At 68.1% G+C, this 48,441-nt stretch carries 53 protein-coding genes; 34 read left to right on the top strand and 19 right to left on the bottom strand.

Annotated elements, in window-relative coordinates:
* Window positions 1-92: 92 nt before the first annotated feature.
* Window positions 93-617, top strand: a complete 525-nt coding sequence (locus AB0L53_RS56885; protein ID WP_364014691.1) for a hypothetical protein — start codon at window positions 93-95, stop codon at window positions 615-617.
* A gap of 7 nt (window positions 618-624) precedes the next feature.
* Entirely contained in the window at window positions 625-1,464 is an 840-nt protein-coding gene (locus tag AB0L53_RS56880) for a PhzF family phenazine biosynthesis isomerase (protein ID WP_364014688.1), read from the top strand.
* An 8-nt stretch (window positions 1,465-1,472) separates the two neighbouring features.
* On the opposite strand, the gene AB0L53_RS56875 is transcribed toward AB0L53_RS56880, so the two are convergent.
* A complete protein-coding gene (locus AB0L53_RS56875; RefSeq protein ID WP_364014685.1) occupies window positions 1,473-4,826 on the bottom strand; it encodes a BTAD domain-containing putative transcriptional regulator in 3,354 nt (1,117 codons plus the stop codon).
* 191 nt (window positions 4,827-5,017) lie between these two features.
* On the opposite strand from AB0L53_RS56875, the gene AB0L53_RS56870 reads away from it, so the two are divergent.
* From AB0L53_RS56870 to AB0L53_RS56860, 3 genes are all read left to right on the top strand, one after another.
* Window positions 5,018-6,532 (top strand): FAD-dependent oxidoreductase, encoded by a 1,515-nt coding sequence (locus AB0L53_RS56870; RefSeq protein WP_364014682.1) that lies wholly within the window; start codon window positions 5,018-5,020, stop codon window positions 6,530-6,532.
* A 56-nt stretch (window positions 6,533-6,588) separates the two neighbouring features.
* Window positions 6,589-7,251, top strand: coding sequence for a GDSL-type esterase/lipase family protein (locus AB0L53_RS56865; RefSeq protein WP_364014679.1), 663 nt, complete (start codon window positions 6,589-6,591; stop codon window positions 7,249-7,251).
* 90 nt (window positions 7,252-7,341) lie between these two features.
* A complete protein-coding gene (locus AB0L53_RS56860; protein ID WP_364014676.1) occupies window positions 7,342-8,532 on the top strand; it encodes a MarP family serine protease in 1,191 nt (396 codons plus the stop codon).
* Window positions 8,533-8,604: 72 nt separating this feature from the next.
* On the opposite strand, the gene AB0L53_RS56855 is transcribed toward AB0L53_RS56860, so the two are convergent.
* From AB0L53_RS56855 to AB0L53_RS56845, 3 genes are all read right to left on the bottom strand, one after another.
* Window positions 8,605-9,435 carry a maleylpyruvate isomerase family mycothiol-dependent enzyme gene (locus AB0L53_RS56855; RefSeq protein WP_364014673.1) on the bottom strand — a complete coding sequence of 277 codons (831 nt, stop codon included), beginning with the start codon at window positions 9,433-9,435 and terminating at the stop codon, window positions 8,605-8,607.
* Between the two features lie 128 nt (window positions 9,436-9,563).
* Entirely contained in the window at window positions 9,564-9,944 is a 381-nt protein-coding gene (locus tag AB0L53_RS56850; RefSeq protein ID WP_358552180.1) for a GntR family transcriptional regulator, read from the bottom strand.
* A complete protein-coding gene (locus AB0L53_RS56845) occupies window positions 9,941-10,768 on the bottom strand; it encodes a hypothetical protein (RefSeq protein ID WP_364014669.1) in 828 nt (275 codons plus the stop codon). Before AB0L53_RS56845 ends, AB0L53_RS56850 begins: the two co-directional genes overlap by 4 nt.
* A gap of 182 nt (window positions 10,769-10,950) precedes the next feature.
* Here AB0L53_RS56845 and AB0L53_RS56840 point away from each other — a divergent pair, with 182 nt between their 5' ends.
* On the top strand, window positions 10,951-11,175 hold the full coding sequence (locus AB0L53_RS56840; protein WP_364014666.1) for a hypothetical protein: 225 nt from the start codon (window positions 10,951-10,953) through the stop codon (window positions 11,173-11,175).
* Window positions 11,176-11,407: 232 nt separating this feature from the next.
* Window positions 11,408-12,397, top strand: coding sequence for an aldo/keto reductase family protein (locus AB0L53_RS56835; protein ID WP_364014663.1), 990 nt, complete (start codon window positions 11,408-11,410; stop codon window positions 12,395-12,397).
* A 34-nt stretch (window positions 12,398-12,431) separates the two neighbouring features.
* On the opposite strand, the gene AB0L53_RS56830 is transcribed toward AB0L53_RS56835, so the two are convergent.
* A complete protein-coding gene (locus AB0L53_RS56830) occupies window positions 12,432-13,289 on the bottom strand; it encodes a helix-turn-helix transcriptional regulator (protein WP_364014660.1) in 858 nt (285 codons plus the stop codon).
* A gap of 86 nt (window positions 13,290-13,375) precedes the next feature.
* Between AB0L53_RS56830 and AB0L53_RS56825 the strand changes: the two genes are divergently transcribed.
* The 3 genes from AB0L53_RS56825 to AB0L53_RS56815 are packed head-to-tail and all read left to right on the top strand — an operon-like array spanning window position 13,376 to window position 15,602.
* On the top strand, window positions 13,376-14,161 hold the full coding sequence (locus tag AB0L53_RS56825; RefSeq protein ID WP_364014657.1) for an SDR family oxidoreductase: 786 nt from the start codon (window positions 13,376-13,378) through the stop codon (window positions 14,159-14,161).
* 38 nt (window positions 14,162-14,199) lie between these two features.
* A complete protein-coding gene (locus AB0L53_RS56820) occupies window positions 14,200-15,324 on the top strand; it encodes an FAD-dependent oxidoreductase (RefSeq protein ID WP_364014654.1) in 1,125 nt (374 codons plus the stop codon).
* Window positions 15,321-15,602 carry an ATP-binding protein gene (locus AB0L53_RS56815; protein ID WP_364014651.1) on the top strand — a complete coding sequence of 94 codons (282 nt, stop codon included), beginning with the start codon at window positions 15,321-15,323 and terminating at the stop codon, window positions 15,600-15,602. Before AB0L53_RS56820 ends, AB0L53_RS56815 begins: the two co-directional genes overlap by 4 nt.
* Before the next feature lie 839 nt (window positions 15,603-16,441).
* Here the strand turns inward: AB0L53_RS56815 and AB0L53_RS56810 are convergent.
* Window positions 16,442-17,431, bottom strand: a complete 990-nt coding sequence (locus AB0L53_RS56810; RefSeq protein WP_364014648.1) for a LacI family DNA-binding transcriptional regulator — start codon at window positions 17,429-17,431, stop codon at window positions 16,442-16,444.
* A 172-nt stretch (window positions 17,432-17,603) separates the two neighbouring features.
* Between AB0L53_RS56810 and AB0L53_RS56805 the strand changes: the two genes are divergently transcribed.
* The 5 genes from AB0L53_RS56805 to AB0L53_RS56785 all read left to right on the top strand — a co-directional run bounded on the left by AB0L53_RS56805 (window position 17,604) and on the right by AB0L53_RS56785 (window position 23,104).
* Window positions 17,604-18,905, top strand: a complete 1,302-nt coding sequence (locus AB0L53_RS56805; RefSeq protein ID WP_364014645.1) for a sugar ABC transporter substrate-binding protein — start codon at window positions 17,604-17,606, stop codon at window positions 18,903-18,905.
* Window positions 18,902-19,783 carry a sugar ABC transporter permease gene (locus AB0L53_RS56800; RefSeq protein ID WP_364014642.1) on the top strand — a complete coding sequence of 294 codons (882 nt, stop codon included), beginning with the start codon at window positions 18,902-18,904 and terminating at the stop codon, window positions 19,781-19,783. Before AB0L53_RS56805 ends, AB0L53_RS56800 begins: the two co-directional genes overlap by 4 nt.
* Window positions 19,783-20,625, top strand: a complete 843-nt coding sequence (locus AB0L53_RS56795; RefSeq protein WP_364014639.1) for a carbohydrate ABC transporter permease — start codon at window positions 19,783-19,785, stop codon at window positions 20,623-20,625. The genes AB0L53_RS56800 and AB0L53_RS56795 overlap by 1 nt, the downstream gene beginning before the upstream one ends.
* Before the next feature lie 25 nt (window positions 20,626-20,650).
* A complete protein-coding gene (locus AB0L53_RS56790) occupies window positions 20,651-22,600 on the top strand; it encodes a beta-galactosidase (RefSeq protein WP_364014636.1) in 1,950 nt (649 codons plus the stop codon).
* Window positions 22,601-22,729: 129 nt separating this feature from the next.
* On the top strand, window positions 22,730-23,104 hold the full coding sequence (locus AB0L53_RS56785) for a hypothetical protein (RefSeq protein WP_364014634.1): 375 nt from the start codon (window positions 22,730-22,732) through the stop codon (window positions 23,102-23,104).
* Here AB0L53_RS56785 and AB0L53_RS56780 read toward each other — a convergent pair whose 3' ends face one another.
* A complete protein-coding gene (locus AB0L53_RS56780) occupies window positions 23,105-24,049 on the bottom strand; it encodes an ATP-dependent DNA ligase (protein WP_364014631.1) in 945 nt (314 codons plus the stop codon).
* Window positions 24,050-24,213: 164 nt separating this feature from the next.
* Between AB0L53_RS56780 and AB0L53_RS56775 the strand changes: the two genes are divergently transcribed.
* Genes AB0L53_RS56775 through AB0L53_RS56760 form a run of 4 tightly spaced genes read left to right on the top strand, consistent with a single transcriptional unit; the run spans window position 24,214 to window position 27,754 of the window.
* Window positions 24,214-25,494, top strand: a complete 1,281-nt coding sequence (locus AB0L53_RS56775; protein ID WP_364014628.1) for an extracellular solute-binding protein — start codon at window positions 24,214-24,216, stop codon at window positions 25,492-25,494.
* Window positions 25,461-26,372, top strand: a complete 912-nt coding sequence (locus tag AB0L53_RS56770) for a sugar ABC transporter permease (RefSeq protein ID WP_364014702.1) — start codon at window positions 25,461-25,463, stop codon at window positions 26,370-26,372. The genes AB0L53_RS56775 and AB0L53_RS56770 overlap by 34 nt, the downstream gene beginning before the upstream one ends.
* Window positions 26,362-27,192, top strand: a complete 831-nt coding sequence (locus AB0L53_RS56765; RefSeq protein WP_364014625.1) for a carbohydrate ABC transporter permease — start codon at window positions 26,362-26,364, stop codon at window positions 27,190-27,192. Before AB0L53_RS56770 ends, AB0L53_RS56765 begins: the two co-directional genes overlap by 11 nt.
* A 19-nt stretch (window positions 27,193-27,211) precedes the next feature.
* Window positions 27,212-27,754: a GNAT family protein gene (locus AB0L53_RS56760; protein WP_364014622.1), complete on the top strand. Its 543-nt coding sequence runs from the start codon at window positions 27,212-27,214 to the stop codon at window positions 27,752-27,754.
* On the opposite strand, the gene AB0L53_RS56755 is transcribed toward AB0L53_RS56760, so the two are convergent.
* Entirely contained in the window at window positions 27,751-28,338 is a 588-nt protein-coding gene (locus AB0L53_RS56755; protein WP_364014700.1) for a methyltransferase domain-containing protein, read from the bottom strand. The two genes, AB0L53_RS56760 and AB0L53_RS56755, sit on opposite strands and share 4 nt — an antisense overlap.
* Before the next feature lie 182 nt (window positions 28,339-28,520).
* A complete protein-coding gene (locus tag AB0L53_RS56750; protein WP_364014619.1) occupies window positions 28,521-29,063 on the bottom strand; it encodes a GNAT family N-acetyltransferase in 543 nt (180 codons plus the stop codon).
* Window positions 29,064-29,261: 198 nt separating this feature from the next.
* Here AB0L53_RS56750 and AB0L53_RS56745 point away from each other — a divergent pair, with 198 nt between their 5' ends.
* From AB0L53_RS56745 to AB0L53_RS56725, 5 genes are all read left to right on the top strand, one after another.
* Window positions 29,262-29,405 (top strand): hypothetical protein, encoded by a 144-nt coding sequence (locus AB0L53_RS56745; RefSeq protein WP_364014616.1) that lies wholly within the window; start codon window positions 29,262-29,264, stop codon window positions 29,403-29,405.
* 137 nt (window positions 29,406-29,542) lie between these two features.
* Window positions 29,543-29,755, top strand: a complete 213-nt coding sequence (locus AB0L53_RS56740) for a hypothetical protein (protein WP_364014613.1) — start codon at window positions 29,543-29,545, stop codon at window positions 29,753-29,755.
* A gap of 814 nt (window positions 29,756-30,569) precedes the next feature.
* Window positions 30,570-31,841: an MFS transporter gene (locus AB0L53_RS56735; RefSeq protein ID WP_364014610.1), complete on the top strand. Its 1,272-nt coding sequence runs from the start codon at window positions 30,570-30,572 to the stop codon at window positions 31,839-31,841.
* A 123-nt stretch (window positions 31,842-31,964) separates the two neighbouring features.
* Complete coding sequence (locus AB0L53_RS56730; protein WP_364014608.1) at window positions 31,965-32,531, top strand: dienelactone hydrolase family protein; 567 nt, start codon at window positions 31,965-31,967, stop codon at window positions 32,529-32,531.
* A gap of 127 nt (window positions 32,532-32,658) precedes the next feature.
* Window positions 32,659-32,793: a hypothetical protein gene (locus AB0L53_RS56725; protein ID WP_364014605.1), complete on the top strand. Its 135-nt coding sequence runs from the start codon at window positions 32,659-32,661 to the stop codon at window positions 32,791-32,793.
* A 217-nt stretch (window positions 32,794-33,010) separates the two neighbouring features.
* Here the strand turns inward: AB0L53_RS56725 and AB0L53_RS56720 are convergent, their stop codons facing one another.
* Window positions 33,011-33,250, bottom strand: a complete 240-nt coding sequence (locus tag AB0L53_RS56720; protein WP_364014603.1) for a hypothetical protein — start codon at window positions 33,248-33,250, stop codon at window positions 33,011-33,013.
* Between the two features lie 1,360 nt (window positions 33,251-34,610).
* Between AB0L53_RS56720 and AB0L53_RS56715 the strand changes: the two genes are divergently transcribed.
* From AB0L53_RS56715 to AB0L53_RS56700, 4 genes are all read left to right on the top strand, one after another.
* A complete protein-coding gene (locus AB0L53_RS56715; RefSeq protein WP_364014600.1) occupies window positions 34,611-35,078 on the top strand; it encodes an NUDIX domain-containing protein in 468 nt (155 codons plus the stop codon).
* Between the two features lie 143 nt (window positions 35,079-35,221).
* Entirely contained in the window at window positions 35,222-35,713 is a 492-nt protein-coding gene (locus AB0L53_RS56710) for a SigE family RNA polymerase sigma factor (RefSeq protein WP_364014597.1), read from the top strand.
* Window positions 35,700-37,052 (top strand): hypothetical protein, encoded by a 1,353-nt coding sequence (locus AB0L53_RS56705; RefSeq protein WP_364014594.1) that lies wholly within the window; start codon window positions 35,700-35,702, stop codon window positions 37,050-37,052. Before AB0L53_RS56710 ends, AB0L53_RS56705 begins: the two co-directional genes overlap by 14 nt.
* 163 nt (window positions 37,053-37,215) lie before the next feature.
* Window positions 37,216-37,542, top strand: a complete 327-nt coding sequence (locus AB0L53_RS56700) for a hypothetical protein (RefSeq protein ID WP_364014591.1) — start codon at window positions 37,216-37,218, stop codon at window positions 37,540-37,542.
* 57 nt (window positions 37,543-37,599) lie between these two features.
* On the opposite strand, the gene AB0L53_RS56695 is transcribed toward AB0L53_RS56700, so the two are convergent.
* Entirely contained in the window at window positions 37,600-38,223 is a 624-nt protein-coding gene (locus AB0L53_RS56695; RefSeq protein WP_364014588.1) for a DJ-1/PfpI family protein, read from the bottom strand.
* Between the two features lie 187 nt (window positions 38,224-38,410).
* On the opposite strand from AB0L53_RS56695, the gene AB0L53_RS56690 reads away from it, so the two are divergent.
* Window positions 38,411-39,295: an amidohydrolase family protein gene (locus AB0L53_RS56690; RefSeq protein WP_364014697.1), complete on the top strand. Its 885-nt coding sequence runs from the start codon at window positions 38,411-38,413 to the stop codon at window positions 39,293-39,295.
* A gap of 48 nt (window positions 39,296-39,343) precedes the next feature.
* Window positions 39,344-40,042 carry a hypothetical protein gene (locus AB0L53_RS56685; protein WP_364014585.1) on the top strand — a complete coding sequence of 233 codons (699 nt, stop codon included), beginning with the start codon at window positions 39,344-39,346 and terminating at the stop codon, window positions 40,040-40,042.
* A 19-nt stretch (window positions 40,043-40,061) separates the two neighbouring features.
* On the opposite strand, the gene AB0L53_RS56680 is transcribed toward AB0L53_RS56685, so the two are convergent.
* Complete coding sequence (locus AB0L53_RS56680; protein ID WP_364014582.1) at window positions 40,062-40,709, bottom strand: TetR/AcrR family transcriptional regulator; 648 nt, start codon at window positions 40,707-40,709, stop codon at window positions 40,062-40,064.
* Here AB0L53_RS56680 and AB0L53_RS56675 point away from each other — a divergent pair.
* Window positions 40,606-41,193 carry an SDR family oxidoreductase gene (locus tag AB0L53_RS56675; protein WP_364014579.1) on the top strand — a complete coding sequence of 196 codons (588 nt, stop codon included), beginning with the start codon at window positions 40,606-40,608 and terminating at the stop codon, window positions 41,191-41,193. The genes AB0L53_RS56680 and AB0L53_RS56675 overlap by 104 nt on opposite strands.
* 10 nt (window positions 41,194-41,203) lie before the next feature.
* Here AB0L53_RS56675 and AB0L53_RS56670 read toward each other — a convergent pair whose 3' ends face one another.
* Window positions 41,204-42,094 (bottom strand): EamA family transporter, encoded by an 891-nt coding sequence (locus tag AB0L53_RS56670; protein ID WP_364014576.1) that lies wholly within the window; start codon window positions 42,092-42,094, stop codon window positions 41,204-41,206.
* 68 nt (window positions 42,095-42,162) lie between these two features.
* Between AB0L53_RS56670 and AB0L53_RS56665 the strand changes: the two genes are divergently transcribed.
* Window positions 42,163-43,020 (top strand): LysR family transcriptional regulator, encoded by an 858-nt coding sequence (locus tag AB0L53_RS56665; protein ID WP_364014574.1) that lies wholly within the window; start codon window positions 42,163-42,165, stop codon window positions 43,018-43,020.
* 217 nt (window positions 43,021-43,237) lie between these two features.
* Here the strand turns inward: AB0L53_RS56665 and AB0L53_RS56660 are convergent, their stop codons facing one another.
* From AB0L53_RS56660 to AB0L53_RS56640, 5 genes are all read right to left on the bottom strand, one after another.
* Window positions 43,238-43,801 carry a DUF4303 domain-containing protein gene (locus AB0L53_RS56660; protein WP_364014571.1) on the bottom strand — a complete coding sequence of 188 codons (564 nt, stop codon included), beginning with the start codon at window positions 43,799-43,801 and terminating at the stop codon, window positions 43,238-43,240.
* A gap of 166 nt (window positions 43,802-43,967) precedes the next feature.
* Entirely contained in the window at window positions 43,968-44,540 is a 573-nt protein-coding gene (locus tag AB0L53_RS56655) for an AAA family ATPase (RefSeq protein WP_364014569.1), read from the bottom strand.
* 149 nt (window positions 44,541-44,689) lie between these two features.
* On the bottom strand, window positions 44,690-45,373 hold the full coding sequence (locus AB0L53_RS56650) for an SDR family NAD(P)-dependent oxidoreductase (protein WP_364014694.1): 684 nt from the start codon (window positions 45,371-45,373) through the stop codon (window positions 44,690-44,692).
* Between the two features lie 24 nt (window positions 45,374-45,397).
* Entirely contained in the window at window positions 45,398-45,766 is a 369-nt protein-coding gene (locus tag AB0L53_RS56645) for a DUF6461 domain-containing protein (RefSeq protein ID WP_364014566.1), read from the bottom strand.
* Window positions 45,767-45,824: 58 nt separating this feature from the next.
* Complete coding sequence (locus AB0L53_RS56640; protein WP_364014563.1) at window positions 45,825-46,331, bottom strand: transposase family protein; 507 nt, start codon at window positions 46,329-46,331, stop codon at window positions 45,825-45,827.
* Window positions 46,332-46,383: 52 nt separating this feature from the next.
* Between AB0L53_RS56640 and AB0L53_RS56635 the strand changes: the two genes are divergently transcribed.
* On the top strand, window positions 46,384-46,893 hold the full coding sequence (locus AB0L53_RS56635) for a hypothetical protein (RefSeq protein WP_364014561.1): 510 nt from the start codon (window positions 46,384-46,386) through the stop codon (window positions 46,891-46,893).
* Window positions 46,894-47,117: 224 nt separating this feature from the next.
* Window positions 47,118-47,624: a GNAT family N-acetyltransferase gene (locus AB0L53_RS56630; RefSeq protein ID WP_364014558.1), complete on the top strand. Its 507-nt coding sequence runs from the start codon at window positions 47,118-47,120 to the stop codon at window positions 47,622-47,624.
* 115 nt (window positions 47,625-47,739) lie between these two features.
* Here the strand turns inward: AB0L53_RS56630 and AB0L53_RS56625 are convergent, their stop codons facing one another.
* Window positions 47,740-47,961, bottom strand: a complete 222-nt coding sequence (locus tag AB0L53_RS56625) for a hypothetical protein (RefSeq protein ID WP_364014555.1) — start codon at window positions 47,959-47,961, stop codon at window positions 47,740-47,742.
* Between the last annotated feature and the right edge of the window lie 480 nt (window positions 47,962-48,441).

Below are 48,441 nucleotides of genomic sequence, written 5' to 3'. Positions count from 1 at the left end.
GGTGGGATCGGCACAGCCGATCCCGCCCGGCTCGCCTTCCGGGCGGCGAACGCCGGTAGAGGCAGGCTCGCGCTGTCTGCACAATGGTCGCCATGGACGAGAACAGCCTGGACGAGAACATCCGGGACGAAGCATGGTGGAGGCGGCAAGCTGCCGCACAAGGAGAATGGTGGCGGAAACGGGGGGCAGCCCATCAGGAGGAGACCCTCCGGCAGAACAACCTGATGTACGGCGGCTTGATCGCCATCGGAGTGGTCTTGGTGCAGCCGTTCCTGACTCCGGGAGCCGCTGCCCTTGATCTGTCCGCCCAGATCTGTGTGGTCGCTTTCTCCTTGGCCATCCCCCTCTTGTCCGCTCTTATCGTGTTGAACCGGCATGAGACCTATCGTCGGCGCTCGACAAGCTCCGTTTTCGTGCTGGTGGCGCAGCAGGCCGCGCTCGGGCTCGGGTACGTCGGGGTGGTCGCCGGTTTCTGGCACATCATGACGATCGCCGGGATCGCGCTCCTGGTCGGCACGATCTTGGGGGTGGCCGTGCATTCCGCAGGTTATGTGCAGGTGGAGGAAGACGACGCCAAAGCCACACCAGGTGCGGAGCAACCACCCCAAGCGCCATGATGACCACATGAGCGAAGTCCTGAGATATGCCGCTTTCACCACCACTCCCGCCGGCGGCAACCCCGCCGGAGTGGTCTTGGACGCCCGGGAGTTGTCAGATGGGGAGATGCTCGCCATCGCCGCCGAACTCGGCTACTCCGAGACGGCCTTCCTGCACCCCACGGACGAGCGCCAGTACCGGATCCAGTACTTCAGCCCGCTCGCCGAGGTCGCCTTCTGCGGCCACGCGACGATCGCCGCCTCGGTCGCGCTCGGCGAGCGGATCGGCCACGGAACCGTGAACCTCACCACCCAGGCGGGCCCGGTCCTGGTGGATATCGCCGCGGATCCGACCGGGGAGATCACCGCCACCCTGACCAGTCCGCCGACCTCCACCCGCCAAGCCTCCGAAGAGGAGGTACGGCCCGTGCTCGCCGCACTGGGCTGGTCGGCCGACGACCTGGACCCCGCCTACCCGGCCCACGTCGCCAACGCCGGCAACGACCATCTCGTCCTGGCCGCGGCCAGCCGGGGCCGCCTGGCCGATCTCGACTACGACTTCGAGGCCCTGGGCAAGATCATGGCCGACTTGGGATGGACCACCGTCCACCTCTTCTGGCCCGAGTCCCCCACCGTCTTCCACGCCCGCGACCCGTTCCCGCCTGGCGGCGTCGTCGAGGACCCGGCCACCGGTGCCGCGGCCGCCGCCTTCACCGGCTACCTGCGTACGCTGGGACGCCTCGAAGACGGCACCGTTCTCACCATTCACCAGGGCGTCGACATGGGGCGGCCCAGCCTCCTGATCTGTAGCACCATTCCCGGCGACTCTCGCGTCAAGGTCTCCGGCACCGCGGTGCCCATCCAATAACTGACTGATCACTCGGGATCTGAGCCAGCCGTCCCGAATTCCCGGCGCAGCCTGGCCGGGTCGACTTCGGTCACGGCTGTCTTCCCATCCAGCTCCCAGCCTTTCCCGTACGCCGTGGCGAAGGATCCCTCCCCCAACACGGCCCGCGCACGGCGGGTGAGCTCGCGAACCTGCGGGTCGGTGCGGTCGTGCGTGCCGCGCAGCCGGGAGGCGACGCCGAGCAGGACGGCCGACTCGTGATGCCGCCCGTGCGCCTGGGCGAGCGCGGCCGCGTTCACCGCCCCCAGCGACAGGATCGGCAGGTCCCGGGCGTCCAGCGCCGCCGCGTACGCCTTCGCCAGCATCTTCTCCGCGCCGGCCAGGTCGCCCAGCTCCAGGCAGAGCGCGGCCCGTACGCTGCCGGCCAGCGCCCGCGCGTGGTCACCAGGGAACGTGGTGTCGCCGTGCAGAGCTCGTTCGGCGTCGTCGAGCAGGTCCCGCGCCCGGTCCAGGTCGCCGAGCCGCACCCGGAAGGCGGCCTCCCACGCGTCGACCAGGGCCGACAGCTCCGGCGAGGCCGCGCGCAGCGCCAGCTCCCGGGCCGAGCCGACCATCGCGATCGTCGAGTCGGTGTCGCCGCGCCGCATGTGCAGGTCGATCCAGCGCAGGTGGAGAAACACCTCGTCGCTGAGGCTGAGCGAGCCGAACTCGCCGGCCAGCGACTGCGCCTCGCGCAGGTCGGCCAGCGCGCCGTCGAGGTCGTCGTCGTACTGCCGCTGCTGGGCGCGCATCGGCAGCACGGTGGCCTGGCCCCAGCGGTCGCCGGCCTGCCGGAAGCAGGCCAGGGCCGCCTCCACGTCGGCGCGCATGGTGTCGAACTGGCCCGCGTTCTCGGCGAACTGGGCGCGGAACATGCGGGCCAGCCCGGACAGCCACACGTCGTCGCCGTCGGCCAGGCGCGCGATCTTCGCGTACACGGTCTCCTCCTCCCGCAGGAACGCGAGCGTGAGCGCGGTGAGCGCGCCGCACGGGCCCGGCAGTTCCGGGTAGGCGAGCAGCCGGTCGGCCAGCTCGCGCAGCCGCGCCTGGTCGTCCGCGATCTCCTCGGCGGTCAGCCCCGGCCGGGTGTCGGCCCGGTTGATCAGGTGGATCGCGTGGGCGCAGTCGCGGCCGGGCGTCGGCTCGCCGCCGCCGGGCACCGCCAGCGCCTCGCCCAGCCAGTAGGCCGCGTCGGGGTGCCGGCCGAACATCTGCCAGTACCAGGTCAGGTTCAGGGCGAGAGCGACCGCGCCGGTAGCGTGGCCGGTGTCGCACCGCCGGCGCAGGGCGGCCAGCGTGTTGTCGTACTCGGCGCTGATGACCCGGATGGCCGTCAGCTGGCCGGGCCCGCGCAGCCGCGGGTCGTACCGGGCCATCAGCTCGGCGAAATGGCCGGCGGCCAGATCGCGGACGGCGCCGAGGTCGCCCGTCTCGGCCAGGCGGTCGGTGCCGTACTCGCGCAGCGTCTCCAGCATGCGGTAGCGGCCCGGGTCGGGCGCGAGCTGCAGCAGCGACCGGTCGACCAGGCCCGCGAGAAGCTCGGGGATCTCGGCGGCCGGCACCGTGGTGCCGGCGCAGAGCGCGGTGGCCGAGGCCGGCGTGACGCCGCCGGGCAGGATCGAGACGCGTTCGGCGACCGTACGCTCGTGCTCGCTCAGCAGTTGCCAGCTCCAGGCGATGACCGCGCGCAGCGTGCGGTGCCGGGGCAGCGCGGTACGGCTGCCGGTGGTGAGCAGGCGGAACCGGTCGGACAGCCCGTCGGCCAGCTCGGGCAGCGACAGCGTCCGCAGCCGGGCGGCGGCCAGTTCCAGCGCCAGCGGCATCCCGTCCAGCCCACGGACCACCCGCCGGACCTCGGGCAGCGTCGTGTCGTCCACGTCGAAGCCCGGGCGTACGGCCGCCGCCCGTTCGGTGAACAGGCGTACCGACGCCGCCCGCCGGGCCTGCTCGACGCCGTCGTCCGGGCCGGGCAGCGCGAGCGGGCCGAGCGGCACCAGCGCCTCGCCGTCGACCGCGAGAGGTTCGCGGCTGGTGGCGAGTACGCGCAGCTCCGGGCAGCGGGACAGCAGCGCCGCGACCAGGTGGGCCACGGAGTCGACCAGGTGCTCGCAGTTGTCGACCAGCAACAGGATCTCCCGGCCGCCGAGCCGGTCGGCGAGCACGTCCAGCTCGTCGCCCTCGACCCGCGTCCTGGCCTCGAACATCGCGCCTCCGCGCAGCCCGATCCCGGCGAGCACGGCCGCGCCGACCTTGGCCGGCTCGGTGACCGAGGCGAGGTCGATCAGCCAGGCGCCGTCGCGGTAGTCGTGGTGGTGGCGGCGGGCGGCCTCGACGGCGAGGCGCGTCTTGCCGGCGCCACCGGGACCGAGCACGGTGACCAGGCGCCCGGCGGCGAGCAGCGTGCCGATCCGGGCGAGGTCGTCGTCGCGCCCGATGAAGCTGGTCAGCGGCGCGGGCAGGTTACTCGGCCTGGTCTGCGGCGCGGGCAGGCTGCTCGGCCTGGTCTGCGGCTCGGGCAGGTTACTCGGCCCGGTCTGCGGCTCGGGCAGGTTACTCGGCCCGGTCGGCGCGGTGTCGGCGGCCGGGGCGGGCCGCTCGGCGCGTAGCAGGCGCAGGTGGCGTTCGTGCAGGGCGGTGCCCGGGTCGGTGCCGAGCGCGTCGGCCAGAGTTTCGCGGACCCGCTCGTACAGGGCCAGAGCGTCGGCCTGGCGACCCTGGGCGGCGAGCGCGTCCATGAGCAGCGCGGCCGCCCGCTCGTGAACGGGGTGCTCGGCGAGCAGGGCGGTCAGGCGGGCGGCGGCCGCGTCGGCACGGCCCAGGGACAGCTCGGCGTCGGCGAGGTCGGCGACGGCCTCGACCGAGGCGTGGACCAGCCAGGTCGCGACGGTGGGCGCGACCGCGGCGACGACCGCAGGCTCGGCTCCGGGACGGTCGCCCCACAGCGTCACGGCCTCGCCGAGCACGGCCGCCGCGCCGTTGGGGTCGCCGGCGCGCAGGCGGTCACGACCGGCGGCGGCGAGCTGCTCGAACCGCAGCGCGTCCACATCGGCCGCGTCCACGTCGAGCCGGTAGCCGCCCGCGGCCTGCGCGACGTCGCCGACCGAGCCGATGGATCGGCGCAGCCGCGAGACGAGGGCCTGTAGGGCGTGGGCGGGGTCGGCCGGGGGGTCATCGGCCCAGATCGCGTCGATCAGGACGCCCTGCTCGACCGCGCGCCCGCCGGCCAGCGCCAGCCGTACGACCAGGCCCTGCGACCGCGCGCCGGGAACGGGCAGGGCGGCGTCACCGCGAGACACCTGAAAGGCGCCGAGCAGCGTGACGCGAAGCCTCGCATCCCCGTCCATCTTCCGAATCTTCGCGCGCGTGCCGACGAGTGTCCAAATCAGGACTTGTCCTCATGTGAGCGCCGTGTGTGCCCCGTGTGAGCGGCCCGCGTCAGTCTTCGGATGCCTCGGAGAACGTCGTGGGGCACGCGGAGGGACCGCGCAAAACGCTCTGGAATAACGTTCCAATAAGTTTCGGAAAGGGGGCTTCCGTGCACGATGTAGTGATCGTGGGCGCCGGCCCGGTTGGTCTGTTCCTTGCCTGCGAGCTTGGCCTCGCGGGCTGCTCTGTCCTGGTGCTTGAGCGGGAGCCGGAGCCCGGCTCCCCATGGAAGGCGGACCCGCTCGGGATGCGGGGCCTGTCCGCGGCGTCGGTGGAGGCGTTCTATCGCCGGGGGATGCTGCACCCGCTGCTGACGGCCTCAGGCGTCCCTTCCGGCGGGAACCCCGACACGGACGAGCCGTCACCCCCTCGTGGCGTGGGCCACTTCGCCGGAATGATGCTCGATCCGGCCAAGGTCGATGTCGCCGCCCTGCCGTTCCGGCTGCCCAGCCCGGCGATGGACGGCGTGATGACGAACCTCGAAGCGGTCGAGGCGGTGCTGTCCGAGCGGGCGGCCAAGCTCGGCGTGGAGGTCAGGCGCGGCGTCACGGTCTCAGCCATCGAGCGGACCGATGAGAGCGTGGTCGCGCGAGCCGGCGGGCACGAGTACGCGGCGCGCTGGCTCGTCGGCTGCGACGGCGGACGCAGCGCGATGCGCGGGCTCGCGGGTTTCGACTTCGTCGGCACCGAGCCGCAGTTCACCGGCTATGTCGTGCTCGCCACCATCGCCGATCCCGAGAAGCTGCGCCCCGGATTCAACCTGACGCCGACCGGCATGTACCTCCGGACGCCCGCGGAAGGGTACATCGGCATGCTGGACTTCGACGGCGGCACGTTCGACCGCTCGCGGCAGCCGACTCGCGAGCATCTCCAGGCGGTTCTGCGCCGTGTGTCCGGCACCGACGTGACGCTGAGCGACGTCCATCTCGCCTCAAGCTTCACCGATCGGGCGATGCAGACGACGACCTACCGGCAGGGACGCGTCCTGCTCGCGGGCGACGCCGCACACATCCACTCTCCCCTTGGGGCGCAGGGACTCAACCTCGGCATCGGCGACGCCTTGAACCTGGGGTGGAAGCTCGCGGCGACCGTGCAGGGGTACGCGCCGGATGGGCTGCTCGACACCTACACCCGCGAGCGCCATCCGATCGGCGCCTGGGTGCTCGACTGGACGCGCGCCCAGGCGGCGGTCATGCGGCCGGACCCGCATGCCCAGGCGATCCAAGCGGTGGTCCGCGACCTGCTCGGAACCCGTGACGGAACGACGTACGTGTTCGAGAGGACATCGGGATCGTCGCTCCGTTATGACCTCGGCAGCGAGCAGCAGCTGGTCGGCCGCAATGCCCCAGACCTTCACCTTGAGGACGGCACTCGCCTCGGCGAACTGATGCAGGACGGACGAGGCGTCGCGCTCGATTTCAGCACCGACCGGCGCCTGCACGATTCAGCGATGGGCTGGGAAAGCCGGATGCGGTATGCGGCCGGTCCGGCGAGAAACGACCTCGGATTCGGGGCCCTGCTCGTCCGGCCCGACGGCATAGTCGCCTGGGCCGGTGATCGCGCCCCTGATCGTGACGCGTTCGAACGGGCCGCCGGCCATTGGTTCGGCAGCCCGGCGATTTGACGCCGCGCCGCCCCGAAATGACATTTCCTCTCCTCACCCGAGATTCAGGAGCACACATGACGATCACCCTCCGACCGGGAAGCACCGTGATGTTCACCGGCGATTCGGTCACCGACTGCCAGCGGCTGGAGAGCGAAGACGGCCTCGGCTTCGGCTACCCCCTGCGCGTCGCGGGCGAGTGGGGACTGCGACACCCGGACCGGCCCGTGACCTGGCTGAACTCCGCGATCGCCGGCAACAAGGTGATGGACCTCGAAGCCCGCTGGCAGGCGGACGTGCTCGACGCGCGCCCGGACGTGGTGTCGATCCTCGTCGGCGGCAACGACGTGGCCTGGCACACGTACGACCCGGACGGCTACGTGATCTCCACGGAGGAGTACGCGGCAGGCTACGACCGCCTGCTCGCACCCCTCGCCGAGGCCGGCGTCGAGCTGATCCTCATCGAGACATCCCTCCTGCCGATCAGCGGCCTTGTCGAGGTCGGCGACGTGCACATCGGCGAGAAAGAGCGGAAGGAGTGGCGGGCCGACCTGGACCCGAAGAACCAGGTCGTCCGCGAGCTCGCCCGCAAGTACGGCGCCCACCTGCTCGCCGCCGACGGCATGTTCGCCGAGCTCTCCGCGACGACCGGGCCGGAGTACTGGGCCGCGGACGGCGCGCACCCGACGCCGGCCGGTCACGCCGCACTGGCGGCGGCCTGGCTGCGCCTGGTCGCGTGATCCGGTCTCGCCGACGGTAATTCGTGCGTCACCGCCCGATCTTTATCTCTGCGCGACCGCAGAGATAAAGACCGGGCTTACGTTTGCCTAGTGATCGGTGATCTGCTCGACATCGTGTTGGTTGCCCTGGTGATTGCCTTCGGCTTCTCCGGATATCGCCAAGGGTTCGTCGTCGGGGCGGCGAGCTTCATCGGTTTCATCGGCGGGTGTGTGTTCGGGATTAATCTCGCGCCGCCCATCGCGGGCGCGGTTGTGGACGGAGACGTCCCGCAATTATTACTGGCCCTCGTAATCGTGCTCCTGGCCGCGATGATCGGCCAGTTCATCACATCTACCGTGGGGGCGGTATTGCGTTCCCATTTGCGGGACGAACCTGCCCGGAGGCTGGACGCGGTAGGCGGAATGCTGGTCGCCGCCTTTTCGGTGCTGGTCATCGCCTGGCTGGCCGGAAGCCTGCTGGTATCCACCTCGCTGGTGCCGGTCGTGGAACAGATTCGTGGCTCGCTGCTCTTGGCCACGGTCGATCAGGCGGTCCCGGACGCGGCGCGCGACTGGCAGAAACCGTTCAAGCAGTTCATCGACCGGTCCGGCTTCCCGCCGGTGCTGGACGTGATCGCCGGCCAGCCGCTCGTCGACGTTCCACCGCCGAGCGCGGCTGTGCTGAGGAGCCCTGGGTTACAGCAGTCGCGGGCAGGGATCGTGCAGGTGCAGGGGACGGCGAGCTCGTGCCGTAAGCGCATCACCGGCTCAGGATTCGTGTACGCGCCCGACCACATCATGACCAACGCGCACGTGGTCGCGGGGGTGGACACGGAGTTGCAGATCATCGATCACGAGGAGCGTCCTCGCCCAGCGGTGGTGGTTCTGTACGACCCGCGACGGGACGTGGCGGTGCTGTACGTACCGGGCCTCGGACTGCCGCACCTGACCTTCGACGGCGAGGCGGACAAGGGCGAGGACGCCATCATCGCGGGCTACCCCCAGGGCCGCGGATTCACTCCGCAGCCGGCCCGGGTCGCGGCGCGGCAGAGCGCCTCCATCCCCGACATTTACCGTGGGCCCGAGGTGACGCGGGAGGTGTACCTCATTCGGGGCAAGGTCCAGCACGGCGACTCGGGCGGTCCCCTACTGGCCGCCGACGGGCGGGTGCTGGGCGTGGCCTTCGCCGCCGTCACCAGCCAGGAGGACATCGGTTACGTACTGACCGCCAGCGAAGTCGCCGCCGACGCCCGCGAGGCCGCGACCGCCACCAAACCCGTCAGCACTCAGGTCTGCGACTGATCCCGTCCCCGTCGACCCGCATTCGTCGCGCCGGAGCTCAGCTCACCGCCAGACATCGTTGGCAAGCGCCGGTCAGGCGACGACCGCGAGGAGAGCCGTCATGGCGGCGGTGAGCTCGGGGTCGCCGTTTTGCCGGGAGCGGTCGCGGGCCCGCTCGACGGTGATGCCCCGGGTGGCGAGTCGCCAGAAGGTGTCCTGATCCATCGTGACGCGGGCCTTCGGCTCGGGCCCCGGTGCCGTCATGCGCCACCGGCCCTCCTGCCAGGCCGCGCTCCACCGTCCGCCCACGGCCCCGAGCACCTCCAATTCGGCCACCGTCCCCTCAGGCCGGTCATGCTCCCGCAGGCTCTGCGGCAGCGCGCGCGCGAAAACGTCCAGCACCGGGGCCATGAGTGCGGGCTCGGCGGCCCCCGGCCGGGCGACGGCGTCGCGGATCTGCTGCTGATGCACCCAGAACTCGGTGTATTCGCGCCCGATGTCCAGCCAGGCGGGACTGGCGACGTCCGTGGCGGCCCACGACACGTTCAGGTCGGCGGGCGCCTCAAGCTCACGGGAGGCCCAGAGTGCGTCGAGCCGATCCCCGAGGTGCTCCAGCAGCTCGATCAGCAGCTCAGGACTGATCTGGCGCGTCGCCTGGACGAACTCGCCGTTGACCCTCGCCAGATAGCCAGGCAGCGACTCACCGTCGGCGAAGCGCGCCCCCGCATGCCCGTCGCGGCTTCCTGAGATACGCCGCAGATAGTCGTTGAGGACATGACCTGCGATGTCGTGCACGTCCCACCCCGGGCAGACCGTCGGCTTGGCCCAGTCCTGCGGGCTCAGGTCGCGCAGAAGTTCGAGCAGGGCACGCCGCTCGCCTGGAAACAGCGGGCGCACATCGATCACCGAACCAAAAATCATCATGCGACCCGAGCCTAACGGAGACGGCATCTGCGGACTCACGGCGTCACCGTGACCCCCGAGCCTCCAGCGCTGCGGGCCTCACTGGCCCAAGCACTCGGCGCTCGGGCCGCACAGGCCCGAGCGCCGAGTCAGAATGAGGCGGAAGCGGCTGCGTCGCCGGATCTCAGAGCCGCCTCGACGATGCAGAGCGCCTCACTCTCGTCGATGCCGACGCTCGCCACGACGGCCGCGTAGTCGGCGGCGGCCTGGCGGGCTCGTTCGCGGGCCTCCTCCCCCGCCGCCGATACGAACGATCCCGCCCGCCCCCGGGTCTCGATCAGTCCGGCCTCCTCAAGCTCCCGGTAAGCCCGGCCGACCGTGTTGACGGCCAGGCCGAGGTCGGCCGCGAGCCGGCGGATGGTCGGCAGCCGGGAGCCCACGGCCAGCGTACGGTCGTGGATCTGCCGGGCGAGCTGGGCCCGCAGCTGCTCGAACGGCGGCACCGGCGAGCCCGCGTCGATGACGATCATTCGACGCCGACCACGTGCCGCGCTGTGTCCGCGCACGACGGCGTCCTGGCATGGGCGGCGATGATGGCGGCCAGACCCAGCACCATGAAGCCGAGGGAGGCGGCGGTCCACCAGCCGGGCGCGGACCCGGACAGCAACACCACCGGCAACCCCAACAGCACGCTCGGCGCGTTGCTGTCGCGCGCGTCCTCGATGCGCATGATGACGTCGGCCGTCAGCGACACCTCGTCCTCGGCCACGACCGGCCGGGCCAGCAGCTCGCGCAGCTGCAGAGCCACGCCGAGGCCGGCCCCGGCCACGGCGACCAGCAGCACGACACCCATGTACCGCACTCTGCCCTCATCGACGGCCAGTGCGCTCACCCCCAGCGCGAACGCACCGGCGAAGATGCCGGCCACCAGGACGGCGTACCTCCTTCCAAGGAGGGTCCGCCAGCCGAGCTGCACCGGATGGGCCACCCGCCGCGCCAGCGCGGCCCCGGCCTGCCGGTCGACACGCCGTACCCGGGCGTCAAGCAGCATCCGGGCCAGCACCAGCCCGATGATCGACACGCTCAGGGCCAGCACCAGCGTCGGCCGCGCCGGCCAGAGCCCGCCGGATGCGGCAGTGGCCATCAGGTCAGTGGCCTGTGCCAGCGCGGCCGCGATATACAGCGCGGCCAGCAGGACACTGCCTAGGAGCCGCGCCCGCCGCCGTACCGCCAGTCGTGTGGTCAGCAACGGTGTCGGTGGACCGTCGCCGAGGCCGTGCTGCCGCAGCCAGGCCTCCGTGCATCGGACCTCCGCCGGCCGCGGGTCGGCGCTCGGCATGGAACTGTTCGCCATACCGTCTCCTTTGTCGCAAGGTTTGTATCAACATGTTGCGCCATAGCTTGCGACAAAGTCAACAGGGTCGACGGCGCTCGAGATTTTGTTGCCTTCAGGTGCGGAGGCAAGGCCCTGGGTGTACGGATCAGCACGCAGCGCGCTGGCCGACCACCGCCGCCGCGCGCTTCGGCACCAGCGGCTTGACCACCGAGTTCAGCCTCGTCTCCGTCGATGACGGCGGGTACCAGCTCAAGCCGCCGGCGGCGGACCAGGTCGGCGCCAACTGGATCGTCTACAACGTCGCGTCGGTACGCCCCGGCGTGGTCCGGCCGCAGGTCACCGCCGAGCGCGAGCCCGCCCTCGAATACGAGCGGTACGGAGCAGGGTCGAGCGGCCCACCGACCGGGGGCCGCTCGGTCGCCTGACCCGGTGCGCCAGTCCGTCTCGCCCCGCTTCGACCACCCGTTCCCGCGAAGCGTTCCTGGAGTTCGAGGGCGCCGTGCCGAGCTCGAACCAATCCCATGAATCTCCCGCGCGAAGTTTGACAAATTCGCCGCTACATGTTCTCCTGATTTGCCTTCAGAGCGCCTTAATTTAATTTGTCAAATCAGCTCGATAAAGGCTTGGGCATGCGAAATGAAGGGCTAGCGTAAATGCATGGAATTTCGTCGTCTCGGCCGTAGCGGCCTCTCTGTCAGCGCGATCTCCTATGGGCACTGGCTCGCACACGACACCCCGGACCAGGAAGAACGTGCGCGGGCGTGCGTCGCGGCCGCGCTGGACGCGGGCATCACCACGTTCATCACCGCGGACGCGTACGCGAACACCGCGGCCGAGTCGGTGCTCGGCCGCGCGCTGAAAGGACAGCGGCGGGAAAACCTGGAGATATCCACGAAGGTGTTCTGGCCCACTGGGCCGGGCGGGCCCAATGACAAAGGTCTTGGCCGCAAGCACGTCATGGAGTCGGCACGCGCGTCGCTGCGGCGGCTGGGCACCGATTATCTGGATGTGTACCAGGCGCATCGATTTGACCGCACGGTGCCGCTGGAGGAGACCATGCTGGCGTTCGCCGACCTGGTCCGGCAGGGCCATGTGCTCTATGTCGGCGTCTCCGAATGGACGGCCGAGCAGATCACGAGGGGCGCCGCGCTCGCCCGGGAGCTGCACGTGCCGTTGGTCTCCAACGAGGCGCAGTACAGCGCGTTGTGGCGGGTGATCGAGGCCGAGGTCATGCCGGCGTGCGAACGAGAAGGGCTCAGTCAGCTCGCCTGGTCCCCCATCGCGCAGGGCGTACTGACGGGCAAGTATCGGCCGGGGCAGCCGTCGCCCGCCGGGTCGCGCGGCGCGGACCTGAGCGGTGCGGGCGGTTTCATCCAGCCCTTTCTGCGTGAGGACGTGCTGGTACGGGTGCGGCGGCTGCGTCCCCTGGCCGATGAGGCCGAGCTGTCCCTGGGGCAGCTCGCGCTGGCCTGGGTGTTGCGGAGCCCCAATGTGGCTTCGGCGATCATCGGGGCGTCGCGGCCCGAGCAGGTGAGGGAGAACGTCAAAGCGGCCGGGGTCCGGCTCGACGCCGATCTTCTGGGGCGCATCGATCAGGTGCTCGACGGCGTCGTCGAAACGAGCCCGGCGCTGACGACGAGCCCGTAACGGGATGACAGGTCGCGGCCTGGGGCGGAGTACGTCAGCGTGACCTGCTCGCCTTGACGTACTCGGTGCCAAGGACGTTCAGAAGAGCCAGGGCTTCGGCGCCAGGGGATCCTGAGGGCGCGCTGTAGAGCACGAGGTGCTGGTCGCGGTCCGTGAGCGTGAGCGAGTCGCAGTCAACGGTGATCTCCCCGACGACCGGGTGCCTGAACGTCTTCGTGAGCGTTGGCGCGGCCTGCACGTCGTGCCGCTCCCAGAGCCGGGCGAACTCGGGGCTGGCGTCGCGGAGCTCGTCGACGAGCTCGGTCACCGCGGGGTCGGACGGGTAGCGGGCAAGAGTGGATCGCAGCCCCATGACGACCTGGTGCCGGAACTCCGCGGCGTCGGAGACCCCGTACAGGGTCGCATCGGCGCGCGTAGGGCCGAGGAATGCCCGGCGCGCGAGATTGCGGTCCCGCGGGGCGAGCTCGGCGAAGTCCTCCATGAGCGCGGCCGCGAGGTCGTTCCACGCGAGCACCTCGAACGTGGCCGAAATCACGAAAGCGGCCGTCTGCGGCAGCCGCTCAAGGAGCGCGAGGATGCTCGGGCGTACGTCGCGCCGGTGCAGTCCGGTACGGCTCGGCGAGGTCCCCGCGAGGACATGGAGGTGGTCGGACTCGGCGTCCGTGAGCCGCAGCGCGTCCGCGATCCCGGCGAGGACCTCGCCCGACGGTCGAGGTGCCCGGCCCTGCTCGAGCCGGACGTAGTACTCCGTGGAGATGTGCGCGAGGACCGCGACCTCCTCGCGGCGAAGTCCCGGTGTCCGGCGTCGCGGGCCCGAGGACAGGCCGATGTCCTGCGGCCGGAGCCGCTCGCGCCGGCTGCGCAGGAACGCCCCGAGCTCCTGTTTGTCCATATCCCCAGTGTGCACGCTGCGCGGCGATCGATCCTGGTACCGTCTGTGCCTGCATCCGGCCTGGTAGCCGGCCTGACACTGTCGTCATGACGAACACCACTGACATCGCACCCATCGGCCTGCTCACCGGCAAGGTCGTGTTCATCACCGGCGCCAGCCGGGGCATCGGGGCGGCCGCGGCCCGGCTCTTCGCCTCTGAGGGGGCCGCCGTCGTACTCGCCGCCCGCGGCACCGACGCCCTGCGGCAAATCGTCACCGAGATCCGCGCCGACGGCGGCGTCGCCGACGCCGTCACCCTGGACCTCGCCGACCGTACGAGCATCCGCGCGGCGGTCGACCGTGTCGAGGAGCTGCACGGACGGCTCGACGGCGCGTTCAACAACGGCGCGGCGATCCAGCGGCCCGGTCCGCTCGACACCACGAGCGATGAGGACATAGAGCGGCAGTTCGCGGTGAACTTCCGGGCGCACTGGACCGCCATGACGGCTGAGGCCGCACTCATGCGACGCGACGGTGGCGGGGCGATCGTCAACACCTCGAGCATCGGCAGCCGCCGCGCGAACCCCGTACTCCCCGCGTACGGCGCCATGAAGCGCGCGCTCAACAGCATCACCGAGACCGCCGCGGTGAGCTGGGCCCGTGATGGCATCCGGGTGAACGGCATCACCCCCGGCGGCACCGCCACGAAGATGATCGACGATTGGGAGGCGGCGACCCCCGGCATCATCGAGCAAGCGACGGCATCGATCCCGCTCGGACGGATGGCCGAGCCCCACGAAGTCGCCGAGGTGGCGGCGTGGCTGCTCAGCGACCGGGCATCGATGGTGACCGGCGCCATCGTGCCGGTGGATGGCGGCGCCGGCGCATGCTAAAAAGGGGAGTTCGCCCGTGATCTAGGAAAGGGGCGTCCGTGGGGATCGGATCCGTGAAGCGGCCTGAACGTGTTGCGATCATCGGAGTGGGCATCCTCGGAGCCAGCGTGGGCTGGAACCTGTCCCGGCACGGCGCCAAGGTGGTCTTCATCGACGCGGGCCAGCCGGGCGAAGGCGTCACCAACTGGTCTTTCTCGTGGGTCAATGCCAGCAACAAGACCGTGCGCAGGTCCTACTTCGACCTGAACGTCGCGGGCATGGCCGCCTACCGTGAGCTTGCCGAGACCATCGGGCCGGACTCATGGTGGTATCCCAGCGGCCACCTGCGCTGGACAGACGATCCCGCGGCGGAGGCGAAGCTCCTGGAAACAGTCGGGCTGCTGGCCGACTGGGACTACCGGATCGAGGTGTGCACGGGGGCCGAGGTGCGCCGCCGCCTCGAACCCGCTCTCACGATGCCCGACGAGGCTCCCGTCGTGTTCTATCCCGACGAAGCCTGGGTGCACGGACGTCATCTCGTCGGCCGCCTGGTCGGCCAGGCCGTCGCGGCCGGCGCCGAGCACCGGTTCGGCACCACGGTCAGTGACATCGACACCGGTGCCGACGGGAGCATCCGGACAGTCGCTCTCTCCGATGGGAGCCGTCTCGACGTCGACATCGTCGTGAACGCGGCGGGCCCCAGCGCCTCCCACGTCGCCGGGCTCATCGCCCGGCACTTGCCGATGCGCCGGGAACCCGGCGTCGTCACCCGGATCGGCTGTGCTCAGGTCCCGATCCACCGGGCCATGCACGCGCCGCACATCGAGATCCGTCCTGACGGAGACGCTTCGATGGTCCTCCACAGCCGCGAGATCGACGCACTCATCGACACAGTCGAGGATCCGGCGGAACTCGCGCGGCTGCTCCACGAATCGGCGCGGCAGGTCGTTCCCGAGCTCGGCGATTCCCGCATCGTACAGACACGGGTATCCAACCGGCCCATCCCAGCCGACGGATTCCCTTCGGTGGGCGCGGTGCCGTCTGTGCCCGGCTACTACGAGGCCGTTTCCCACAGTGGCATCACGCTCGGGCCGGTAATCGGCCGGCTGCTCGCTTCGGAGATCGTCGGTGGGGAGAGAGATGAGATGCTCGCGGACTTCCGTCCGGAGCGGTTCTCCGCGTGACAGGCCGGGCAAGTCTTGATAGTCCGGACAACGACGCACTCCAAGTCGTCTCCGAGCTGGTGACGAACGCCTGTGTGCACGTGCCGCAAGGCCGGCAGCGCGACTGGCTCAAACTACGGATGGGCTTCGGGAACCGCTTCATCCGTCTGGAGGTGATTGACCCCGGCGCCCCGGCCCCAGAGCCACGATTCATCCCTGGCCAGTCTCCGCATGTCGAGGCCGAGTCGGGCCGCGGCCTCGACATCGTAAGCAGGCTCTCTGTGCGGTGCGGCACGTAGTCACTCCGCTCGGCCGCCGCGTTGTGTGGTGCGACCTAGAGATCCCCCGTTCCCTGCCCGACCAGGAGCCCAGATGACTAGCGCTTGTTGCCGGTGATCTCGAACAACTGGACGCCAAGTTAGAGCGCCAACCTTGATGCTCGTGACCAGCCGAGTGCCATCGCCGCGGCTGATCACGCTCCCCCAGCCCCACCGCTGAGCAGCGGCAAAGGAGACAGGCCGCCAAGTGTCTCTTGAAGTGGGCCTCGGGGGCGGCCTTCGTCGTTGAATCCGGTAGCGACGAAGCCGCAACAAGCTCTCGCCTTGGTTGGTTGAGAACTGCCCCCTATCTCCCAGCCAGGGCATCCCCTCACCTGCGGACATCCGTCCCTGGCGTTCGCGGATGAGGTCGCCCCCGGTTGGACGCACCCTCCAACCGGGGGCCTTCACTTCCACCAACAGGGCCGAACGGCCGAGAAACTACACCGCTCTGCGGGACGTCATCCGACTCAGCGAGTGGCGCTAGTACGGCACGCGGGGCGTGTGAGTGCCTGCGGCACAGCTCGATGAGCGCAGCGACCGCCCGAACCAGCTGGGCAAGGACCCTGCTGTCCGATGACTGACGGCAGCCGGTGGCAGCAAGTATGCCGAACGCCCTGAAGTGGACGTCCACCTTGTCCCGCTCCAACCAGCTGACCCGGCGAAGCGTTCTTGGAAGGCGGTCCGAGCGCAGCGAGGCCCTTCAGGGGGCGGGCGTCAGCCCGCCTGGGAGGACGTCCGGAGCGAAGCGGAGGGCCTTTGTGGGCGGGCGGGCAGCAAACGGCCAACCACCGAATCGGGTAAGGGGTGGGAGAAAGAGGCTAGGCCGAGTCGCGGACGATCAGGCTGGTGGGGAGGGCTATCGAGTCGACCTGGTCGGCTCCGTCGATCAGGGCCAGCAGTAGGCGTACCGTCTCCTGAGCCACGTCCCTCAGCGGTTGCCGGATCGTGGTCAGCGGTGGATGGGTGGAGATCGCCACCGATGAGTCGTCGAAGCCGCCTACCGCCACGTCCTCCGGCACGCGCCGGCCCGCCGCCCGCAGCGTGTGCAGGGCCCCCGAGGCCATCACGTCCGAGGCGGCGAAGACCGCGTCCAGGTCTGGTACGCGTTCCAGGAGGCGGCCCATGGCGGTCTCACCGCTGGCGTGGGTCCAGTCGCCGTGTTCGATCAGCTTTTTGGACGCCTTGCGGCCGAGGACGTCGGCGAAGCCTTCGAGGCGCTGGATGCCGCCCGGCGTGTCCATCGGGCCGGTGATCATCGCGATCTTCTTGCGGCCCCGTGAGACCAGGTATTCGGCCATCTGGCGGGCGCCGCCCCGTTCGTCGCAGGCCGCGTACGGGATCACCGTCTCCCTGCCGATGACCGCGCCGCAGGAGACCACCGGGATGCCGGCGCCGTGGAGCGTGTCGACCAGGGGGTCGCCGGCGTGGGTGGACAGGAGGAAGACGCCGTCGGCGTGGCCGCCCCGTACGTAGCGGAGGACCTGTTCGCGTTCCCTGTCGTCGCCGGCGATCATCATGACCAGCGAGAGGTCGCGTTCGCCGAGGCGGCGGATCGCGGTGCGGATGGTGGTGGTGTAGTTGGGGTCCTCGAAGGGGGGTTCGGACAGGACCATGACGACCGATCCGGCGCGCTGTCTGACCAGGTTGCGGGCGTTGCGGTTGACGACGTAGCCGGTCTCGGCGATGGCGCGTTCGATGGCGATCCGGGCCGCGGGGCTCACATAACGGTCGCCGTTCAGGACCCGCGAGACGGTGCCGCGTGAGATCCCGGCCGCCGCGGCCACGTCATGGATGGTCGGCCTTTTCACGCGTTCAGCATCTCACGGTCCACCGCTGAAGCATTGTGAACGTGCACACACCTTTTGGGCCGTTTAACGACACCGTAACGAAGGGTTGACAGCGAAGATGGCCGGACACACGCTGTGAACGTTCACAGACCCTCCAGGACGCTGACTCCCCCAGGTCGAGGTACCCATGCACATGAACAGGCTTGCCGCTGTCGCCGCGGCCGTCACCCTCGTGGCCGGCTGCTCCGGTGGCGGTGCTCAGCAGAGCGCCGCCCCATCGAGCTCCACCACGCAGAAGGCCCAGAAGGTCGCCCTGACCTACTGGAACTGGGTGCCCGGCATGGACAAGGTCGTCGCGGTCTGGAACAAGGCGCATCCCGACATCCAGGTCACCTCCAGCACCCAGGCGGGCGGGGACGACTCGGCCACCAAGTTCCTCACCGCCGCCAAGGCCGGGAACCCGCCCGATCTGGTCCAGGCGGAGTACCAGGCGCTGCCGTCGTTCGTGGCGGCCGAGGCGGTGGCGGACATCAAGACGGCGGCGGATCCGGTGAGGGCGCAGTTCAGCGAGGGCATCTGGGGGCTGGTCACGCTCGGCACCGACGCGGTCTACGGCATCCCGCAGGACAGCGGCCCGATGCTGCTCTACTACCGCGAAGACCTGTTCAAGAAGTACGGCATAGCCGTACCGAAGACCTGGCAGGAGTACGCCGACGCGGCCAGGACCGTGCACGCGAAGGACCCGAAGGTGTACCTCGGCACGTTCTCCAGCAAGGACCCGGGCTCCTTCGCGGGCCTGGCCCAGCAGGCGGGCGGGCAGTGGTGGTCGATCAGCGGCGAAGCGTGGAAGGTCGCCATCAACGACGAGCCCAGCAAGAAGCTCGCCGACTACTGGGGCGGCCTGGTCAAAGAGGGCGTCATTGACAACATGCCCTACTTCACCCCCGAGTGGAACAAGGCCCTGAACGACGGCAAGCTCCTGACCTGGCCGTCGGCCATCTGGGCGCCCGGACCCCTGTCGAGCAACGCGCCCAAGTCCAAGGGCAAGTGGGCGATCGCGCAGCTGCCGCAGTGGAACGCCGGCGAGAACTTCAGCGGCTTCTGGGGCGGCTCGGCCGTCTCCGTCTCGGCGGGTTCCAAGAACAAGGAGGCCGCGGCCACCTTCGCCACGTGGCTCAACAGCGACCCTGAAGCGCTCGCCCTGCTGGTGAAGGAGGGCGCCGTCTATCCCGCCGCGACCAAGGGCGCCGACCTGCTCTCCGAGCCGCCCGCGTACTTCTCGAACATCCCCGACTTCTGGAAGCAGGCGGCCGGGTTCGGCGCGGGAGCGCGCGGCTTCACCTTCGGCCCGAACGTCAACGTGGCCTACAACGCCTTCAAGGACGCCTTCGACAAGGCCGCGCTGAACAAGACCTCCTTCAGCGGCGCCCTCCAGAGCGTCCAGGACGCCACGGTCGCGGACATGACCAAGTCCGGCTTCAAGCTCGCCCAATGATCACAAGGAAAAGCTGGGCGCCGTACCTGTTCCTGACCCCGGCCGTCACCCTGTTCGCCCTGTTCCTGGCCCTGCCGATCGGCTACACCGGCTACCTCAGCCTGCGCCGGACCAAGGTGTCGGGGCTCGGGCTCGGCAAGGGGTCGAAGCGGGAGATCTTCGTGGGGCTCGACAACTACGCCGCCGCCATCGGCGACGGCGAGTTGTGGACCGGCTGGCTGCGGGTGCTCGGCTACGGGATGCTGGTCCTGGTCGTGATGCTGGGGCTGGCGCTGGTGTTCGCGCTGATGCTGGACGCGGCCAGGGTACGGCTGGCGCGCTTCTCCCGGATCGCGATCTTCCTGCCCTTCGCGGTGCCGGGCGTGGCCGCCAGCCTGATGTGGGGCTTCCTCTATCTGCCGAGCGTCAGCCCGATCAGCGAGCTGTTCGGGGTCGCGCCGCTGAGCCAGAGCGCGATCGTGTACTCGATGGCCAATGTGGCGGTCTGGGGCGGTACGGGCTTCAACATGCTGGTGCTCTACACGAACCTGCGGGCCGTGCCCCAGGACCTCTACCAGGCGGCGCGCATCGACGGCGCGTCCGAGCTGCAGATCGCGCTGCGGGTCAAGATCCCGATCCTGGCTCCGGCGATCATCCTGGTCACCGTCTTCTCGGTCATCGCCACGATCCAGGTGTTCACCGAGCCCACCGCGCTCCGTCCGCTCACGAACACGATCAGCTCGACCTGGAGCCCCTTGATGAAGATCTACCGGGACGCCTTCGTGACCGGCGACCTGTATTCGGCGGCGGCGACGGCCGTGGTGATCGCCGGGATCTCGCTGGCGCTGTCGTTCGGGTTCCTGCGCGTGGTGAAGAACCGCGCGTTCGGGGAGACGTGATGGCCCGCTCCGCTTCTACGTACGGGCTGGTCCCGACCGGGGTTCTGCTGGTCGGCGCGGTGTACTGCCTGTTCCCGGTGAGCTGGGTGGTGATCGCCGCCACGAAGACGTCCGGCGAGCTGTTCTCGACCTCGACGTTCTCGCCCGGCACCGGGTTCTTCCAGAACCTGGCCGATCTCGCCGCCTATCGGGAGGGGGTGTTCTGGCTGTGGATGCTCAACACCCTGCTGTACGCGGGGGGCGGGGCGCTGCTGTCGACCGCCGTGTCCGCGGTGTCGGGCTACACGCTGGCCAAATACCGCTTCGCCGGCCGGAATCTGATCTTCAACATCCTGATCGGCGGCATCCTGGTGCCCGCGGTGGTGCTGGCGATCCCGCAGTATCTTCTGTTCGCCAAGGTCGGGCTGGCGGACACGTACTGGTCGGTTCTGCTGCCGCAGATCCTGCATCCGTACAGCATCTATCTGGCCCGCGTGTACGCCGGCGCGGCCATCCCCGACTCGCTGCTCGAAGCCGGGCGCATCGACGGGGCCTCGCACTGGACGCTGCTGACCCGAGTGGTGTTGCCGCTGATGGGGCCGGGGATGGTGACCATCTTCCTGTTCCAGTTCGTGGCGATCTGGAATAACTTCTTGCTGCCGTTCATCATGCTCGGCGACGACGGCAAGTTTCCGCTGACGGTCGGGCTCTACACGATGCTGGCCGCCGGGGCCAACCATCCGAGTCTGTACAACCTCATTCTCATCGGAACGTTCCTGGCGCTGATCCCGCTGATCGCGCTCTTCCTCACGATGCAGCGGTTCTGGCGTACGGACCTCAGCAGCGGCGCCGTCAAGGCTTGAAAACAGAGTTAAAAGGGGGACCTATATGCCCGAGGGCATCGCGTTCGGCGGGGACTACAACCCGGAGCAGTGGCCGCTGGAGGTGCAGGAGGAGGACGTACGGCTGATGCGGCAGGCCGGGGTGAACCTGGTCAGCCTGGGCATCTTCGCGTGGGTGCTGATGGAGCCGGCCGAGGGCGTCTACGAGTTCGGCTGGCTCGACACCATCATCGACCGCCTGCACCGCGCGGACATCTCGGTGAACCTGGGCACCCCAACCACGGTGCCGCCCGCCTGGTTTTCCAGAAAGTACCCCGACGCCTCCCCCATGACCCGCGAGGGCGTGCGCGTCGGCGCGGGCGCCCGCGAGACCGCCTGCTCCAGCCACCCGGCCTTCCGCGCGGCCAGCGCGCGGCTGGCCGAGCGGCTGGTGGAGCGCTACGGCGAGCATCCGGCCGTGGTGATGTGGCATGTGCACAACGAGTACGGGGCGCCGCTCGGCGAGTGCTACTGCGGGTCGAGCGTGGCCGCCTGGCGTGAATGGCTTCGGCACCGGCACGAGAGCCTGGACGCGCTCAACGCCGCCTGGGGCACCGCCTTCTGGGGTCAGCACTACGGCGAATGGGACGAGATCGATGCGCCGCGGTGGAGTCATACCGTGGTCAACCCGGCGCAGCGCCTCGACTACGCCCGATTCGCCAACGAGGAGCACCTGTCCCACTACCGGCTGCAGCGCGACATTCTGCGCCGCAGCGGCAAACCGGTCACCACGAACTTCGCGGGCACCGTCAACTGCAAGTCCATGGACCTGTGGCGCTGGGCCCCCGAGCTGGACGTCATCGCCAACGACCACTACCTGAACGGCGAGCAGCCCGACAACCACATCCAGCTCGCCATGTCGGCCGACCTGAGCCGCTCCCTGGCCGGCGGCGGGCCGTGGCTGCTCATGGAGCACTCGACGAGCGCGATCAGCTGGCAGCCGCGCGGCATCGCCAAGCGGCCCGGCGAGATGCGCCGCAACAGCCTCGCCCACGTCGCCAGGGGCTCGGACTCGGTGCTGTTCTTCCAGTGGCGGGCCTCGCGGTACGGCGCCGAGAAGTGGCACTCGGCGATGATCCCGCACGCGGGGACGGACTCGCAGATCTGGCGCGACGTCGTCTCGCTCGGCGCCGACGTGCGCCGGCTGGCCCCGGTCAAGGGCGAGCGGGTCACGAGCGAGGTGGCGATGGTCTGGGACTGGGAGTCGTACTGGGCGCTGGAGCTGGAGTGGCGGCCCTCGGGCGACCTGCGCTTCCGCGAACGGGTGGACGCCTTCTACGAGGCGCTCTGGCGGGAGCACGTCACGGTGGACTTCGTCCACCCTTCCGCCGATATTTCGGGATACAGGCTGGTTGTCGTGCCGAGCTCGTACCTGCTCGCCGAAGGCTCGGCCAAGAACCTGCAGCGCTACGTCGAGGCGGGCGGCCACCTGCTCGTGTCGTACTTCTCCGGCATCGTCGACGAGAACGACACCGTCCACGCGGGCGCCTACCCCGGCGCGCTGCGCGAGGTGCTCGGGCTGTCGGTCGAGGAGTTCCACCCGCTGCGCGAGCTGGAGACCGTGACGCTCACCGGCGGGGTCACCGGCCGGATCTGGTCCGAACGGGTCCGCCTCGAACGCGCGGTGGCCGTACGGCACTTCACCGACGGCCCCGACGCCGGGCATCCCGCCATGACCGCCAACGCGTTCGGCGGCGGCACGGCGAGCTACCTGGCCGCCGCGCTGGGCGGCGACGACCTGCTCGCCCTGCTGGGCGAGGTGCTCGACCACGCGGGCGTCTCCCGGCCGCGCGACCTGCCCGACACCCTGGAGCTGGTACGGCGCGGCGCCTGCGTCTTCCTCATAAACCACGGCGACGCGCCCGTCACAGTGCCCGGCCTGACCGGCACGGACCTGCTGACCGGCGGCCCCTTCACGGGCGAGGTCCCCGCGGGAGGGGTGGCAGTCGTGCGCTGAGGACCCTCGGCGCCGCACCACATCGCGTGGCGGGTCCTTCGGTGGCGATCGGGCGCTGAGGACCGTCCGCCGGGCGCGAGGTTGATCAAAGTCGGCCCCGCCGAGGTTGATCAGCATTAGAGTCCTGGCGTGATCGCCCCCTCCCCGTCCTTCAGCCGGACGACTTCGCCGAGCGGCCCGACCGTCGCGTTGGTCTCCGTCCTCGCCGTCGTCATCTGGCTGGCGGGCTTCGTCGCCTGGATGGCCGTGTCGCTCCTCGGGGACAAGGCATGCGAACTCGGCGCGCTGACCTATGACCAGACCGCGGAATGCGACGCGGCCAGCACGTGGGGCACGATCACCCTCTCGACCTGGCTGCTCGCGCCGATCGGCTGCGCGGTGCTGCTCGCCCTGCTCACGGCCATCCCCGAGCGGCACACGGGCGCTCGCCAGGCGGCCCTGTACGCCGTGCCGCTCGTGCCGCTGCTGGTGATCGCGGAAGCGGCGTTCGCGTACGCCCTGTGATCATCCCTCTCTTCTGGCTTTCGCCCGGCGCTTGCCCTCGTGCATCGCCTGGACGCGGGCGATCGGGATCGTGTGCCCCTCCTCGACCAGGTCCGCGGGCAGTCGCTGCGGCTCCGGCATGAGCTCCGCCCAGGGATCGCCGTCGGCGAGCAAGCGCGCGGCGGTGTGGACGGTGAAGTCGGACGGCACGACCCGGTCGAGGTCTTCCCACGCCAACGGGAAGGAGACCGGCGTACCCGGACGAATGCGCGGACTGTAGGCGGCCGCCACCGTCGCCCCGCCCGCGCGGGTGGAGTCGAGGAACACCTTGCCCTCGCGGTCCTCGCGGATGAACGCCGTGGTGGCGAGCGCCGGGTCGACGCGTTCGGCGCGCGCGGCCAGGGCTCGGGTGGCCGCGGCCAGGTCGTCCATCGCGGTCCCCGCCACCACGGGCACGAACACGTGCAGTCCCTTCGCCCCGCTGGTCTTCACCGCCCCAGCCAGCCCTGTGTCGTCGAGGGCCTGGCGTACCAGCCGGGCGGCCTGGACGACCTGCGGGAACGCGTCCCCTTCCGGCGGGTCGAGGTCGAGCACGAGGTGGGTGGGATGCTCGCCGCGGAACAACGCCGGGTGGTATTCGACCGCCCGCTGGTTGGCGAACCAGAGCAGGGTCCTGCGGTCGTCGCACAGGGCGTACGACACCTGCCGGTGCGACGCCTCGGCCCAGACGGAGACCGTACGGATCCAGTCGGGGGCGTACTTGGGCACGTTCTTCTGCATGAACGGCGCCTGGCCGGGCCGTACGCGGATCACCGACAGCGCGCGGTCCCGCAGGACCGGGATGATGCGGTCGCGTACCGCGTCCAGGTAGTCGACCAGATCCCGTTTGGTCGCGTTCGATCCGTCGAACAGCGGCTGGTCGAGATTGGTCAGCGACACTCCGTCCCGCGTCTCATCGCTGGTCACCCGGTTCACGATGCCGAGATACGGACGTGAGGTCAACTTCCCGCCCAACACGGGTGGGGCTGGTTTGCGGGGGAAACAACCCACCGCAAATGATTGACGTCCCGTAGCCCTTTCATTACCGTCCTAAGTTAAATATTGCCTGGGCGTAACGAACGGACGTGGCCATGAGCGATCTGAGCAGACGTGGATTCCTGCAGGTCGGTGTGGCAGCCGCCGGGGCGTTAGCCCTGGCGGGCTGCGCGGGCGGTGGCGGCGGATCGGGCGGGGCGGCCAGCATGCAGTTCGCCTGGTGGGGCAGCACCGCCAGGCACAACGCCACCCAGCAGGCCCTCGCGGCGTTCCGCAAGAAGCGGCCCGGCGTCCAGGTCAGGACGCAGTTCTCCGGCTGGGACGGCTACTGGGAGAAGCTGGCCACGCAGACCGCCGGCGGCAACGCCCCCGACGTGATCCAGATGGACTACTCCTACATCGGGGAGTACGCCCGGCGTGGCAGCCTGCTCGACCTGGGCCCGTACCTCGGCAAGGGCTTGGACCTGTCCGGCTTCGCGAAGGACGTCGTCGACGCCGGGAAGATCGGCGGCAAGCAGTACGGCGTCAACTTCGGCATCAACTCCATGGCCCTCATCTGGAACCGCACGCTGGCCAAGGAGATCGGCGTCGAGGTGCCCGAGACCTTCACCTGGCCGGAGTTCGGCGAACTGTCCAAGAAGATCGCCGAGAAGGCGCCCAAGGGCGTCTACGCCAGCGAGGACGGCGCCCAGGACGGCGGCGCGTTCGAGAACTGGCTGCTGGAGCGGGGCAAGATGTTCTTCACCGCCGACGGCAAGCTCGCCTACGACGAGAAGGACCTCACCGAGTGGTTCACGTTCTGGGACGGGCTGCGCAAGGCGGGCGCGGCGGCCCCGCCCGACGTGCAGGCCACGGCCGCGGGCGATGTGCAGAACAGCTTGGTCGCCACCCGTAAGGCGGTGATGGACTGGGCCTGGTCCAACCAGCTCACCGCCTACATGAGCGTCACCAAGGACGACATAGCGGTCCACGCCTTCCCCACCGGGGACAAGCCCGGCCAGTACTACAAGCCGTCGATGCTGCTGACGGTCAGCGCGGCCACCAAACGGCCGCAGGACGCCGTCGCGCTGGTCAACGCGCTGGTCAGTGACGTGGACGTGGCCACGCCGCTCGGCTCGGAACGCGGCGTACCGCCTTCGTCGGCGATCCGGGCAGCGCTGGAGCCGAAGGCGTCGCCGTCGGAGAAGCTCGTCTACGCCTACATCGAGTCGCTCTCCGACAAGGTCGGCCCCTTGCCGCCTCCGCAGCCGCTCGGCGCGGGCGAACTGCACAACAAGGTGCTCATGAACATCAACCAGCAGGTGGGCTTCGGGAAGCTGTCCATTGCCGAGGGGGTGTCCCGATTCTTCGACGAAGCGCGCCGCGTACTGAAATAACGGTCAAGAGGAGAGAAGGGCGGTCGGCGTACCTCTTCCTGTTGCCGTGGTTCGCGGGGCTGCTCCTGCTGACCGGCGGGCCGATCCTGGCCTCGCTGTTCCTCTCGTTCACCGACTTCGACCTGCTCACGTCGCCCTCGTGGGTGGGCCTGGACAACTACGCGCGGATCATGGACGATCCGCACTTCGGCAACGCGGTGCGGATCACGATGATCTACGTGGTCGCGTCGGTGCCGCTTTCTGGCGGGTTCGCCCTGCTCGTGGCGGTCCTGCTGAACCGGCCCATGCGCGGCGTGGGCGTGTATCGCGCGGCCTACTACCTGCCGTCGCTGCTGGGCGGCAGCGTGGCGGTCGCCATCCTGTGGCGGCAGATCTTCGGGCCGGACGGGCTGGTCAACGACGTGCTGTCGGCCTTCGGGATCGTCGGGCCGAGCTGGATCTCCACGCCTGAGTACGCCATCTACACCCTGGTGGCGCTGCACATCTGGCAGTTCGGCTCGCCCATGCTGATCTTCCTGGCCGGCCTCAAGCAGATCCCGGCCGAGCTGTACGACGCCGCGGCGGTCGACGGGGCCGGCAAGGTGCGGGCCTTCTTCCGGATCACGCTGCCCATGCTCAGCCCGATCATCTTCTTCAACCTGGTGCTGCAGACGGTCAACGCGTTCAAGGCGTTCACCCCGGCGTTCATCCTCAGCGGCGGGACGGGCGGCCCCGCGGACTCCACGCTCTTCTACACGCTCTACATCTACCAGGAGGGGTTCGGGAACTTCCGCATGGGCTACGCATCGGCCCTGGCCTGGATCCTGCTCCTCGTGACCGCGGTCTTCACCGCGGTGGCCTTCCGTTCGTCGAGGTACTGGGTGCACTATGCCGACTAGGTCACGCTGGGCCGTTCACGTGCTGATCGTCGTGGGCGCGCTGGCCATGCTCTACCCGTTGTTCTGGATGATCAGCTCGTCGTTCAAGCCCAACGACGAGATCTTCGCCGATCCCGGCTTGGTGCCCCAGACCGTCGTCACGGACAACTACACCGATGGCTGGAACGCGCTCGGCGTGCCGTTCACCGGCTTCTTCGCCAATTCGTTCATCGTGGCGACCGCGGCCGTCGTCGGCAACGTCATGTCGTGCTCGATGGCGGCCTACGCGTTCGCCAGGCTGTCATTCCGGTTCAAGGGAGTCTGGTTCGGCGTCATGCTCGGGTCGATCATGCTGCCGATCCACGTGCTGATCGTGCCGCAGTACACCCTGTTCAAAGCGCTGGGGTGGGTCGACACGTTCCTGCCGCTGATCGTGCCGAAGTTCCTGGCCGTGGACGGGTTCTTCGTCTTCCTGATGGTGCAGTTCATCCGGTCGCTGCCCAGGGAGCTCGACGACGCGGCCAGGATCGACGGCTGCGGGCCGATCCAGGTGTACTGGCGGATCATCCTGCCCCTGTCGAGCCCCGCGCTGATCACCACCGCGATCTTCACCTTCATCTGGACCTGGGACGACTTCTTCAGCCAGCTCGTCTACCTGAGCGACGTGTCGACCTACACGGTGCCGCTGGCGCTGCGGGCCTTCCTCGACTCCAGCAGCGGCTCCACATGGGGGCCCATGCTGGCCATGGCCGTGCTGTCGCTCGTACCGATCCTGGGCTTCTTCCTCATCTTCCAACGACGCATCACCGAGGGCATCTCCACGACCGGTCTCAAGGGCTGACGGGTGGCATGATGCGGGAATGGTGGTAGTTCCCGAACTTCCGGCAGGCGACAGACTCTTGCTTCGCCCGTGGCGGCTGGATGACGTCGTGGCGGTGCAGGAGGCTTCCGAGGACGCCTACATCCCCCTGGTCACCGGCGTGCCACCGAATTACTCGGCCGCCGAGGGCATCGCCTTCATCCAACGTCAGTGGAGTAAGGCCGCCGACGGGATCGGCTACTCTTTCGCGATCGCGAATGCCGGCGACAACCGGGCCGTGGGTCAGATCGGGTTGTGGCCGGGTCTTCATGGGCGGGCCTCGGTGGGTTACTGGGTGGCGAAGTCGGCCCGCGGCCAAGGCGTCGCGGGCACCGCCCTGCGGGCCATCTCGTCGTGGGGCTTGGAGCGGCTGCGGATTCCACGGCTGCAGTTGCACGTGGAGCCGTGGAACACGCCGTCCTGGAAGGCCGCAGAGGGAGCGGGGTTCCTCCGGGAGGGGCTCTTGCGCAGCTGGCAGGAGGTGGGCGGCGAACGTCGCGACATGTACCTGTACTCGAAGCTCATCGACGAGCACCTTCGCTAAGGGAGCTCGGCTTCGATGAGAAAGCGATGATCGCGAGCGGTGAAAGCGCCCTGGGAACAGATGCGCTCATGGAGCGCGCGTAGCCGCCGGTCATAACGGTTGAGGTCGAAGTCTCGGACCTGCCATGGGACCGCGCGCAACTGGAAGACGACAGCGCCGATGTCGTGAAAGACGTAGTCGACCATCTCCTCACGGGCGTCCAGCACGCGCAGCCCGGCGTGGCGGAGCCGATCGACCGCGACTTCCAAAGTCCAGCTCGCCGGATCGATCGGCGGCGGTGCGCCCAGGGCGTCATTCAGCTCCAGCCCATTACGGCTGCCTACTTGCTGGGTGAGCAGCCGTCCCTGCGGGACGAGAACGCGCGCGATCTCGGCGGCATTCAGCGCGCCGTGCCTGTTGAGCACCAGGTCGAAGGTGGCCTCGCGGACGGGAATCCGATCGGCGGCAGCGCCCAATACCGCCACCCGCGACGCTCTCAGCCGTTTGCCGGCGATGGGGATGTTGGGCGGCCAGCCCTCCATGGCGACCGTGTGCCGGGGAAGCGGAGACAGCGAAGCGAGCAGCTCACCTCCGCCGGTGTCCATGTCGAGCAGTCGCCGCGCCGTTGGAAGGAGCGACGAGGCTCGCTCGGCGTACACCCACGACGGTTGTCCACCGCTCGTGCGCCCGCCCAGCCAGCTGAAATCCCACCCGCTGAGGGATGCCTGTACGGCCTGCTCGACGAGCCGTTCATAGCTCGGTGGGCTATTCGAACCCGACGGAATCCTCAACGCGCAGGCTGGGTCGGATGCGGCTCGCTGGGCACCATGCCGGCCATGGCGTTGGTGATGACCCACCGTTCGTGATCCCGCCAGGCGCCGTCGATGAAGAGCAGCTCCGGTGAGCAACCCTCGCTGCGGAACCCGAGGCGTTGGACCAGCTTCAGGGAGGCCTGGTTGCCGGGTTGGATCTGGGCTTCCAGCCGGTGGAGGCGCAGCTCCTCGAACGCGTAACGCAGCACCAGGCGGAGCCCTTCGGACATGTACCCCTGACCGGCTGTGGGGGCGAAGGCCGCGTAGCCGAGGGAGGCGGTCTGGGCGCGCCCGCGGATGATGCTGTTGATGTTGATGTTGCCCGCCATGGCACCGGTGTCGCGCAAGCAGACCACCAGGCCTTCGGCCAGCAGCGGGTCGGCGAATTTTCCGAGAAAGGCGTGGAAATCCTGCGGCGTGGTGGGCAGGGACATGTACGGGCCGTACAGGTCGGCGCTGGCCCTGACCAGCTCGGTGAACTCGTCCTGATCATCGACGGTCATCCGGCGCAAGGTCACGCGACCGGAATCTCCCCCAAAACCGGTCAGGATGCTCTGATCGCTGCTTTCTACGCCATCGTTCTGAATCACAGCCCACAGGCTAGCTGATCGACTTCGGCCGGTTGAGTCCTCTCCCCGCGGCCGGCCGTAGGAAAACGAGTGGCCTCCAGCTGCCCATCGGCGCTTCACTTTGAGCTGTCTTTCAGAGGGAGTTCCATGATCGTTGTCTCGGCCGCGTCGGGTGCGCTCGGCCGCCTCGTCATTGACCGGCTGCGGACCCGGGCGGAGGTGGTGGCCGCGGTACGCGACACCGCTTCTACAGCGATGCGTTCATCCCGCGGATCTCCGGCGGAGAGCTGACCGGCAGCACCGGGGGCCGAGGACTGAACACCGCCTTTCGGTCCGATCTGGCCGAGGCAGCGGCCAACGTACTGACCGGCGAGGGACATCTGAGCCAGGCCTACAACTTCACCGGCCCTCTGTGGAGTCACCCGGAGGTGGCCGAGGCACTGGGCGTCAGTTATCGCGAAGTGCCGGACACCGCCCCTGGACCCATGAGCTGGCTCAACGCGCAGGTGAGAGCCGGCGCTCTGGAGAGGCAGACCCCCGACTTGGAACAGGTGCTCGGCAGGCCCGCCGAGACAATGGTCTCCCGCGTGCTGGCGCACATCTCGGCAGCAAGCACGGCGACGACGTCTATGGCGGGGTGAAGCTGAAGATGAGCCAGGAGGAGTTCGCGCGTTTCCGCGAGTTCATCGCCTTGGCCATCGCGGCCCGCGACCGTACGAGCACTCTGTGAGGTGTTCCTTCGGGAGAGGGAACACCCCCGCCAACCCCTAGGAGCCGAACTCGACCCAGCCGACCGGTGCCAGCAGCGCGACGATCGACAGCCGCGCCGGAACGTGCAGGAACTCATCGAAGGAGTCGTCCATCACAGGCGCCCGTTCTCCTGTCGCATGACCGCCTTGGCGACCCGGCGGGTCAGGGGTGTGGTCACCCAGAGCGAGCGCGGGCGGACGGCGGACCGGCGCCCTCCCGGTCGTCCTCCACCGGGACGGCACAGCCTGGAACCAGGTGAAATTGACCGTGAAGGACCACACAGCGCTGGTGGCCGTGCGTACCGACCCTGTCGGTGGCGTCTGGATCGCCGCGAATCCCAAGCAGGGCAAAGGAACGTCCGCGATCTACGAACTCCAATGACACCCGGCCGAGCGCCAGGTCATCAATTGCCTTGTCCGCCGCATGGGCCGACGGTTAGTCTCGAGCAGCCAATGATCCTTCGAGGAGCTGAGATGCCCGGTCAACCGAGCACGCGCTGACGTTCTAGGTCACTTCCCGACCTGTCACCGCGTGCTGCACTCCAACTGCGGCACAGCGCACCTTCCTGCCCAGATCCTGCGGGACGGGCACCTTTCTCAGCGACTCAAGGACCCCTGTGCCGTACGTTTCCCCTGCCGTGCTCGCATCCCCTGCCGTGCCGGCGTCCCCTGCTGTGCTCGCGCGCTCGCCCATGCGAGGCCGCCGATGACGGGACCCGCCCCGACTCCGCCCAGCGTGTGGCGAGACGGTGACTTCCGCCGGCTCTGGATCGGCCAGACCACTTCCCAACTGGGAGCTCAGGCCGCCCAGGTCATCCTGCCGCTCATCGCCGTCGTCGCGCTCAGCGCCGACACCGAGCAGGTCGGCGTCCTCCGCGCCGTCCAGCAGGCACCGATCCTGCTGCTCTCGCTCTTCGCCGGCGCCGGGGTGGACCGCCGACGCTCCCCCGAGGTGATGGTGCTGGCCGATGTCGGCCGTACCGTGGTGCTGGCCGTCGTCCCGGCTCTCTACCTCCTTGGCATGCTCGACATCCCGCTGCTCGTCCTGGTCGCCTTCCTCGTCGGTGCCCTCTCCGTGTACTTCGACGTGGCCTACCAGACCTCCCTCGTACGACTGGTGAGACGCGACCAGCTCGCCCAGGGCACCAGTGCGCTCGAAGCCAGCAGGTCCGCCGCGCAGATCGCCGGCCCCGCGATCGGCGGCGCGCTGGTGTCGCTCGTCACCGCGCCGATCGCCATCCTGGCGAGCGTCTTCTTCTTCACCCTGTCCGTCCTGTCGATCCGGCGGATCCGCCGTCCCGAGTCGATGCCAAGACCGGCCGCAGGGCAGTCGCGCGTGTGGCGGCAGATCCACGAGGGTCTGCGCCTCGTCGTCAACGACGCCTCATTGCGGGCGGTAGGGATCGCCTCGGCCCTCTTCCAGTTCTCCTTCGCCGCCGTGATGACCATCTACCTGCTCTTCTTGCCGCGTACGCTGCACCTGTCGGGCGCCGCCGTCGGGCTCGTACTGGCGGCGATGGGGCCGGGCGCGCTGGTGGGTTCCCTGCTGTCGGCCAGGTTGCCGAGGCGGTACGGGTACGGCGCCGTACTGGTGTCCGCCGCGGTGCTCGCCGATGGCGTGATGCTGTGCGTCCCCGCGCTGCGCGGCTCCTCCGCGGTCACGATCGGCGCGCTGATGGCGGTCAACTTCCTGTTCGGCGTCTTCAGCCAGGTGGTCGACGTCACCGTCGTGACAGTGCGCCAGGCCATCACCCCGATCCCGATCCAGGGGCGAGTCGTCGCGACACTCAACTTCGTCGGCATGGGCCTGACCCCGCTCGGGTCGCTTCTCGGCGGCTACCTGGCCGGCTCGCTGGGGCTGCGAACGAGCCTGCTGCTGACCGCCGTCGCTCTGGCCCTGTCTCCGGTGTTCATGGCTCTGTCTCCTCTCGCCCGTCTGGGGAGGCAGCTCCCTGATCCAGCGAACGGTCCCGGCTGATTCGCCTTCGACCATGGAAATCGATGCGTCCGCTCCGATAGAGCAGGTCGTACGGCAGCTTGAGGGGCTTGCCTAGTGCGGTGGCACAAACAAGGATCGCTGCCGTCTGGAGAGAATGGCGGGATGGCTCACATCGTTTTGCTGCATTCCGTGTACGGGCTGCGCGCCGTCGAACGCGCCGCCGCTGAGCGTTTTCGTGCCGCCGGCCACGAAGTGGTCACCGCCGATCTGTACGAAGGCCAGGTCGCCACGACGATCGACCATGGGTTCACCCTGATGAATCGGATCGGCTGGAAGGTCATCGTGGAGCGAGCCCGCGACGCAGTCCGGCAGATGCCCGCGAGCACAGTCCTCGCCGGCGTCTCGATGGGCGCCGGGGTGGTCGGGGAACTCCTGCCCGAGCGGCCCGACACGGCCGGTGTGCTGCTCCTGCACGGCATCACGGGGATTCCCGCGTCAGCGCGGCCCGACCTACCCGTGCAGTTGCACGTCGCCGATCCGGATGAGTTCGCGCCTCCCGCCGCTGTCGTCGCATGGGAGAAGGCCACCATGGACGCGGGGGCCGCCGTGGAGATCTTCACCTATCCGAGAGTCGGACACTTCTACACGGACGCGAGCCTGCGTGATCATGACGAAGGAGCGGCCGAGCTCACCTGGCAGCGAAGCTTGGCCTTCCTCCACCATCTGTGAGTCGCGAATGTCGTCGCGCTAGGTAGGCAACTGTTCCCTCAGCGTAAGCTAGAACGGCTCAGACCTCCATGCTTAGCTAAGCGTGCACTTTCTGCCACGAAACGTCACTCTTGCTATGGGAGGGCGCGTGTCCCAGAAGGACGATCCCGCCGTCGTGCTCAGCCACGAGGTGTCCGAGCCCACGAGTTTCCAGGGCACTCAGATCATCGAGCTGGATTTCCCCGCAGAGTACTTCGAGCCGCCACCCGAGCCGCCCGCTTGAGCCCTCGCGAGGGCGTGCATAGCCGCTTCAGCCCACACACGGCGCCCTTCTCCCTGACCTGCGTCGCGCGCGTAATGGCTGTTAACCTCCCATACTGCCAGCCACTGATTGATCGTTGACGACGCGTCTCCGGCCACGAGAGCAGTCTGTCAGGCGCAACACGCGGACATCGCCCGCCTGACGCTCCTATGCGTAAGGGGCGTTGCTCGGAGTTTCCTCATGAGGCGTGCTTGCTGATGGACAAGGCCAGGTAGGCCGCGCCAGCCGAGTTCAGGACGTTGATCCACCCAGGATGGGCGAGATAGGCATTGTCTGGAGCGGTAGGGCCGAGGTCATCGAGTATGTACAGGAGGGCATCGACCACGGTCTGTACGAGGTCGGCTTCTTGGTCATCGCTGAAGAGGTAGGGGATCAATGCGTGGGCCCCCATTTGGTCGATGAATGTGTCGTCGATCAACCAGTGCACGGCAGCGGTGAGGTCTGGCCATCCCCGCCCTGATCGCCAGTGGTGGTTTTGGAAGTCGTGGTCGCCTAAGACGCGTAGTGCCTCGAGAACGTCCTCACGTCGCTGCGGCCACTGAACCTGAGGTGTCACTGGATGTCCTTTTTCCCATCGGTATGGGCAAGGAAGGCACGGTGGGTGGTCGGGGCGATCGTGATCATCGCCGCGGGCCTGGGAGCTTTCAACGGAGCGGCCCGCTGGGAGGCTTTTAGCCTTTTGCCAGGCTGATGCGCCAACGTGTTGCGCCTGCCGCACAGATTGTGGCGCCACCGGCTGTTATAAGAACGAGCGCTGGAATCCTCACAAGGTTCCGAACGTCGTCGCATCCGGCAATCATGAATTCTTCGGAGTACATCCGAAGAGACTCATCGTGCGGCACTCTAACGAAAGCGGATCCGCATCTCTCTCCACTCGAGGTGACCGGAAGGATACCCGTGAGAACGCCGGAGCCGGCCATAAGTAATCCAGCGAATATCAGCGCTTTGACATTCATTCGGATGCTCCCCCTTTGTGTCGAGTGATCGCAATGAATCATGCCATGTCGCGATGCGCTTGGGTAGCGCAAGAGGGCTGTATATAGACCAGCGCCCGCCTGGGGGGATGTCTGCCAGTTGGCACCTTCGTGCGAGCGGCCCCAAGCCGAGCAGGGTGAGCCGCTCGGTTGAGCTGTTGACGCACAGCTAATGCGTTACCGGCAGAGGCATGCAGCCCGTTTCTACATTTGGGCCGCGCGATTCGATCAGCACTCGCTCGGGGCGTACGTCTCCGGTGAGGCAAACTCCGACTCGTACTTTGAGGCCAAAGACCACTCCAGGTGGTGGCGTAGGCTCCGTCCACAAAGACGGGATGTCAAATGCGTGAGCTCCTATCGAATCCGCTGGGTAGCCCAGCGCTTCAAAGGCAGCCTTTACTGAGTCTGGATCGAAGTCCTGCGCGGCCCGCAGTTTCTTCAGAGCTGGGCGTATTCGCTCGGCGGCGGCGTCGGCGATCCTCTGTTGGGAAGGTGTTAGGTCTGGGGGATACTTCCACGCGTTGTTCTCGGCTTGATGCGGTGCCACGTCTCCGCCGACGCGTGTCGATTCGTCGTAGGGGGTGGCGCGGCTGGGACTGGGAGATGACGAGCTGGGCCTGGTCACGAGTGGGTCCGCGATTGGCGGTGCTTCGGTTCCACAGGCCGTCAGTAGGGAGAGCGCGACAGTGCTTATCAGTACCTGTGCTAAAACCCTGGCCAGGTTAGGCATAAGGAGATTCTGCCAAGACGCGGTAACGAAACGCTTCAGCGGCACGAAGTGCCGGTGCGTCAGGAGAGGTACGGATGAGTTTCCGACTGGCGGCGTACGCCGTGTGCATCGAGGACGGGCGGGTGCTGATCGCTCGTCACGTACCACCCATAGGCGAATCTACTTGGACTCTTCCCGGCGGCAGGGTCGAACACGGAGAGGATCCGTTCGACGCGGTGATCCGGGAGGTCGCTGAGGAAACCGGTTACGACGCGGTGGTCGAACGCCTGCTGGGCGTGGACTCAAGGGTGATCCCCGCCGCCGTCGCCCGTGCCGGCGCCGAGCACCAGAATGTCGGCATTTTTTACCAGGTCCGCATCACCGGCGGCCAGCTCCGGCCTGAGCGGAACGGCGAAATCGCCGAGTCGATCTGGACTCCGATCGCCGACGTCGCTTGCCGACGTCGATCATCGCTCGTCGACATCGGCCTCGCCCTGGCGCAGACCGTTCCGGCGACCGGCCACGTCGCTCCGGTCCCGGTCGGCGGTCTGATCCAGCATTGAGGCCACGCCCGCACCCCGGCTCCGACACCACCGCGGACTTGATACAGGCAGGCATCCGGACCCCGGTACGACCGAGGCAACCATCCTCGGAGGCCGTGCGTGTTGGAGGGCATGATTGCGGAGGGCGTTAAGTGACGCCGTATATGGGTGGGTTCACGGAGTTCGTGGCCGCCCGTAGCACGAGCCTGTTACGTACGGCGTACCTGACCTGCGGTTCGCTCAGTGAGGCCGAGGACGTGTTGCAGACCGCGCTGGAGCGAGCGTGCATGCGCTGGGAGAAGCTGTGCCGGGCCGGTGATCCCGAGCCCTACATCCGGCGGATCATCGTCAATCTGGCGATCAGCCGGGCGCGGCGGCTGGCGATCGTACGGTTCATACCAACCCATACCCCTCCAGACCTCCCGGCCGCGCATGTGGACATCGAGTTGCGGCACGTCGTCATGGACGGGTTGCGGGGGTTGCCGCCCCGTCAGCGGGCGGTGGTCGTGCTCAGGTTCTGGGAGGACATGACCGAGGCGCAGGTCGCGAGGGTGCTCGGCTGCTCCGTCGGCACGGTGAAGAGCCAGACGTTCAAGGCGCTCAAGCGCCTCCGGACGGTGCTGGGCGAGGAGGTGGCGAACATTGCGCGCTATTGAGGAACGCCTGCGTCGGGGGATGATCGACGCGGCTCGGCCGGTGCAGGCGGCGCCGGAGCTCGCCGTACGGGTGACGGCCCGGGTGGCGGTACGCAGAAGGCGGCGCAGGATCGCGGCGGGTGTGGCCACGGCCGTCGCCGCCGTGCTGATCGCGGTCGGCCTCGTGTCGCCGTACGTCGTCACCCGGTATGACCCCGTCGTCACCTCTCCGGAGGTGGAGGGGGTACGGGTCCAGTACATACCCAAGGGGTTGGGTGCCCCGCGACGGCTGCGCGCGCAGGAGACGGATCAGGCGGGGCAGATCCGGTTGCGCGGTGAGGCGCTGAGATGGCAGGCGGGCGGCGCTTTCGTTCAGGTCTCGGTCTACCGCACCGACGAGATCATGCGCGACGGGATGGACATCCTCTCCCTGAACGTCTTCCGCAACCCCATCGAGCCGCGGCGGGGCGGCGATCCCGTGCTGTCAGCCGACGGCACCGCCGGCATGTGGGTCGCCGACCACCGCCTCCTGCTGAAGGTCACGGTCTCGGCCGACCTGAAGGGCGAGCGCGACCGGATCGCGGGCGGGCTGCGAGTGACCGGCTGGGCTTCCGCCTTCGCGGGACTCGGCATCACGTACATGCCGGCCGGCATGTGGATCGCGGGAACGTCGGACACCTACGGTGCCGCGCTGAACCGGCTCTGGCAAGGCGAGTCCGGCCGACGCGTCCTCGTCGAGGTCGTGTACGGCCGGGACGCGGCGACACTGGAGAAGCTACGCGCCGCCGTGCCGCCGGAGGAGCCGCTGACCGAGGTGCGTCCGGCATCCGTGCACGATCTGTCGGCCTACGCGGGCGCCACCAAGCAGGCGGGCCGGGTGATGTTGTGGCTGGTCAAACCGGGAATCGGCGTACGGGTCAGAGCGGATCACCTGCCGGAGAACGAGCTGAGACGGATCGCCGAGGGCATCCAGGCGACTCCCGAAGGCCGGAGCCAGTCCGTTGACGGCATCGGCGTCTCCTTCGACGTTCCGAACCTGCGACCGGGTCCCGTACGGACCACCCTCGCGACAGGCTGGCGCACCGCGACCCGCCGATGGACCGGCCGAAACGACCAAGACACCGTCACGGTCTCCGTACAGCGTGGGGCGAGGGTGTCAAGCCAGGACTGGTGGAGCAGCCTGTCCAGCGGCGAGGCCAAGCCGACGACCATCGCCGGGCGGGCCGGGAACCTGCTCGATCGGGGAGCCTCCACGACCACTCGGACGTTCGTCTGGACACCCGAGTTCGGTCTGGCCATCGTGGTGACCGCGCCCGCGGGTGACCTGCGGCGGATCGTGAAGGGGATCGCGGCGCCATGACATGGTCCTTACCTCCGACGCCCGAGGCGTCATACCGACTCACGGCAGATCTCATCCAGCGCGCCGCTCGAGGCGAATGGTGATCAAGCCAGCCGCCGTACCGGCGGAGGTCGAGTCGAAGGGGGTTAAGACCGTGAAAAGCCTCAAGTTCATCAGTGTGATCTTGAGCGCATTGACCGCGCTCCTGTTCCTGCCTGTCAGCCCGGCCGGCGCGGCCGTCAACACAGTCTGCGCCGGAAGCCTGCCGACCGGCTGGGTCAAGACGAACGACTTCTGGGATCCGACGCGCTGCGGAAACCCGTCGAGGATCACCTACAACGTGTGGAACATCGCGTCCTACTACGACCAGCCCGTCGGCACGATCATGACCGTCTGCTCCAACCAGCTCCCCGTCGGCTGGGTCACCATCAACACCCAGTGGGATCCGACGAGCTGTGGCCATCCGTCCCGGATCACCCAGAACGTGTGGACCATCCAGCGCCTCTCCTGACGGCATCCTCGCCATTGACCGGCCCCGGACGTCCGTACGTCCGGGGCCGAACCCCCTTCAGCGGATTCCACGAGTGAGCAGGTCTTTGGCGGCCTGAGACGCCTTCGCCGGTGAGCCTGCGTCGAAGGGCGGTTGGGGGTCGTACTCGATGGCGAGTTGCACAGCCTCCGCGGTTGTCTGGTCAGCGATGCGCGCCACAAGCGCCAGCGCCATATCGATACCGGAGGAGACGCCGGCGGCGGTCACGATCTTGCCGTTGAACACCACCCTTTCGGCGGTGTAGATCGCGCCGAACGACTCCAGCACGTCGACCGCTCCCCAATGAGTCGTCGCAGACCGCCCTTCGAGCAGTCCGGCGGCGGCGAGCAGCAACGAGCCGGTGCACACCGAGGTCGTCCAGGAACTTCCCTCGTGCATGCGGCCGATCCAGTCCAGAAGCGGACGGTTGTCCAGCAACTGCCTGCTACCCGGGCCTCCGGGCACCAGGAGCACGTCGCATGAGTCAACCTCGGCGAACGTGGCGTCAGCGGTGATGGCCAGCCACTTTGGCACGTCCCGGATGGGCCCGGACGCCGCGGCCACGAAGACGATCTCAACATCGGGAAGGAACTTCAGCACCTCGTACGGGCCGACCGCGTCCAACGCTGTGAACCGATCGAACAACGGTATGGCGATACGCACCTGACTCCTTTCGCCTGAAGAGCCGCCTATGGCCCTGCCCTCAGCACGGCGATGGCTTCTCATTGTGCATAGAGTCGTCGTCTAGACGATCGGGCCATGTGTAGGTGGCGAGATAAGGGCACCGTCCGGTGACGAACTAGTTGCAGATCGTTCGACAGAAAGGCGGTACCGGGTGAGTTCCGCTCCCATGGCTTTGGGCGAGGAGGCCGGTGAGGTCCGCCGTTTCTGGGCCGGGCTCGGTCTTCCCGGGCTGATCGACGTCCACACCCACTTCATGCCAGAGCGTGTCCTGCACAAGGTCTGGGATTACTTCGACGGTACCGGGCCGCTGATCGGTGGGTTGAAGTGGCCGATCACCTACCGGAAGCAGGAGGCGGAGCGGACGGCTCTGCTGCGGGATTTCGGGGTCAGGGCCTTCACCGCGATGCTCTACCCCCACAAACCCGGCATGGCCAGATGGCTGAACGAATGGGCGGCCGATTTCGCCCGCCGTACCCCCGACTGCCTGCACACCGCCACCCTCTACCCCGAGCCGGACGTCGAGACGTATGTCCGCGAGGCCGTCGAAGCGGGGGCACGCGTGTTCAAGGCTCATGTGCAGGTGGGAGCGTACGACCCGGCCGACGAACGTCTCCAGCGGACATGGGCGCTGCTGGCCGAGGCCCGCATTCCCGTGGTGATGCACTGCGGCTCCGGGCCGGCGCCCGGCAAGCACACCGGTCCCGAGCCCATCGCGCGGGTGCTGGCGCGCCACCCGAAACTGCGGCTGATCGTCGCGCACATGGGCATGCCCGAGTACGAGGAGTTCCTCGACCTCGCCGAACGGTACGACCAGGTACGGCTGGACACGACGATGGCGTTCACCGACTTCACCGAAGAATTCATACCGTTCCCCCGCGAAGCCCTGCCACGGCTCACCGCGCTTGGCGACCGCATCCTGCTCGGCTCCGACTTCCCCAACACCCCCTACCCCTACCTGCACCAGCTCCACGCCCTGGAACGGCTGGGACTCGGACCGGACTGGCTGCGGGCCGTATGCCACGACAACGCGGCGACCCTGTTCGGCCTGTAGCACTACCCGATGCGGACTGTTACGGCACTCAGCGAATTTGGACGGTACGTGGTGACGGAACTGACGGCGTACGAGGCCGGCTGGCGCAAGGTCTGCGGCGACCTGGACAACCATCCCCAGATCAAGATCCTTCATGCCTCGCAGGGCGAGCTCGACACGGGTTTCGCCGATATCGCCGCCTCGTGGGCGGCTCTCGTGGGCGAGCAGGAGGTCAAGGCGCCCGCCGCGCTGGAGCGGTGCGATCTGCGCTTTCGGGAGCTGGGGCGCCAGTGGATGGGTGAAGGGCCGTACGTCAACGGTGAGTTCTACCTCACCCACATCGCCCGGGCGGGCAGCCCAGGGCTGGGAGAGGGGTGGATTGAGTCGTGGACGGGCAAGGAGCTTTTCCCGTCATCGCAGCTGCGCGTTATCGATGGCCACCCCATCACGGGTACGGGTCACTGTGCCGCACTGCGGCTGCTTCCAGGCGGGGGCGAACCCGAGATCTGGTGGGTGGCCGAGCCTCGCTATGGCGCCTGGAAGATGGACGTTGGCCACCGTGAATATCTGGAGATGCTTCAGCTGACCAAGGGCGCCTTCTCCTGGCAGTTCTTGTTCACCCGGGCGCCGCTGGACAATGAAGAGTTCGAGGGCGTTCGCGATCGAATTGAGAACATGCTCGACGCATTGCCGGTCCTGTTCCCCGAGCACGACTACAAGCCGCTCACAGAACGCTTCTCCGCACGTCTTCGAGACGGGCGTAGCTAGATCTCACTGACCTGCGCGATCAAGTGGCCGCACGGAGGTGTTCGATGCCGATGTCGAGCGCCGCCTTGAGGTGGGTCGAGTCGCCCGTGGCCATCATGATGGTCACGCCTCCCTGGATGCCCGCCAGCAGCGCGGCGGCCGTCCGGTCCACATCAAGGGCCGGCCCGACCAGTCCGTTCGCTTGGAGGGCGCGCATGCCGCGGGCGAGCTGCCGCTGCCATTGGCGCATCAGCTCCGTCACGATTGCCCGTGCACCGGGTTGGGACCGGCCGACCTGCAGGAACAGTGACCCCAGGGGGCAGTGGTCGCCCTGGCGTTCATAGCGTTCCACCACCATGTCCCGCCACTGATGCCAGGACTCCCACGAGTCCAGGCGCCCTAGGTGTGGCTGCTGGTCCTCCAGGACGCGGTCCGCTTCGAACTGGGCCACCGCCAGCAGCAGTTCGTCCTTGCCGTCGGGGAAGTAGTGGAACAGCTGGCTCTTGCTCGTACCCGTGCGACTGCGGATGTCGTCGAGCGTCGTCGAAGGGATCCGCGCATCCGGTGGCCGGGCCGATTTCCTGGTGGCGGACCTCGATGGCAGCGTGGAGTCCTCCCAGGACCTGGCAGATCGGGCCCGTGAGACCTTGGGCGGGCGGATCGACATCCTGGTGAACAACGCCGGCATCTATCCGGCCCCCAGCACCACCGCCACCGACGAGAAGACGTTCGACAAGGTCTACGGAGTGAACGTAAAGGCGCCGTTCTTCCTCACCGCTGCCGTCGTTCCGACCATGACTGAGTCAGGTGGCGGAGTGATCATCAACCTCGGCTCGTGGATCGCGCGCCTGGGCGTTCCGCTCGGCGCGCTCTACAGCTCCACCAAGGGAGCCGTGGAGACGCTCACGCGGGCATGGGCCGCGGAGTTCGGCCCGATGGGGGTGCGGGTGAACGCCGTCTCGCCGGGCGTGATCCTCCCCCCGGCCGCGGAAGGCAGCGAGCCCCACCCGGGCGAGATCATGATGAAGGGCACGCCGGCCGGTGGCATCGGCACGCCGGATGCCATCGCGCATGCCGTGGTCTGGCTGGCCAGTGACGAAGCGGCCTTCGTACACGGAACCGTGGTGGACGTCGACGGGGGCAGGACCGGGGTCGCCGTCATCGCCGCGTAGTGGCACGGATTCAGCCGCGGCGTACGAGGAAGCTGAGGGTGTTGGCGGCCACGATGGCGCCGATGCTCGCCCATTCCGTCGAGCCCAGGTTCTGGCCCAGGCCGATCCAGCCGACGAGGGCCGCGAGGAGCGGGTTGACGCTCATGAAGAGCCCGAACGCCTGGGCGGGTACGCGACGCAGTGTGAACAGGTCGGCGAGGTAGGGCACCGCCGAGGAGAGCACACCGGCCACAACGGCATAGCCGACGGCCGCGGCGGTCGGCGGCCGGTGCAGGACGAGGATGATGCCGACCGGCAGGAACATCAGCGCGGAGATCCCGGCCGCCGTAGCAGAGCCCTGCGCACCCGGGATGCGGCGGCCGACAGTGCGGTTGAGCAGGATGTACGACGCCCAGCAGCACGCGGCCAGCAGGGCCAGGCCCATCCCCACATAATCGGTCGAGGGTTGGGGGCGCATCAGTACGACGACGCCGGCCGCGGCGATCATCGCGCAGAAGGCGTCGACGCGGCGACGCGCGGCGGCGAGGGCGATCGTGAGCGGGCCGAGGAACTCCAACGTGACCGCCAGGCCAAGGCCGATGCGGTCGATGGCGGTGTAGAGGGACAGGTTCATGGTCCCGAACACCACGGCGAGCCCCAGCACCGGCCGCCACTGCGCCCAGGTGAAGTCCCGCAGGCGAGGGCGGCCGACGGCGAGCAGGACGAACGCGGCGACGTACTGGCGGACCGCGACGACGCCCACCGGCCCAAGCACGGGAAAGGCAAGGGCACCGATTGCGGCGCCGACCTGGTTCGACAGGCCGCTGCCGGCCATCGTGACCACGCCGGCCAGCCGCCCCCTGGACGGCGCTGGGACCAAGGGCCCCGAAGACAGGGAAACCGTGTCGGACGCGCTTCGCATGACTAGATGGTGGGACCTCGCGTTGCTTGCACAAAATGCGTTCACCGCGTGATCTATACACTTGAGTCATGGATGATGTGGAGCTGCGGCAGTTGCGGTGCCTCGTCGCCATCGTCGACGAGGGCACCTTCACCGACGCGGCCATCGCTCTGGGCGTCTCCCAGGCGGCGGTGTCCCGGACTCTGGCCTCGCTCGAACGCGCCCTAGGGGTGAGGCTGCTCAGACGTACCTCACGCGAGGTGACACCGACCACGACCGGGCTGCGGGTGGTCGCCCAGGCCAGGCGGGTGCTAGGTGAGGTGCACGACCTGGTCCAGGAGGCCGCCTCGGGCCACGGCATCCTGCGGATCGGCTATGCCTGGTCGGCGGTCGGCCGCCACACGCCCGCGTTCCAGCGCCGCTGGGCCGCGACGCACCCCGGGACGGATCTGCGCCTGGTACGCGTCAACTCCGCGACCGCCGGCCTGGCGGAGGGCGCCTGCGACCTCGCCGTCATCCGCAATCCCCTGGAGGACCGCCGCTTCGAGAGTGTCATCATCGGTCTGGAGCGGCGCCTGTGCGGCCTGTCCGCCGAGGACCCCCTGGCCACACGCCGGTCGCTGCGCCTTGCCGACCTCAGCGAGCGCATCCTCCTGATCGACCGGCGGACCGGCACCACCACACCCGAGCTGTGGCCGCCCGGCTCCCGCCCGGCGACTGAGGAGACCCATAACGTCGACGACTGGCTGACCATGATCTCCAGTGGACGCTGTGTCGGCATGACGGCGGAGTCCACCGCGCACCAGTACCCCAGGCCCGGCGTCGTCTACCGGCCGGTCCGCGACGCCGAACCCATCGCCGTACGCCTCACATGGTGGCGAGACGAGCCGCATCCGGCGATCCAGGCGGCGATCGAACTGCTCACCGCCCTCTACCGGGGGGACTGACGTACTCGTCCAGCGCGGCCGGACTTGGTCGGGCACGCCGAACACCCGACGGAACGCGTTCTTCCCCGCGGCTCTGGTCTGCTCGGCTTGTCCCGGGTCAATGGCGGCCGTGATGATCAGGCTCGAGCGGTAGCTTGCTGGAGATTGAAGTCATGGATGTGGCAGAGGAGCCTGCTGTCTGGTGGGATATGGCGCTGCGACCGGGCCAGGTCGGGGCTCACGTCTCCTCGAGTTGCCGCAGGTACCCGGCCAGTTCGGGGACCGTCGGCAGCGTCTGCGGGTCGACGCTCTTCCGGATCAGGCCCGCCTCCTCATCCCCGCGTTGCCCTTCGAGGATGACGACGACGAACCCGGGCGGAAGCGAGCCGTTAATGCCGCCCCGGCGCGCTGTCGTGGTCATCGCTTTGCAGGCGTTGGCCATCGCGCTGTCGTGCGCCGCCTCGAGTGCGTCCATCGCCGCATCCCGTTCGGGCTCGGTGGTGGCGGGCGCCAGATACTCCTCAGTGAGACGCTGATACCACGGCGACATCGCATCGCTCGTGGCGTCCAGGACATCCCACCGCCACTCCGGCGGGACGAACCGTGTCGAGTACCCATAGTCCTCGTGCACCGCTGCCTCAGTGTTGGCGGCAAGGGCGGGCGGCAGGATCTTGGCGCCGTCCATGTAGAAGAGATGGAACGCCGCACCGTACAGTCGCTCGCCCGGGCACGCCGCCGCAAGGTCACTCAGGATGCGGCATCCGCTGTCGTGCCATGCCTTCTCGAAGGCGCCCCAGTCCATCGCCGCATGCTAGCGCGCGCTCTTTTAGCCACGGCCGTCTGGATATCAAGGGCCTCCCCTGCCGACCTTTGATAACAGCAGGTACGAACCGCGCCCTGCGATGAGAACCCCCGCGAGGCGGAAGTGATCTGCCGGGCCTACCGAGGCCGGGTGCGCTTCACCTCGCTTAAGGGGTCAGCGCACGTCGCGCGCCTCTCGAGCACCAAGCGGTCACGACTGACTGCACGAGGGTGGTTGATACGCCGTTCGTAGTGTTCACCTCGTAGTCGTACGGACCGAACGTATGCATGCCGTTGATTTCGACGTGCCCACGGCCTTCCCCGGCACGACGGTCCCCGCGCTCGTGTTCTCTTCGGTCGATCTCCGCAAGATCGCAATGCACCCCGACCAGGAACACGTCGAAGTCAGTCAAGAGGCGTGATAGTTCCTCGCGCCAGGTCCGGTATTCGATGACGTGTTCCACGATCAGGTCGTTGCCTGCGGTCGCAAGGGCAGGCAGGCATCGGTGAAAGCCTTTGAAGAACCGTGGCCGCATCTCGTTCCACCAGGAGAAGGGGCCTTCGTCTTCCCGCCGCTCCGGGAGCATGCCGCTTGCCACGAATTGGTCGGAGGAGACGTACATAAATGGCTCGTCCATTGAGTGCTGTAGCGCCTTGGCCAGCGTCGACTTCCCGGAGCTGGAGGCCCCGTTGAGGATGATGATGCGGCCCGGGCCTCTATTCGGCGGGGTAGCTTCCATGCTCACACGATGGCAGAGGGCCGGATTGTGCCGTGTGCTGGATACACCTGGCGGCCTTTCGCGCCTCGGCGATGAGTCTCGGGCTGCGATGTCGCAACCGGCTCGCTCCCCCGGCCCCTCGCCACCACCGGACTACGCCCGCGTGGCGACTACCAGGGCAGTTCCCCGGTCTCGTCTTGGGAGGTTCCTGTCGGGCCGTCCACGTCGAGAGTGGCCAGGCGTACGACGGCTCTGGCGCTCTCCTCCGGCGATCTTCCGATCCCGAAGGCCGCGGTCATGTCGGTGGCTGTGGTGCCGGGCTCCAGAGCGTTGAACTTGATGCCGGGCTGGGATTTGGCGTACTGGACCGTCAGCATGGTCGCCGCCGCCTTGGACGCGGAGTAGAGCGCCAGCGGCAGGTGGAACTCTGGCCGGTCAGGGTTGTTCACCGCCCAGAAGGATCCGGCGCTGCTCGATACGGTGACCACGGTGGGGTTCGAGGACTTGCGCAGCAAGGGGAGTGCCGCTTCTGTGACGCGTACGATCCCCACCGCGTTGGTGTCGAACACCCGCAGGGCCGTGGGACCGTCGAGGGGTTCGTTCCCGAGGATGCCCGCGTTGTGCACCAGGACGTCGAGCCGACCCTCGGCCGCGTTGATCGTCGCCAGCGCGTTGCTCACCGAGGCGTCGTCGGTCACGTCGAGCTGCACGAACCGTGCGCCGAGGGCGGCTGCGGCCTTCTCGCCCGCTGTGTCAGCTTGGGAGTTGCCGGGATCTTGGCCCGTAGAGGCGTCGACCCGCGGCTGAGGCCGGTCGTGAGCGACCGTGGTTGACCCCTCGTTGCCGAGGTTAATGGCACGGTGATCAAGGTTCTGGCCTCAAGGATAAAGATGGTCAGTTGAGCCGATGAGTGTGGGCCTGGCGTACTGGCTGCGGGAAAGGCGTACACCCGTGGCACGTGAAGCCAGGGCGAGAGCGCTGGAGATGGGGCCGTCGGCGTATCCGTCGTCATCTCGGTACAGCCCAAGTTCACGCACGTCGGCGAGGAATCGGTCAGGCTGGCCACCCTCACGCAACCGGTAGCTGTACAGGCTGAACGTGGTGATCAGTTGCTCGTTGGCCTCGTAGGTGAAATCCGCGCCGTTGAGGTCAGCAAAAACCCTGGCCACTGCTGTGCCTAAGGACAATGGCTCCGCCACCACGGCGGCACGATCATTTTCCACCTGCACCTCCGCCTGTCTGATCATCCCCTCCTGCTGTCGACCCGCCCGAAGGGGAAACGGGCCACGGGCATGCGGCCAGCGTCTACGCATCCCGGGCGATCAGCAGATCGATCGGGCGGCGAGTCACGATATCCACCAGGACGGTTCCGTAGACCTTGCCGCGGCGCAGGGCGAAGTCATCGGCTCCCAGAACCGTCGGCGCCGTGATGGGCAGCTCTGGGAGCGCGCGGATCACCCGCAGGAGTGTCGTCCTGCTGGTCAACAAGCCCAGCGCCCTGGCCAGACGAGCCCCGGCGCGACCGGCCAAGGCCAGTGCGATCGATGCCAAGCCCGTGGTCAGCGGGAGGCCGCGCCACCGCCCATATCGGCAGGTCACGTTCGGCACCCGCTCAGCGAAAGTCTTTCTCCCGCAGACCGCGTTGACGCACACGAACCTTCGGACCGCCAGCTGAATCACCACCGGCTCGCCGCTGACCGCCAGATCCTCCAGCCGACGCCCATAGCGGCCATGCACCCGCGAAGACACCGCGCCACATGCCGTGCAGGCCGTGCTCTCGCTGACGGGACCCCAGGCCCACGCGGCGATCATCCCGGAGCCGAAGCCCCCACCGGAGGCGCGTTCTTAAGGGATGATGAGTGCTGTGCCTGACCTGCTCTGGGATGACGTGAAGGCCCTCCTCGACCCTGAGGTCAACGGAGCGTTGCCTGACGTGATTGTAGAGGGGACGACTGTCGAGGACTGGCAGGTGCTGCTGGATCTCGTCCGGGCGCAGGGCTGGCAGTACGCATACTCGGTAGATGGCGAGCCGATGGAGCTCACTTCGGCTGCTGACATGGCCGCGGCTGCCTATGCCGGTGGCAGGCCCGAGCTGAGAGTCACGCCCGAGCTGAGAATCCGGCCGAGCCCCGACATACTGATGATCTTCCGCATGTATCAGACCGAGTCCATCGACTTCGACGTCGATCTCAGAGAGTTGCAGGGGCAGGAGCGGTTGGACGTCCTGGTGGATTTCTTCTGCGCGATCGGACGGCGTCTCGGGAAGTCCGTATTGATGACCGCGGAGGGATCTCGCGACCATCCGGATCTTGGGTTCGACATAGAGGCTGACCGGGTGGTGCTGATGGTAGAGCCGGTTGATCCGCGCGTGTAGCAACTGTTGAAGGGCTTGAGGCCGGGCTTCATGCCATCAGGGGAAGCGGGCCAGAGCCACAGGGACAAGGTGGAGCCCCCGCTGGTGGCCCTGGCCTGTTCGGCTTGGCCTGGGTCGATGGCGGGCGAGGTGATCGGCTTCCACCTCACCGCCAATGGACCTCCGCCTTTCGCGATCATCCCGGAGCTGGAGGCCCCGCCGGAGGCGTTCGAGAAGGGCATCACGTGCGCGACAAGATTGAGACCGTCAGGCTGCGGCTGACTACTTGCACGCTCAACGACCTTGACGGGTTTCACGGCCTATTTAGCGATCCGCTAACCCACACGATCGGAGCGGGGCCGTTCACTTCGCGGGCTGAGACGGTGGACTGGCTTGAGCGCAGACTCAAGACGAAGCAGGAGTATGGCTTTGTCTGGTACGGCATTCGCCATCGCGACGGCGGCGCGCTGATCGGTGGCTGTGGCATTCTCGCCAGCCGCACAGGAGTCCTGGAGCCGGAGATTGGTTACGAGATCAAGCACTCCGAACGTGGAAGCGGACTCGCGCTTGAAGCGGCTCAGGCCGTTGTGTCCGAGCTACAGGCAACCACGACCGTGAAGCGTCTGTGGGCGACGGTTCGGCCGCGCAATGCCGCCTCGCTCAGGATCTGCGAACGGCTGGGCCTCGTACTGGACCGCGCCGAAACCGACAAGCGTGGTGAGTTGCTTTATCTGGTGCGCGATCTCGCATAGGCGCGGCCCGAGTGGGGTGCGCGAGAAGGGCCCAGGCCGCAAGTCGGGGCATGTCGGGTGCCCGTGAGTCGCCATGAGTGACCGCGGCACGCTCCCGCCGGAGGCTGCTTCCTGCTCAGGTGTTTTCCTTCGCTGCCTTCTGCGGGATGCGGCGGGCGCCTATCAACCCGAGAAAGAAGCCAGCGAATATCACCCAGGAGTTCAGAGCAGCGCTGGAAGCATCCAAAAAGGGCATGCCCTGGATGAAGACCTTTTCCCCAAGAACGCCAAGGAAAGCGCCACCGGTCGAGGCCGCGAGTGTCGCCAGAAAGATCCATGCTCTTCGGGGGGCGCACATGATGTGATCATATACAAGCGGGATGTGCTTCCGATGGCGTGCCAGTGGGTCCGCGTGCTGCCGGGGTCACGAACAGGCGGACGATCTCCGCGTCTCGAGCAAGACCCACGTGGTCAGGCACATTGCCTGCCTCGATCGCTATCCAGGCCGACGTCAGGTCCTCCCGTCGCCCGTCTGCGAGGTCCCAGGGATCTTTCTCGGACACGCGCCGGTTCCTTGACCGCGATGTCGTGGGCCTGCGCCTATCAGCGTGCCACTTGCTCATCCGACAGGGCAGGTCTTGGCTGGTGCTCGTTGCGGACGGTTTGGTGAGCATTCATTCCACCCATTCGCGCACCACACGACGAGTGACCCTGTCCAGCGGCAGATGGCCGATGTCGAGCCCCTGGTTTCAAGGGTGAGAGCTGGCCCCATCTACGGGTGAGTGTTGGCCCCACTGCGTGATCGGTTGATTGCGTTCTGGTGAGTTTTGGCCCCACC

Source organism: Nonomuraea sp. NPDC052129 (genome assembly GCF_040680095.1).
Taxonomy (GTDB): Bacteria; Actinomycetota; Actinomycetes; order Streptosporangiales; family Streptosporangiaceae; genus Nonomuraea.
The sequence above is the reverse complement of the archived record's forward strand: the minus strand, read 5'-3'. Positions and strand labels throughout refer to the sequence as shown.

Bases quoted from the DNA above. Each gene is read 5' to 3' on its own strand.
- AB0L53_RS56845 (WP_364014669.1), bottom strand. From the start codon at position 10,768: ATGGCGAACAGTTCCATGCCGAGCGCCGACCCGCGGCCGGCGGAGGTC.
- AB0L53_RS56825 (WP_364014657.1), top strand. From the start codon at position 13,376: ATGACGAACACCACTGACATCGCACCCATCGGCCTGCTCACCGGCAAG.
- AB0L53_RS56690 (WP_364014697.1), top strand. From the start codon at position 38,411: ATGGCTTTGGGCGAGGAGGCCGGTGAGGTCCGCCGTTTCTGGGCCGGG.
- AB0L53_RS56710 (WP_364014597.1), top strand. From the start codon at position 35,222: ATGGGTGGGTTCACGGAGTTCGTGGCCGCCCGTAGCACGAGCCTGTTA.
- AB0L53_RS56795 (WP_364014639.1), top strand. From the start codon at position 19,783: ATGGCCCGCTCCGCTTCTACGTACGGGCTGGTCCCGACCGGGGTTCTG.
- AB0L53_RS56875 (WP_364014685.1), bottom strand. From the start codon at position 4,826: ATGGACGGGGATGCGAGGCTTCGCGTCACGCTGCTCGGCGCCTTTCAG.
- AB0L53_RS56835 (WP_364014663.1), top strand. From the start codon at position 11,408: ATGGAATTTCGTCGTCTCGGCCGTAGCGGCCTCTCTGTCAGCGCGATC.
- AB0L53_RS56800 (WP_364014642.1), top strand. From the start codon at position 18,902: ATGATCACAAGGAAAAGCTGGGCGCCGTACCTGTTCCTGACCCCGGCC.
- AB0L53_RS56765 (WP_364014625.1), top strand. From the start codon at position 26,362: ATGCCGACTAGGTCACGCTGGGCCGTTCACGTGCTGATCGTCGTGGGC.
- AB0L53_RS56880 (WP_364014688.1), top strand. From the start codon at position 625: ATGAGCGAAGTCCTGAGATATGCCGCTTTCACCACCACTCCCGCCGGC.
- AB0L53_RS56790 (WP_364014636.1), top strand. From the start codon at position 20,651: ATGCCCGAGGGCATCGCGTTCGGCGGGGACTACAACCCGGAGCAGTGG.
- AB0L53_RS56805 (WP_364014645.1), top strand. From the start codon at position 17,604: ATGAACAGGCTTGCCGCTGTCGCCGCGGCCGTCACCCTCGTGGCCGGC.
- AB0L53_RS56625 (WP_364014555.1), bottom strand. From the start codon at position 47,961: ATGTGCGCCCCCCGAAGAGCATGGATCTTTCTGGCGACACTCGCGGCC.
- AB0L53_RS56775 (WP_364014628.1), top strand. From the start codon at position 24,214: ATGAGCGATCTGAGCAGACGTGGATTCCTGCAGGTCGGTGTGGCAGCC.
- AB0L53_RS56670 (WP_364014576.1), bottom strand. From the start codon at position 42,094: ATGCGAAGCGCGTCCGACACGGTTTCCCTGTCTTCGGGGCCCTTGGTC.
- AB0L53_RS56665 (WP_364014574.1), top strand. From the start codon at position 42,163: ATGGATGATGTGGAGCTGCGGCAGTTGCGGTGCCTCGTCGCCATCGTC.
- AB0L53_RS56830 (WP_364014660.1), bottom strand. From the start codon at position 13,289: ATGGACAAACAGGAGCTCGGGGCGTTCCTGCGCAGCCGGCGCGAGCGG.
- AB0L53_RS56715 (WP_364014600.1), top strand. From the start codon at position 34,611: ATGAGTTTCCGACTGGCGGCGTACGCCGTGTGCATCGAGGACGGGCGG.
- AB0L53_RS56855 (WP_364014673.1), bottom strand. From the start codon at position 9,435: ATGATGATTTTTGGTTCGGTGATCGATGTGCGCCCGCTGTTTCCAGGC.
- AB0L53_RS56755 (WP_364014700.1), bottom strand. From the start codon at position 28,338: ATGGACACCGGCGGAGGTGAGCTGCTCGCTTCGCTGTCTCCGCTTCCC.
- AB0L53_RS56885 (WP_364014691.1), top strand. From the start codon at position 93: ATGGACGAGAACAGCCTGGACGAGAACATCCGGGACGAAGCATGGTGG.
- AB0L53_RS56660 (WP_364014571.1), bottom strand. From the start codon at position 43,801: ATGGACTGGGGCGCCTTCGAGAAGGCATGGCACGACAGCGGATGCCGC.
- AB0L53_RS56640 (WP_364014563.1), bottom strand. From the start codon at position 46,331: ATGATCGCCGCGTGGGCCTGGGGTCCCGTCAGCGAGAGCACGGCCTGC.
- AB0L53_RS56680 (WP_364014582.1), bottom strand. From the start codon at position 40,709: ATGCCGGCGTTGTTCACCAGGATGTCGATCCGCCCGCCCAAGGTCTCA.
- AB0L53_RS56645 (WP_364014566.1), bottom strand. From the start codon at position 45,766: ATGATCAGACAGGCGGAGGTGCAGGTGGAAAATGATCGTGCCGCCGTG.
- AB0L53_RS56655 (WP_364014569.1), bottom strand. From the start codon at position 44,540: ATGGAAGCTACCCCGCCGAATAGAGGCCCGGGCCGCATCATCATCCTC.
- AB0L53_RS56865 (WP_364014679.1), top strand. From the start codon at position 6,589: ATGACGATCACCCTCCGACCGGGAAGCACCGTGATGTTCACCGGCGAT.
- AB0L53_RS56730 (WP_364014608.1), top strand. From the start codon at position 31,965: ATGGCTCACATCGTTTTGCTGCATTCCGTGTACGGGCTGCGCGCCGTC.
- AB0L53_RS56745 (WP_364014616.1), top strand. From the start codon at position 29,262: ATGATCGTTGTCTCGGCCGCGTCGGGTGCGCTCGGCCGCCTCGTCATT.
- AB0L53_RS56850 (WP_358552180.1), bottom strand. From the start codon at position 9,944: ATGATCGTCATCGACGCGGGCTCGCCGGTGCCGCCGTTCGAGCAGCTG.
- AB0L53_RS56735 (WP_364014610.1), top strand. From the start codon at position 30,570: ATGACGGGACCCGCCCCGACTCCGCCCAGCGTGTGGCGAGACGGTGAC.
- AB0L53_RS56760 (WP_364014622.1), top strand. From the start codon at position 27,212: ATGGTGGTAGTTCCCGAACTTCCGGCAGGCGACAGACTCTTGCTTCGC.